General features: G+C 50.9%; 45 protein-coding genes and 1 tRNA gene (1 of these 46 cut by a window edge). 25 read left to right on the top strand and 21 right to left on the bottom strand.

The window, feature by feature from the left end:
* The 8 genes from PHT49_01675 to coaD all read left to right on the top strand — a co-directional run.
* Positions 1 to 1,433: the 3' portion of a 2-isopropylmalate synthase gene (locus PHT49_01675; GenBank protein ID MDD5450590.1), read on the top strand. Its footprint begins 100 nt before the window's first position; the window shows 1,433 of its 1,533 coding nt (coding positions 101-1,533); its start codon lies beyond the left edge, outside the window; it ends in the stop codon at positions 1,431 to 1,433.
* A gap of 323 nt (positions 1,434 to 1,756) precedes the next feature.
* Positions 1,757 to 3,034, top strand: coding sequence for a 3-isopropylmalate dehydratase large subunit (leuC, locus tag PHT49_01680; protein ID MDD5450591.1), 1,278 nt, complete (start codon positions 1,757 to 1,759; stop codon positions 3,032 to 3,034).
* Positions 3,035 to 3,168: 134 nt separating this feature from the next.
* Entirely contained in the window at positions 3,169 to 3,666 is a 498-nt protein-coding gene (locus PHT49_01685; protein MDD5450592.1) for a 3-isopropylmalate dehydratase small subunit, read from the top strand.
* Between the two features lie 87 nt (positions 3,667 to 3,753).
* A complete protein-coding gene (locus tag PHT49_01690) occupies positions 3,754 to 4,821 on the top strand; it encodes a 3-isopropylmalate dehydrogenase (protein ID MDD5450593.1) in 1,068 nt (355 codons plus the stop codon).
* 318 nt (positions 4,822 to 5,139) lie between these two features.
* Positions 5,140 to 6,165: an aspartate-semialdehyde dehydrogenase gene (locus PHT49_01695; GenBank protein MDD5450594.1), complete on the top strand. Its 1,026-nt coding sequence runs from the start codon at positions 5,140 to 5,142 to the stop codon at positions 6,163 to 6,165.
* A 69-nt stretch (positions 6,166 to 6,234) separates the two neighbouring features.
* Entirely contained in the window at positions 6,235 to 7,320 is a 1,086-nt protein-coding gene (locus PHT49_01700; protein ID MDD5450595.1) for a class II fructose-bisphosphate aldolase, read from the top strand.
* A gap of 8 nt (positions 7,321 to 7,328) precedes the next feature.
* Complete coding sequence (rsmD, locus tag PHT49_01705) at positions 7,329 to 7,901, top strand: 16S rRNA (guanine(966)-N(2))-methyltransferase RsmD (protein MDD5450596.1); 573 nt, start codon at positions 7,329 to 7,331, stop codon at positions 7,899 to 7,901.
* Positions 7,894 to 8,400 (top strand): pantetheine-phosphate adenylyltransferase, encoded by a 507-nt coding sequence (coaD, locus tag PHT49_01710; protein MDD5450597.1) that lies wholly within the window; start codon positions 7,894 to 7,896, stop codon positions 8,398 to 8,400. The genes rsmD and coaD overlap by 8 nt, the downstream gene beginning before the upstream one ends.
* Before the next feature lie 133 nt (positions 8,401 to 8,533).
* On the opposite strand, the gene PHT49_01715 is transcribed toward coaD, so the two are convergent.
* The 6 genes from PHT49_01715 to PHT49_01740 all read right to left on the bottom strand — a co-directional run bounded on the left by PHT49_01715 (position 8,534) and on the right by PHT49_01740 (position 18,548).
* A complete protein-coding gene (locus PHT49_01715) occupies positions 8,534 to 10,060 on the bottom strand; it encodes an Rne/Rng family ribonuclease (protein ID MDD5450598.1) in 1,527 nt (508 codons plus the stop codon).
* Positions 10,039 to 12,555 carry a TIGR03960 family B12-binding radical SAM protein gene (locus PHT49_01720; protein ID MDD5450599.1) on the bottom strand — a complete coding sequence of 839 codons (2,517 nt, stop codon included), beginning with the start codon at positions 12,553 to 12,555 and terminating at the stop codon, positions 10,039 to 10,041. The genes PHT49_01715 and PHT49_01720 overlap by 22 nt, the downstream gene beginning before the upstream one ends.
* Before the next feature lie 331 nt (positions 12,556 to 12,886).
* Positions 12,887 to 14,032 carry a cytochrome c3 family protein gene (locus PHT49_01725; protein ID MDD5450600.1) on the bottom strand — a complete coding sequence of 382 codons (1,146 nt, stop codon included), beginning with the start codon at positions 14,030 to 14,032 and terminating at the stop codon, positions 12,887 to 12,889.
* An 82-nt stretch (positions 14,033 to 14,114) separates the two neighbouring features.
* Positions 14,115 to 15,293 carry a cytochrome c3 family protein gene (locus PHT49_01730; GenBank protein MDD5450601.1) on the bottom strand — a complete coding sequence of 393 codons (1,179 nt, stop codon included), beginning with the start codon at positions 15,291 to 15,293 and terminating at the stop codon, positions 14,115 to 14,117.
* A gap of 179 nt (positions 15,294 to 15,472) precedes the next feature.
* On the bottom strand, positions 15,473 to 16,678 hold the full coding sequence (locus tag PHT49_01735; protein ID MDD5450602.1) for an NHL repeat-containing protein: 1,206 nt from the start codon (positions 16,676 to 16,678) through the stop codon (positions 15,473 to 15,475).
* Between the two features lie 112 nt (positions 16,679 to 16,790).
* A complete protein-coding gene (locus tag PHT49_01740) occupies positions 16,791 to 18,548 on the bottom strand; it encodes a carbon starvation CstA family protein (protein MDD5450603.1) in 1,758 nt (585 codons plus the stop codon).
* Positions 18,549 to 18,972: 424 nt separating this feature from the next.
* On the opposite strand from PHT49_01740, the gene PHT49_01745 reads away from it, so the two are divergent.
* A complete protein-coding gene (locus PHT49_01745) occupies positions 18,973 to 19,419 on the top strand; it encodes a hypothetical protein (GenBank protein MDD5450604.1) in 447 nt (148 codons plus the stop codon).
* A gap of 393 nt (positions 19,420 to 19,812) precedes the next feature.
* Here PHT49_01745 and PHT49_01750 read toward each other — a convergent pair whose 3' ends face one another.
* The 5 genes from PHT49_01750 to PHT49_01770 form a co-directional block, all read right to left on the bottom strand.
* Positions 19,813 to 20,172, bottom strand: a complete 360-nt coding sequence (locus PHT49_01750; protein ID MDD5450605.1) for a ferredoxin — start codon at positions 20,170 to 20,172, stop codon at positions 19,813 to 19,815.
* 180 nt (positions 20,173 to 20,352) lie between these two features.
* Positions 20,353 to 21,825, bottom strand: coding sequence for a hypothetical protein (locus tag PHT49_01755; GenBank protein MDD5450606.1), 1,473 nt, complete (start codon positions 21,823 to 21,825; stop codon positions 20,353 to 20,355).
* 594 nt (positions 21,826 to 22,419) lie between these two features.
* A complete protein-coding gene (locus PHT49_01760) occupies positions 22,420 to 23,820 on the bottom strand; it encodes a hypothetical protein (protein ID MDD5450607.1) in 1,401 nt (466 codons plus the stop codon).
* Between the two features lie 587 nt (positions 23,821 to 24,407).
* A complete protein-coding gene (locus PHT49_01765; protein ID MDD5450608.1) occupies positions 24,408 to 24,773 on the bottom strand; it encodes a DUF86 domain-containing protein in 366 nt (121 codons plus the stop codon).
* Positions 24,774 to 24,786: 13 nt separating this feature from the next.
* The gene (locus tag PHT49_01770) at positions 24,787 to 25,200 is read right to left on the bottom strand and encodes a nucleotidyltransferase domain-containing protein (protein MDD5450609.1); all 414 of its coding nucleotides are present in this window, start codon (positions 25,198 to 25,200) and stop codon (positions 24,787 to 24,789) included.
* A 373-nt stretch (positions 25,201 to 25,573) separates the two neighbouring features.
* Between PHT49_01770 and PHT49_01775 the strand changes: the two genes are divergently transcribed.
* From PHT49_01775 to PHT49_01790, 4 genes are all read left to right on the top strand, one after another.
* Entirely contained in the window at positions 25,574 to 26,758 is a 1,185-nt protein-coding gene (locus tag PHT49_01775; protein MDD5450610.1) for an ABC transporter substrate-binding protein, read from the top strand.
* Between the two features lie 115 nt (positions 26,759 to 26,873).
* Entirely contained in the window at positions 26,874 to 27,224 is a 351-nt protein-coding gene (locus PHT49_01780; protein MDD5450611.1) for an endonuclease domain-containing protein, read from the top strand.
* 69 nt (positions 27,225 to 27,293) lie between these two features.
* Complete coding sequence (locus PHT49_01785; protein ID MDD5450612.1) at positions 27,294 to 29,690, top strand: methyl-accepting chemotaxis protein; 2,397 nt, start codon at positions 27,294 to 27,296, stop codon at positions 29,688 to 29,690.
* Between the two features lie 123 nt (positions 29,691 to 29,813).
* The gene (locus PHT49_01790; protein ID MDD5450613.1) at positions 29,814 to 31,118 is read left to right on the top strand and encodes a substrate-binding protein; all 1,305 of its coding nucleotides are present in this window, start codon (positions 29,814 to 29,816) and stop codon (positions 31,116 to 31,118) included.
* A gap of 106 nt (positions 31,119 to 31,224) precedes the next feature.
* Here the strand turns inward: PHT49_01790 and PHT49_01795 are convergent, their stop codons facing one another.
* Positions 31,225 to 31,869, bottom strand: a complete 645-nt coding sequence (locus PHT49_01795; protein ID MDD5450614.1) for a MarC family protein — start codon at positions 31,867 to 31,869, stop codon at positions 31,225 to 31,227.
* A gap of 393 nt (positions 31,870 to 32,262) precedes the next feature.
* Between PHT49_01795 and PHT49_01800 the strand changes: the two genes are divergently transcribed.
* The 6 genes from PHT49_01800 (at position 32,263) to PHT49_01825 (ending at position 37,200) form a co-directional block, all read left to right on the top strand.
* Positions 32,263 to 33,159, top strand: a complete 897-nt coding sequence (locus tag PHT49_01800) for a manganese-dependent inorganic pyrophosphatase (protein ID MDD5450615.1) — start codon at positions 32,263 to 32,265, stop codon at positions 33,157 to 33,159.
* Positions 33,160 to 33,335: 176 nt separating this feature from the next.
* Complete coding sequence (locus PHT49_01805) at positions 33,336 to 33,515, top strand: hypothetical protein (GenBank protein ID MDD5450616.1); 180 nt, start codon at positions 33,336 to 33,338, stop codon at positions 33,513 to 33,515.
* Between the two features lie 268 nt (positions 33,516 to 33,783).
* Entirely contained in the window at positions 33,784 to 34,473 is a 690-nt protein-coding gene (locus PHT49_01810) for a bifunctional precorrin-2 dehydrogenase/sirohydrochlorin ferrochelatase (protein ID MDD5450617.1), read from the top strand.
* Between the two features lie 5 nt (positions 34,474 to 34,478).
* Positions 34,479 to 35,306: a c-type cytochrome biogenesis protein CcsB gene (ccsB, locus tag PHT49_01815; GenBank protein MDD5450618.1), complete on the top strand. Its 828-nt coding sequence runs from the start codon at positions 34,479 to 34,481 to the stop codon at positions 35,304 to 35,306.
* Entirely contained in the window at positions 35,287 to 36,597 is a 1,311-nt protein-coding gene (gene hemA, locus PHT49_01820) for a glutamyl-tRNA reductase (protein ID MDD5450619.1), read from the top strand. Before ccsB ends, hemA begins: the two co-directional genes overlap by 20 nt.
* 210 nt (positions 36,598 to 36,807) lie before the next feature.
* Complete coding sequence (locus PHT49_01825) at positions 36,808 to 37,200, top strand: hypothetical protein (protein MDD5450620.1); 393 nt, start codon at positions 36,808 to 36,810, stop codon at positions 37,198 to 37,200.
* 228 nt (positions 37,201 to 37,428) lie between these two features.
* Here PHT49_01825 and PHT49_01830 read toward each other — a convergent pair whose 3' ends face one another.
* From PHT49_01830 to PHT49_01850, 5 genes are all read right to left on the bottom strand, one after another.
* A complete protein-coding gene (locus PHT49_01830; GenBank protein MDD5450621.1) occupies positions 37,429 to 37,869 on the bottom strand; it encodes a single-stranded DNA-binding protein in 441 nt (146 codons plus the stop codon).
* A 95-nt stretch (positions 37,870 to 37,964) separates the two neighbouring features.
* Entirely contained in the window at positions 37,965 to 38,561 is a 597-nt protein-coding gene (gene lepB, locus PHT49_01835) for a signal peptidase I (GenBank protein MDD5450622.1), read from the bottom strand.
* Positions 38,562 to 38,743: 182 nt separating this feature from the next.
* The gene (gene lepA / locus PHT49_01840; GenBank protein MDD5450623.1) at positions 38,744 to 40,543 is read right to left on the bottom strand and encodes a translation elongation factor 4; all 1,800 of its coding nucleotides are present in this window, start codon (positions 40,541 to 40,543) and stop codon (positions 38,744 to 38,746) included.
* 211 nt (positions 40,544 to 40,754) lie between these two features.
* Positions 40,755 to 41,720 carry an ROK family protein gene (locus PHT49_01845; GenBank protein ID MDD5450624.1) on the bottom strand — a complete coding sequence of 322 codons (966 nt, stop codon included), beginning with the start codon at positions 41,718 to 41,720 and terminating at the stop codon, positions 40,755 to 40,757.
* Positions 41,721 to 42,042: 322 nt separating this feature from the next.
* On the bottom strand, positions 42,043 to 43,788 hold the full coding sequence (locus PHT49_01850) for a PAS domain S-box protein (protein ID MDD5450625.1): 1,746 nt from the start codon (positions 43,786 to 43,788) through the stop codon (positions 42,043 to 42,045).
* 279 nt (positions 43,789 to 44,067) lie between these two features.
* On the opposite strand from PHT49_01850, the gene PHT49_01855 reads away from it, so the two are divergent.
* Positions 44,068 to 45,462, top strand: a complete 1,395-nt coding sequence (locus PHT49_01855; GenBank protein ID MDD5450626.1) for an MFS transporter — start codon at positions 44,068 to 44,070, stop codon at positions 45,460 to 45,462.
* 30 nt (positions 45,463 to 45,492) lie between these two features.
* On the opposite strand, the gene PHT49_01860 is transcribed toward PHT49_01855, so the two are convergent.
* From PHT49_01860 to nagZ, 4 genes are all read right to left on the bottom strand, one after another.
* Positions 45,493 to 46,548 (bottom strand): hypothetical protein, encoded by a 1,056-nt coding sequence (locus PHT49_01860; protein ID MDD5450627.1) that lies wholly within the window; start codon positions 46,546 to 46,548, stop codon positions 45,493 to 45,495.
* Between the two features lie 332 nt (positions 46,549 to 46,880).
* Positions 46,881 to 46,956: transfer RNA gene (locus tag PHT49_01865), tRNA-Asn, on the bottom strand.
* Between the two features lie 38 nt (positions 46,957 to 46,994).
* A complete protein-coding gene (locus PHT49_01870; protein ID MDD5450628.1) occupies positions 46,995 to 49,676 on the bottom strand; it encodes a pitrilysin family protein in 2,682 nt (893 codons plus the stop codon).
* A gap of 211 nt (positions 49,677 to 49,887) precedes the next feature.
* Complete coding sequence (nagZ, locus tag PHT49_01875) at positions 49,888 to 50,937, bottom strand: beta-N-acetylhexosaminidase (GenBank protein ID MDD5450629.1); 1,050 nt, start codon at positions 50,935 to 50,937, stop codon at positions 49,888 to 49,890.
* 515 nt (positions 50,938 to 51,452) lie between these two features.
* On the opposite strand from nagZ, the gene PHT49_01880 reads away from it, so the two are divergent.
* The 5 genes from PHT49_01880 (at position 51,453) to PHT49_01900 (ending at position 57,631) form a co-directional block, all read left to right on the top strand.
* Entirely contained in the window at positions 51,453 to 52,592 is a 1,140-nt protein-coding gene (locus PHT49_01880) for a cytochrome c3 family protein (GenBank protein MDD5450630.1), read from the top strand.
* Positions 52,593 to 53,246: 654 nt separating this feature from the next.
* Positions 53,247 to 54,050, top strand: a complete 804-nt coding sequence (locus PHT49_01885; protein MDD5450631.1) for a hypothetical protein — start codon at positions 53,247 to 53,249, stop codon at positions 54,048 to 54,050.
* A gap of 77 nt (positions 54,051 to 54,127) precedes the next feature.
* Positions 54,128 to 55,051 carry a hypothetical protein gene (locus PHT49_01890; GenBank protein ID MDD5450632.1) on the top strand — a complete coding sequence of 308 codons (924 nt, stop codon included), beginning with the start codon at positions 54,128 to 54,130 and terminating at the stop codon, positions 55,049 to 55,051.
* A gap of 390 nt (positions 55,052 to 55,441) precedes the next feature.
* Positions 55,442 to 56,812: a cytochrome c biogenesis protein ResB gene (locus tag PHT49_01895; protein ID MDD5450633.1), complete on the top strand. Its 1,371-nt coding sequence runs from the start codon at positions 55,442 to 55,444 to the stop codon at positions 56,810 to 56,812.
* A gap of 18 nt (positions 56,813 to 56,830) precedes the next feature.
* On the top strand, positions 56,831 to 57,631 hold the full coding sequence (locus PHT49_01900) for a cytochrome c biogenesis protein (protein MDD5450634.1): 801 nt from the start codon (positions 56,831 to 56,833) through the stop codon (positions 57,629 to 57,631).
* Positions 57,632 to 57,671: the final 40 nt, after the last annotated feature.

A 57,671-nucleotide genomic window follows, 5' to 3' on the forward strand; every position in this document is an offset into this window, starting at 1 on the left:
AACTGGAAAAATTAAATGTGGATATCATAGAGGCGGGATTTCCTGTGGCTTCCAGGGGTGATTTTGAAGCCGTAAAGGCCGTGGCCAAAGAGATAAAAAACATCCAGGTGGCGGCCCTGGCCCGGTCCAACACCAAGGACATCGACCGGGCTGCAGAGGCCCTTAAAGCAGCCAAGCACCCATGCATCCACATATTTCTCGCCACTTCGGATATCCATCTTAAGTATAAGCTGAAAAAGAGCCGGGAAGAAGTGTTAAAAATGGCGGCGGAGGCTGTAAGGTACGCCCGGCGTTATGCGGACAGCGTGGAGTTTTCAGCCGAAGATGCCTCACGCAGTGACCTGGACTTTGTCTGTAAGGTTTTTGCCTCGGTGATAAAGGCAGGGGCCACGGTTCTCAATTTCCCGGACACCGTCGGATACGCCGTGCCGGATGAATTCGGGCAAAAGATTAAATATGTCATGGAGCGCACCCCGGGCATAGAGAAGGCCCGGTTAAGCGTGCATTGCCATAATGACCTCGGCCTGGCGGTAGCCAATTCCCTGGCCGCCATAGCCCATGGGGCGCGTCAGGTAGAGGTGACCATAAACGGCATAGGCGAGCGGGCCGGCAATGCCGCTTTGGAAGAAGTGGTTATGGCTATCCGGACGCGGGCGGATGCCCTGAAAGTGCAAACGGATATAGTTACCGAGCACATCTGTGCTTCCAGCCGGCTGGTTACCATGATTACCGGCATACCCGTTCAGCCCAACAAGGCCATAGTGGGGGCGAATGCCTTTGCACATGAGGCCGGGATACATCAGGACGGTGTGCTAAAGGAACGGACCACCTACGAGATTATGAATCCCTGTGCCATCGGCCTGGCCAAGAGCAGCCTGGTGATGGGAAAACACTCCGGCCGGCATGCCTTTAAGCAGAGACTGAAAGAGCTTGGGTATAAGCTGGGAGAGGCCGATATAGACCGGGCCTTCGAGAGATTCAAGGACCTGGCAGATAAGAAGAAAACGGTCTTCGATGACGATATCGAGGCCCTGATTACGGATGAGATCTTTCGAGGTAAGGATAAGTACCAATTGGTCTATCTGGGAGTAGTTACCGGGACTGAGGCTGTTCCTACGGCTACAGTTCAGATTGACATTGACGGGGAGCTTCAGCAGGAGGCCGAGTTCGGGGTCGGCCCGATTGATGCGACTTTTAATGCTATTACCAAGATAACCAAGGTAAAGGCAAAGCTGCTCCGTTTCTCGGTGAACTCCATCACCGGGGGCACGGATGCCCAGGGAGAGGTTACCGTGCGGCTGGAGGAAGATGGTCAGGTGGTTATCGGCCAGGGGGCGGATGCGGACATTATTATAGCCAGCGCCAAGGCCTATTTGAACGCCTTAAACAGACTGGAATATCTCAAGAGAAATCCGGTCAAGTCGCTTTATTAAGACTGCCAACAAGGCACCAAGACACAAAAGAATAATCGTAGCAATTTAGCGTTTTGAAAATGCATGATAAAAAGTGCAAAGAAACATATCAAATCTGGAACTCAGGGACTCAGGGAAGTGCAAACCCAAATAAAGAGGGTCTATCTTTTCCTGATTTTCTGAGTTCCAGATTAATAGCCTTTTCTGAATGTAGGACTATTTCAAACACCTAAAGTGTTACGAATAATCTTAGTCTTAGTGGCTGAATAGTTACAAATTCCGGCTACAAAGGGCAGGTCATAACTTGATCTGTCCTTTTTATTAAAGGAAGGCGGTACAGGGATATGGGCATGACTATTACAGAGAAGATACTGGCTCAGGGGGCGAGACTGGCTGAGGTCAAACCGGGCCAGCTCATTGAGGTCCAAATCGATATGGCCCTGGGTAATGACATTACGGCTCCTCTGGCTATTGATATAGTGCGATCAGCCGGGGTTAAATCCGTATTTGACCGGGAGAAGGTAGCCCTGGTTCCCGATCACTTTGTGCCGAACAAGGATATAAAGGCCGCCACTCAGGTCAAAATCCTGCGTGATTTTGCCAAAGAGTTCGGCATTGTGAATTACTTTGAGCTGGGCGAGATGGGGGTTGAACACGCCCTTTTGCCGGAAAAAGGGATGGTGCTGCCCGGGGACATCGTGATCGGTGCGGACAGCCATACCTGCACCTATGGCGCACTGGGCGCCTTTGCCACGGGCGTGGGAAGCACCGATCTGGCGGCTGCGATGATTACCGGCAAGGTCTGGCTCAAGGTCCCGGAGTCCATGAAATTCATTTATCATGGTAAACGTCCGCCTTTTGTCTGTGGCAAGGACCTTATCTTATATGCCATTGGGCAGATCGGCGTGGATGGCGCCCTTTACCGTGCTATGGAATTTACCGGGGAAGCCATAGACGAGCTGCCCATGGCCGACCGTTTTACTATGGCGAATATGGCCATTGAGGCGGGCGGTAAAAACGGGATCATAGCGCCGGATAAGGCCACAGAGGCATACGTGCGTGGCCGCAGCCGGAGAAAGCACCGGTTTTATGCCAGTGATAAAGATGCTACGTATGTCGAGACTATTGAGTACGACGTCTCAAGGATTGAGCCACAGGTAGCCTTCCCGCATCTGCCGTCAAATACCAGGGGCATTTCCCATGTGGGAGATGTGCCCATCGATCAGGCGGTAATCGGTTCTTGCACCAATGGCCGTCTGGAGGATCTGGAGATTGCAGCCCATGTTCTTCGAGGGCGGAAGGTTGCCCCGCATGTACGCCTGATCGTTATTCCGGCTACGCCCTGGATTTACCGGCAGGCCATGCATCAAGGGCTTTTCGATATCTTCCTGGAGGCGGGCGGCATCATAAGTCCGCCTACCTGCGGTCCTTGCTTAGGCGGGCACATGGGCATTCTGGCTAAAGGCGAACGGGCCATAGCCACAACTAACCGGAATTTCGTCGGCCGTATGGGCCATCCGGAGAGCGAGGTCTATCTGGCCAATCCGGCGGTAACCGCGGCATCGGCTGTTTTGGGCCGCATAGGCGGGCCGGGAGAACTCGGGGTAATACCAAAAGATTAACCACAGAGCACACAGAGAGATAAAAAAGAGATAGGATTCAAAATACAGAAGGAATTAAAAAGATTGGATCCTCCGGTATCGAGTCTTCTGACTCCTGAATTCTGTCTCCTACATTCTGTGGCTGAGGAGAAAAGATGAAACTAACAGGCAAGGTCTGGAAATTCGGCGATAATATTGACACCGATGTGATTATACCGGCCAGGCATCTGACTACGTTTGACCCCAGAGAATTGGCCAGGCATTGTATGGAAGACAAAGATCCATCATTTGCACAGAAAGTAAAGCCTGGGGATATTATAGTGGCTGGCAGAAACTTTGGCTGCGGGTCTTCGCGGGAGCACGCCCCCATTGCCCTTAAAGGTTGCGGCCTGAGCTGTGTGGTAGCCAGGAGCTTTGCCCGCATCTTTTTCCGGAACGCATTCAATATGGGGCTTCTAATTTTTGAATGTCCGGAAGTGGCTGACGCCGTAGAGGAAGGCGATACCATGGAGATAGATGTGGCTTCGGGTAAAATCTTTATCGCGGGGAAGGGGCTTTCATTTGCGGCCCAGCCGGTTCCTCCCTTTATGCAGGAATTGCTGAGAGATGGCGGCCTCATTCCGCATATTATGAAGAAGGTGAAAAGGGCTTAATTTTTCACCGCAGAGCACGACGAGAACGCAGAGAAAAGTTTTTAAAGTATCTTCTGCGGCTAAATCAAAAGGAGATAGACAGATATTATGGGAACCAGAAACTATAACATTGCAATTATTCCGGGGGATGGCACTGGTCCTGAGGTTATTGCCCAGGGGATCAAAGTCCTTAAGGCGGCTGGAGACTTATATGGCATAACGTTCCATTTTACGGAGTTTGATTTCGGTGGAGAGCGTTACCTGCGTACCGGCGAGACCCTACCGGATACGGCTATTGAGGAGTTAAAAGGCTTTCAGGCCATTTACCTGGGCGCTATCGGGCACCCGGGGGTCAAGCCCGGCATCCTGGAAAAGGGTATCTTACTTAAACTCCGTTTTGCCCTTGATCAGTACATAAATCTCCGGCCGGTTATCCTCTATCCGGGGGTGGATACGCCCCTTAAAGATAAAAGACCGGAGGATATTGATTTTCTGGTGGTGCGCGAAAACACGGAAGGGCTTTATGCCGGCGCCGGCGGGGTGCTGAGAAAAGGGACACCGGATGAGGTGGCCGTACAGGAGTCCATAAATACCAGGAAGGGCGTAGAACGCTGCATACGCTTTGCCTTTGACTCTTGCCGGCGTCGCAACAAGCGCCGCAAATTGACCCTGTGCGGTAAGACAAACGTGCTTACTTTTGCCTTCGATCTATGGGAGCGAACCTTCCATGAGGTAGCTAAAGAATATCCGGATATTCAAACGGATTATGCCCATGTAGATGCTATCTGTATGTGGATGGTCAAGAACCCGGAATGGTTTGATGTCATCGTAACTGATAATATGTTTGGGGATATAATTACTGATCTGGGGGCCATGATCCAGGGCGGCATGGGCATTGCCGCAGGCGGGAACATAAATCCCGGCGGTGTATCCATGTTTGAGCCTATCGGCGGCTCAGCGCCCAAATACACCGGGAAGAATGTCATTAATCCATTGGCGGCTATAGCGGCCGGGCAGATGATGGTGGATAATCTGGGCGAAGAGAAGGCGGCGCGGGCTATAGAAATCGGCATTAAGGAGATCGTGACAAGGCTGAAGAGCCTGGCTGCCGGCAAGATGGGTTATACTACTACCGAAGTAGGCGATCTGGTTGTGTCGGTCTTGCCGAAGCCATAAGTGCGTTCAGCCCTCAGCCGTCAGCGATCCGCAAGATAAAAAACAATAATTATCACAACAAGTTAGCGTTTTGAAAATGGATGATAAAAAGTGCAAAGAAACATATCAAATCTGGAAATCAGGAACTCAGGGAAGTACAAACCCAAATAAAGAGGGTTTATCTTTTCCTGATTTTCTGAGTTCCAGATTAATAGCCTTTTCTGAATGTAGGACTGTTTCAAACACCTAAAGTGTTACTAATTAACTATGGAGACTTTTTTGTTTTTACTGAAAGCTGATAGCTGATCGCTTAGAATTATTGCAAAAGGAGTGAAGACCATGGGCAAAAAGGCTAAATACAACGTAGCGGTGGCCGGGGCCACCGGGGCGGTTGGTCAGTGCATGATTAAGGTGCTGGAGGAGAGAAAATTCCCGGTGGATGAAGTCCGTCTCCTGGCCTCGGAACGATCTGTAGGTAAGGAGTTGACCTTTCAGGGACATAAGGTGCCGGTGGCCCGGTTAACCAGAGATTCCTTTAAAGGGATAGATATTGCCCTCTTTTCCGCAGGGGCGGCACGGAGTTTAGAATTTGCCCCGGCGGCTGCGGCATCCGGGGCGGTAGTAGTGGATAACTCAAGCGCCTTTCGTATGGACCCGGATGTTCCCTTGGTGGTACCGGAAGTCAATCCCGCTGATGTTGGTCTGTACACGAAAAAAGGCATTATTGCCAATCCAAATTGTTCGACCATCCAGATGGTGGTGGCCCTTAAGCCAATCCATGATGTAGCCGGGATTAAACGTATCGTAGTGTCAACCTACCAGGCGGTATCCGGGACCGGGCAGAAGGCTATTGCGGAGCTGGAAGAACAGGTGCGCGCTTATGTAGCCGGAAAGGAAATGCCCCGGTCGGTATATCCGCATCAGATCGCCTTTAACTGTCTTCCGCATATCGACTCTTTCCTGCCCAATGGCTATACCAAAGAAGAAATGAAGATGGTCAACGAGACCAGAAAGATCATAGGTGATGATTCCATCCGGGTGACGGCCACCACAGTCCGCGTGCCTGTCTTTTGGGGACATTCAGAGTCTGTAAATATCGAGACGGAAAAAAATATCACGGCGGACGACCTCAAAGAGCTTCTGAAAAAAACTCCTGGTGTAGTAGTGGTTGACGATCCTGCCCAAAATCTGTATCCTTTAGCTATATATGCTGCCGGGCGTGATGAGACCTTTGTAGGCCGGATTCGCGAGGACGAGTCGATTGCCAATGGAATTAATATGTGGGTTGTCGCTGATAACATCCGTAAGGGGGCAGCTACAAATGCAGTGCAGATAGCGGAGATATTGATTGAAAAATATTTGTAGGAGGGACTGATCTTAAGTCACCGGATAAGTTTTAGTTAGTACCCCTAGAGCGCCAAAGGAGGCATGGTTATGGCACTTCCAGTTACGGACAAAGTTTTGGCCCAAAGGCCATCTTATGTGATCGGGAGACTTGGCAAGGGAAGCAAAGTATGCCTGTTAAATTCTAAGGACATCTTAAGGGTACTTAACGATAAAAAGGCTATTGTTATGGCCTGTAACACGCGCATCAAACATGTCATCCCCGGGATTATGCGGGCGGCCGAAGAGTTGGACGCTGTGGTGGCTTTTGAGCTGGCCAAGAGCGAGGGCCATATAGATGGCGGCTATACCGGTCAGGACCCTGAGACCTATTTTGCTACGATTACCGGCTATGCAGAAGAAAGAAATTTTACCCGGCCTTTTTTCATTCATGGCGACCATATCACCGTCAAAAATACCTCGGATAAAGAGATCGAATCGGCTCGCCGGCTCATTGCAGCAGAACTGGCCGCCGGATACACCTCATTTGCTGTAGATGCCTCTTTTAATGAATTGCCGGATAACATCCGTATTACTGCCGAACTGGCCCGGCCCATTATTGACCAGGGTATCGGTCTTGAGGTGGAGGTGGGGGAGATAAAGTCTGCCGGCCAGGAGGCCATGTTGACCACGATGGAAGAGGCCGTAGCCTTTATTTCCGGCCTTAAGGCCAATGGTGTGCGCCCGGATATGCTGGCTATTAACAATGGCTCCAAGCATGGTAATTATCTGGAAGGAGAGAAGATATTTATCGATCTGGAGCGCACCGGTCAGATCTACGAGGCCGTTAAAGGGGATGGGGTAGTAATTGCTCAGCATGGGATTACCGGCACCCCACTGCATCTGGTGGGCCGCTTTGCCGATTATGGTATTCGCAAGGGCAACGTGGGCACCCAGTGGCAGAATGTTGCCCATAACGGACTGCCAGCCGGTCTAATGGAGGAAATGAGGGCCTGGGCCAGAGAGAATAACAAAGATATAAAGATGGCCACCAAGCCATTTAAACAGAAGATAGATAATATACCGTCCGAAAATAAGAAGATGATCGAAGATATGGCTTACGAAGAGGCCAGGGAACTGATAAAGGCATTCAGGGCGGTAGGCACGGCCTCCATGGTCATAGAAGGGCTTTCATAGAGGCATAATTGCGTATTATTGCCGGTACGGCTAAAGGACGGAACTTGGCGCCGATAAAAGGAAAAGGGATCCGGCCTACCAGCGACAAGATTCGGCAGGCTATTTTTAATATCCTGAACCTGGACTGGGATGGAGCCCGGGTGCTGGACCTCTTTGCCGGTACGGGCGCCCTGGGGATTGAAGCCTTAAGCCGCGGGGCGTCAGAGGCAGTTTTTATTGACCACCATCCCTATGCCATTGAGACCATCAAAAAGAATCTCTTGCTTTGCGGTTTTTCCGAAAAAGGACGAGTCTTCCAGAAAAATCCGCTACATGGCCTGGGATTTCTGGAAAAGCCCGGACTCCTTTTTGACGTAATATTTATGGACCCTCCTTACGGCCAGGGCATGGCCCGGAAGACGCTGGAGTTGCTGGCCCGGGATAATTTAATGAAACCGGATGGAGTAGTGGTGGTGGAATGCGATAAGGCAGAGGTTTTATCTTCCCCTGCCGGTTTTCAGATACAGGGTGAAAAGAGAGCTTATGGCCGAACCACGGTCTATTTTTTTGAGAAAGAAGGACGGGAGGAAGCAGGTGGGTAAGCATAGAATCGTGGGAGAGGTCGTTGCCATCTATCCCGGGACGTTTGATCCTATAACTAACGGTCACATCGATGTAGTCAACCGGGCGCTCAATATGTTTGACCGGGTTATTATTGCCGTAGCCGTAAACCCGACTAAAAAGCCCCTCTTTACAATTGAAGAACGTGTGGAGATAATCCGGGAGACTATTAATGAAAATCCACGGATAGAGATCGATACCTTTACCGGTCTCCTCGTAGATTATGTAGCCAACTGTCAGGCCAATGTTATTGTGCGCGGGCTGCGGGCTGTCTCGGATTTCGATTATGAATTTCAGATGGCCCTGATGAATCGCCGGCTCAACCGTAATATTGAAACTGTCTTTCTCATGACCGGGTTCCGCTGGATTTTTATCAGCTCTACCATGATCAGGGAAGTAGCAAGCTTGGGGGGATCAGTAGAAGGGTTGGTCCCGGATGTGGCTTGCCGCCGATTGAAAGAAAAATTTAAGATATCCTAATTGATCAATTCGTAAAAAAGCCTTCTCACCGCTGAGCACGCAGAGTCCGCAGAGAAAAAGTGTAAACTATTCAATATGTTATCTCAGCGTTCTCCGCGACCTCTGCGGTAAAATTTTACTTTTTACGAAGCCGTCAATTATAGGATATCTTGTATTGCTCCAGATGCAGGTCTGAGTGGGACTGAATAGTAATTTGTTTCTTTATTTTCCGCTCAAGAAGTTCGATCTGTCTCGCCTCTTCGTTTAGAAACATCTCACTTATATCCGGATGAACGGAGATAGTGACACCCGGGGCTATTACATCGGCAGATTCTCTTTCAATCTTTCTGAATATCTCATAACAGATAGTTCGTCTTGATTTTAGGAATCCCTCGCCGTCACAGTAGAAGCAAGGTTCGCAAAGAAGCCGTCCCAGACTTTCCCGTGTCCTTTTGCGGGTCATTTCAATCAATCCTAACTCGGACATTTTCAATATAGTGGTCTTGCTTTTGTCTTTGCGGAGGGCTTCACGCAGGGCATTAAAGACCTCTTCACGATGCTTTTCCCTTTTCATATCAATAAAATCGATGATGATTAAGCCTCCTATATTACGCAGTCGCAGCTGATAGGCAACCTCTTTTACTGCCTCCAGATTGGTTTTGAGGATGGTTTCTTCCAGGTTTCTTTTTCCCACAAAACGTCCGGTGTTAATGTCGATAGCCGTCAGGGCCTCCGTCATTTCGATTACTATATAACCGCCGGATTTCAGCCAGACCTTTTTTTCCAGTGCCCGGGCCATTTCTACTTCAATACCATAGGCATCGAAGATGGGCGTGATGTTTGTATAAAGCTCTATAGAGGGTTTCAGATGGGAAGCGAATGTTTCCATGAAAGTAAGCACTCTCTGGTGCTCTTCCGGTGAATCAATAATCAAGCGATCTACTTCCTTTGCGAAGAGATCACGTGCGGCCCTCAGCGTAATATCCAGATCTTCGTATATGAGCGAGGGAACCGGTGCGGAAGCGGTCTTTTTCTGAAGATTACCCCACATTCTAATTAGAAAATCCATCTCGACCTGCAGTTTGGCGACATCCACACCCTCGCTGGCTGTTCGGGCTATAAAACCGACGCCGGCCGGATTAACGGCCTCAATGATGTCTTTGAGGCGTTTTCGCTCCTCCTCGTCTTCGATACGACGGGATACGCCGACATGCTCGGTCATGGGCATGAGCACTAAATTACGGCCGGCCAGGGTAACATAGGAAGTCAGCCGGGCCCCCTTGGTCCCTAAAGGCTCTTTGGATGCCTGGACTATTATATCTTGACCTTCGTGTAAAAGGTCTTCGATGTTCAACGAGGCCGGCGGGTGATATTCTGTATCTTTTTCCGGCAATTCTCCCGCTGTCTCACTCTCTGTATCTCGAGAAAGCATCATCATCTCATACTCGGTTACTTGATTATAGATATCAGCTGCATGGATAAAGGCTGTCCGCTCCAGCCCTATATCCACAAAGGCAGCCTGCATCCCCGGCAAGACCCGGGTAACCCGGCCTTTATATATGTTACCGATAATACTTTTTTCCAGGCTGCGTTCCACATAGAACTCGACAACTAGGCCGCCTTCCAACAGGGCAACGCGGGTCTCATAAGGTGAGGCATTTATAATGAGTTCTGCAGGCATAAAGAATTTCCTTCCGCTACGGGATTATCCGGCAATTTCAGTATATGAAGATTCTTTAGTTCTTCTTCGGAAAGATTGAAGATAGACCCCACTATTTCTGCCGGCTTAGCCCCGAATTTTTGATGGGTCGCCAGGGATAGGGCGATAGTCCGGGCATCGATATACTGCAGGGTCTTCACCAGCGGTTTTATATCCACCCGCCGTCTGCTATCCTTTCTTTTCTGTTCTATCGGGAAGCTTTCCGCTGAGAGGAAGCGCTGTATCGGACCGGTCGTAAAAACGGCATTATCTGACCGTATCCGGTAATAGCTTGTTTCGGCAGTGGCAATTGTAAGCGCTTTTCCCGCGCCGTAGATAATAAGACCCTCCGGCATCTCTTTTTGCAGACGGGAAGCCAGATCATCCGGTCTAATCGGTCCCCCCGTCGTTACGTCTGCGTATTCAGCCACACTCTCCGTCCCAACCGGCAGGGCAGAGCTAAAAGACATCTTCGGCATAGGATGAAATCCCTTAGAATGGGCCAGATTAATGCCGGCCCTCTTCAGCGCCCGGCTGAAAATGCGCGTTATTTCCAGATGGCTAAGGAACCGCGCCTGTTCCAGTTTGCCGTAGTAAATCCTTATGCGCGTTGTCTCTGTGGATTCCAGGCGTTTTGACGGGGTGAAACTATCCTGAAACGGCTCTGCAAGCCGGAGAACTCTCCCTTTCCCGTCGCAGACTCCGCAAAGGACGCACCCATCCTTCCGGCAATCCGCTGTTGTTTCACCATGGACAGCCTTCTCTTTTTCTTTTATCAGGAATTCCTTATCTACGAGAGAGTCTATATGTTCCCAGGGCAATATTTCGTTAGTGTCCCGTTTTCTTATATAAGATTCCAGTTCCAGGCCGGTTTCGGCTACGGCCTGTTGCCAGAGAGAAAACCGGAATTGATCTCCCCAGCCATCGAGCCGGCAACCAAGCCGGTATGCGCGTTCTATAAGGGCTGCCAACCAGCGGTCACCCCTGGAGAAGACGCCCTCCAGCAAACCTTGCCGCGGGTCATGCCATTTGACCTGAATCCTCCGGTTTTGCAGGGCGTTTTTGATATAATCCAGCCGCTGCCAGCTCTCTTCGATACTTATCTGCGGCTCCCATTGGAACGGGGTATGTGCCTTGGGGACAAAGGTAGAGATGCCCACGTTGACCTGGCAGCGCCTGCCGGTATGGCGACCGCAGGCCAACACCCGTTTGGCTAGGTCAGCTATGCCATCCAGGTCTTCATAAGTCTCGGTTGGTAGCCCGATCATGAAATAGAGTTTCAAAAGGTTCCACCCGGCCTCAAACGCCTCCTTAGCCGTGGCCAGAAGGTCTTCTTCCGAGATATCCTTATTAATGACGGCCCTAAGCCTAGCGGTGCCGGACTCCGGGGCAAGTGTAAAGCCTGTTTTACGAACCCGCTTTATCTCGGCCATGATCTCAGGGGTCAGGGTTCCCACGCGCAGGGAGGGAAGAGATATAGCCACCTGTTCACTGGAATAGCGATTCATAAGGGCCTTTATAAGCGCCTCTAGATTTACATAATCTCCCGTGCTGAGCGAGAGAAGGGAAAGCTCCTCATGGCCGGTGGCAGCCAGGGTCTCTTCGGCGATCCGGAGAATAGTCTTAGGATGCCTTTCGCGGACAGGGCGGTAGGTAATGCCCGCCTGGCAGAAACGGCAGCCGCGCGCACAGCCGCGTGATATCTCCAGGCTGATACGGTCATGGACCGGTTTTGTATGCGGGATCACGGGTCTCACAGGATACCGGGCCTGGTCGAGATCGCTCACTATCCGGCGTGACACTTTTGCACAGCCCGCCCTGAGTGATTCGATAGCACAGATATTTCCTTCCGGGCCATAGGACATCTTGAAATAAGACGGTATATAGACGCCTTCAATCCGGGCCAATAATTCTAAAAGCTTATCTTTGCCATCTGCGCCTTCTTTCCAGCGGGAATAGGCATCGGCTATTTCAATTACGGCCTCCTCACCATCACCGATCAGGATGGCATCAAAGAAATCGGCCACCGGTTCTGGATTTACCGCGCATGACCCGCCAGCGATGACCAGTGGATAATTTTCATCTCTTTCCCGGGCATAGAAGGGGATGCCGGCTGTGTCTAATACGGTAAGCACATTCGTATAACAAAGCTCATAGGGCAGCGTGAACCCTAAGATGTCGAATTCCCGGAGCGGCCTTTGTGATTCAAGAGAAAGTAACGGATAATCCTCGCGGCGGAGCAATTCCTCCAGATCAAGGTCCGGGGCAAAGGCCCGTTCGGCCAGGAAGTCCGCATGGTTGTTTACGATGTGATAAAGGATGGATAATCCCAGGTGGGACATGCCTATTTCATACAGATCCGGAAAGATAAGGGCCAGGCGCACCTTGGCCTTCTGCCAGTCTTTGCGGACGGCATTTATCTCAGTGCCCAGGTAACGGCCGGGTTTTCTCACCTGTGTCAGGAAGGGGTAGGACAAATCGTGATTCCTTTTTAATAGCTATCAGCCAGCAGCTTAAGGCTGATAACTGATAGCATATATTAAATTTTTTATTTAGCTCTGCGTCTGCGGTGAACGTTGTGATAAGGTATCAGAAAACGGCCATCTTAGCAACAAAATGCGCTGAGGGTTGGTGGTGGGGTTAAGGGAGATTTGAAAGAACCGGAGGGAACGCTTGAATAGACGTAGGGTGGGCTTGCCCACCATCTTTGGCGGCGTAGCGTAGTTGTGGTGGGCAAAGCCCACCCTACTTTGTGCTTCAATAGTTCTCCTTTTCAGAGCTGAAAGCTGATAGCTGACCGCTGATTGCTTAGTTTTTTGAGGTATGACAGACATTACAGCCGCTCAGGGCCGTAGAAAGGGTGGTGCTCTTATAGTCCCAGCGGATCATCTTGTAATTCGGCGATCCATGGGCACGGTGGCAGGAAAGGCATATAACCATGCTTGTGCTGTCAACGGTCGAAGTCGATGTCGATGGCGTGGATAAAGCTATTGGAGCGGTAGTTGAGTAAGCATTTGTTCCACTGTTATAGCTGGCGTATTCTGAACCGGCATAGCCACCGCTTACCCCACTAAATGCAAAATCCGTAGGGTGTCTGAACCACGGCGAAGAAGAACCAACCTGTGTGGAACCTCCGAGATTGGCGTGCCCGTGAAAGTTGCCGTGGCAACTGCCGCATAAGTAACTGATGCCGTCCGTCGTGGTTCCGGGTGTGGCCCCGCCTTTGTATCCATTGTGATGGGTGGAATCGGCCGTCTGTTCCCATTTATAACCAGTAGCATTTAACTCTACACCTGTTATGCCCCTTAGAAACCGGTAGCTTTTACCCACAGTTGAAGCATCTATGGTGCTGTCATCGGTATGATGGCCCCCCTTCATAGCCTCTACGACGGTGGCAGCCGTTGCACCTTGGGTGCGATCGCCATGACAGCCATACACACCGGCGCAGTTAAGTTGGGTGGCCCATGAGGCCGGCCCGGTTCCGTAGCCACTGGGCGTGCCGGCGCCGGCCGTGAAACCCGGCGGGGCATCCATCGGCGAGCCTTCCTGAGTCTTAATTCCATACACATTGTGACCATATTTATCGCCCGTATTCACCAGCCAGTAAAAATTACCACCCGCCAGGGGGGAGGTAGGAGTCGTACTATTTAAGACTATGGGGATATTGCTTGAACCTACGCTTACAATGGTATTGGCCGTACTGGAAAAATGACAACCAACGCAGTCATAGGACAGCAGACACGGATTGGGTGTGGTATCCCCTGTCAACCCGCCGCTCCCGGAAGAATATTCCTGGGCCATGGCCGCGCCGCCCTGGCTGTTGTGCATGGTATGACAGTTGTAACAGACGCCGGTGACCTTGGCGTGGGATAAATTTGGGATTACTACGATCAATGTCGCAATATATATAATGATTATTCGTAGTATTTTTACATCATGCCGCTTGAGTTCCATGGAACGGACCGTCTCTTGAATATTTATTTTAAAATTTCCCAAACCCTATATATGGCAACAATCTTGCCATGGTATTCCCTCTTTAGATAGGTTTGAACCAGCTTGTGTCGTGTTGATGGCACACATAGCACGGATTGGAGCCCTTGTGGCCGCTGTCGATGGTATGACAGCGCTGGCAGACCGTGAACCAGCCGGCTCGATCATTCCAGGTATCAAAGGTCACGACGCTTGAGCCGTTTATTTCCTTACGGATGAGCATGCGGTTGGGGCTGCCATGGGTCTCGTGGCAATCAGTACAGGAAAGGACATAATTCTTATCTGCCGTGTAGGGAGCCTTTCTTTTCGTGGCGTCCATACTGGCATCGGCCTGCCCGTGCGGGGATGTAGTCCAGTTCGGACTCCTGATGTACGGCTGTGCACCGACGGTTGCGAACTGGGATTTCTGCGAGCTTGTCATCTGACCGGTGCTGTAAGAGGCATTGTGGCAGTCCGTACAAAACGTCACATAATCCGGCATATTGGATCCGTCCAAGGTAGCCGTACCTTCAGGCTCATAGGTCGTTGCGGAACCTGAAGAGTAAGGGGCCTGATAGACGTAGTTGCTCATCCGTTCGTTCGTGGCGGCGCCGTACACATTCCAGTCACCGTCATGCGTAGTGGGCCGGGAGAGCGGAGACGTGCCTGCGCTCCCCGACGGGTAGCTATGCCTCTGCGCCTTGTGCGGATTGTGGCACCCGGAGCACGGATTCACCTTTGCGTTTGTGGCGCCGAATCCCCACTTGCTCTTCAAAAACGTTCTCACTGCCGTCATCTGGTGCGAAGATCCCGTGGTGGAGCCGCAGTTTGATTGGGGCACGCCGCCTTCTGTGATAAAGCTGAACGCCTGTGCGATGCTGCTTGGACAGATAAGACTGGTGTCCCCTCCGAATTTGTAACTGAAGGTGTATTGGTTGGGCATGCCTACCTGGCTGGAACTGCCGGCGTGGCAGCTGAGACAGAGCCCGGTATCCTGATCAGTATACAGGGTGGTGAAGACCAGCCATTTGTCGGGCCCACCCGTGGGGGCCGGTTCCACACCCTCGATACTGGCATGCATCTCGTGGCAGTGGGCGCAGTGCCCCTTGGTATAGACGGAGGACGTGCTGCTTCGGTTTACACCATAAGAGGTATTCCCGTGGGCTGAATCAAGATAAGTCCCGGCATATACCGGAGTTGTGGTCAAGAAGATACATATTGCAAGTGTGATTAAGGTATCTTTCATCTGATTAGATAGAGCCCCTCAGAGTTTGAACCTTACCATATATTTTATCGGCAGATTGTGCCTATAACATTAGTTTTAAAAATGTTTTTCCCAAATCCATTTGAACCGGTCATTGCTTTTTGCCTTGAGCCTTCCGGCTTTCAGCTTTGAGCTTTGAACTATGAGCTATCACCCATCTCTTACTTGCCTGTTTCCCCTTCCGTGCCGGTTTCGATGCGTTCACTCTTTTTAGGCTCTGTCTCGCTTATCGGCACCGGCGGTATGGATGTTACGCCCTTACCTTCTACGGCTCCGGCCGGCTCCGGCGCCTTAATCTGTTCTCCGGAAGCCTCTACCCCTTCCGGCCCTACCGGTTCCGCTTCCTCCGCTGCTTTTTCCGGTAAAACCTGTGCTATAATCTGTAACACCTGCACACGGTTATTAAACAAATCGGCTATAAAAACCCGACCGGTTTCATCCACCGTGATGTCCTTGGGATATTGCAGCCATCCCTCTCCCCATCCCAGGCCGCCAAATTCAAATATAAAACCGCCCTTGCGGTCATAAGCCGTCACCACATGGCGCATGTAATCGACGATAAAAAAAATCCCGGTCCGTTTGTCCAGCCCGATGCCCTGTGGCCGGCTCATCTTGCCGGTGCTGCCGCCCTTCTGGCCGAATTTAAAGAGGAAATTACGTTCGGCGTCATAGACATAGACATGGCTGGTCTCTTCACTTAACAGATACAAACGATCGTCCGGGCCGATCAGGACATCATTGACCGCCACCCTCTTCCTCTGGCCTTCCCCCTCTTCCTCCTGAAAAAAAGTCCCCTGAAAATTACCGAAACTATCCAGGATGACTACTGCCGGGCTGTAAGTGCCGATAACAAATATTTCCCCGCGGCTATTTTCAGCCAGCCGATACGGGATAAATTCTTCCGCCCCTATAAACCCGTTAAAATATATGTCCCGCATCCATTTAAGACAAGGGTCAAAGAGCGAGATACGGCCGCGCCGGTTAATTGGCCCCGTCCCCTGCGCTACCCATAGATAGCCGCGGGCGTCTATCATCACCCCCTGCGGGCTCTCAATGCCATAGTTCTTATCTAATGTAAATAAAGGGAAAAAACCGGCATTGTAGATCAAAATGCGGCCCCGGCCTTCAATAATATAAACCTCGCGCTTAACAGGGTCCACATAGACATAAGAGGGATAGGAAATAAATTTCCCCTCTTCGTCCTGTGTAATCTGGCCTACATAGACTATCTTGTCCTTTGGAAAAGGTCCGGCCTGGGCGTAACTAAGAGAGGAAGCAAAATGAGGGATAAAAAAGAGAAAATTTAGACACAAGGACACAAAGACACAAAGAAAAAGATAATTCTCGCTTTTTTTGGAGGCATTCATTCCCTTGTGTCCTGTTCCCCTGTAGCAGACGTAGGGTGGGCTTTGCCCACCATCATTGGCGGCGTAGCGTGGGTTTGGTGGGCGGAGCCCACCCTACGTCGCTGAAAGCTTACTAATATTCTTTTTGAGGTACCCTGTCAAGTTTCGTCCGCATAGCCACAAATACCACGCCTATGGCCAGCGCTATAAGACAAAGATCGGCAAGGGCCAGCACATAGTTTCCCGTGACCAGGTAACCGTCCTTCTTAAGTAAAAGATAAAAAAGCGAAAATATGGTGGTAATCATCATGAATGAGGCCGGGATCAGGGTGATAAGGCCGATTTTTTTACCCTGGCGCATAAACCAGATACTGACCGCTATAAGCGTCAGCCCGGCCAGGAGCTGGTTGGCCGTGCCAAAAACCGGCCACAGGATAAAAAACGCCTGTTTATAGGCCAGGGCATACATTATGACCACGGACAGTCCGGCATTAAAGAGATACGACCTTAAAAGCCGGGGGACTCGCTTAAATATAACCCCCCATAACTCCTCGAAAAGATAGCGGTTCAACCGCACCGCCGTGTCCAGGGTAGTGGCCAGGAATCCCTCTACCAGCAGGATGCCGAAGATAGTCCCCAGATAAACCGGCATGTTTAGAGAACCATGCATGAGCCGGCCGGTGGCCAGGGCAAAGGCCAGCACGGGGTTGCTGCGCGCGCCGGGGTCATCCGGGAAGACGATGCGTAAATAATCACTATGGGTCAGGCTGCTGGCTACCACCACCAGGACAATGACCGCCAGAAGTCCCTCCAGCAGCATAGCGCCATAGCCTATCTTTTTAGCGTCACTCTCAGAGGCGCACTGTTTGGAAGTGGTGCCGCCGCACACCAGGGCATGGAACCCGGATATGGCCCCGCAGGCCACGGTGATGAAAAGAACCGGCCACATCAAACCAAGTTTTGCTGCGCCCATTTCCACGTTTATTAACGGCGCACCGACGGCCAGGCCTGAAAAACCTCCAATGGCGATAGCCACGGTAAGAAGCACAATCCCGGCATAAAGGATGAAAGAGTTAATATAGTCCCGTGGCTGAAGCACGACCCAGACCGGGATTCCGGCGGCCAACAGGGCATACAAGGAAAGGATGAGCATCCAGTGGTCAGGCGAAAAGCTCAAGGGATATTTAAGGCCTGCCAGCACGGAAAAAAGGCATACGGAAGAGGCCAATACGGCAGCCAGGCCTGTCTTAATCTTCTTCTTATAAAGCAGATACCCGATTGCAGGGGCCATAAAGGTAATAACGATAACTGAGGTAGAGGCAATACCCCCGATAGCCCCTTGCACCGTCCCTGTTCCTGCATTCGTCACCGTGCGCAGAATGGTCTGGTCTTTGTCCAACCCGATAACATCAAGGTCAACCACCGAGGTCAATGCCGTGGCCGTGAGCCTGAGAAAGGCGCCGGTCACCAGGAAGACCATAGTAAGGGTAAAAAGAATAAACAGCACAAAACCGGTCTTACCCATGGATATGCGGGCCACTTCCGCCATAGATCGCCCCTTTTCGCGCATACTGACAAAGAGGGCCGTATAATCATGCACGGCGCCGAAGAAAACTGTACCGGCCACGATCCACACCCAGGCCGGGGCAAAACCATAAACTAAAGCCACCACCGGGCCGATAACAGGGCCGGCCCCGGCTATGGAGGCGAAATGATGGGAGAATACAACGGAAGGTTTTGTAGGCACATAGTCTATGCCGTTATAATAAGCAACTGCCGGCGCCTCATTTTCGTCGCTGGCGCCAAGAATGCGTTCAATGCGTCCGGCATAGAACCTGTAAGCCAGAAAAAATGCGACAAGACTGACTAGAAGATAAAATAAGACGTTCACCCGTGCCTTGCCCCCCTTTAAAACAGGTTATCCTGTTTCAAAAATGCGTACAAGATAGCCCTAACTTCCCTTTTTGCCAATATAAAATTGATTTTTTCCTTCCACCGCAGAGACGCAAAGAACGCAGAGAAAAAATCATATTTTCAGGTTTTTTCTCATTTCAAGACGGTTTTAAAAACCAGCTATGTAGGGTGGGTTCCGCCCACCAGAACTACGCTACGCCGCAATAACGGTGGGCAAAGCCCACCCTACGTCTGGAAATCAAGAAATCAGGGATAGAACGTATTTTTTTCATGAGTTCCTGAGTTCCAAATCTAAGAATCTGTAGCATTTCAGGCTCTTGAAAGCTAGCAGATATTTCAGTCCGCCGGCATCCTTACCGATAATAAACGATATGTATGCCCCAGGAGTTGGCCACAGGAACATGCTAAGGTTATTGGCACATGTAGGTATAATCCTCCTCCTGGCACTGGCCGGTTTTAATTGCAGCCCTTCAGACGAGAGGGCCAATCCCATTGCCGGGCCATCAGCGAAGGCCAATGAAAATAATCCCCCCTTGCCCCCCTTTAGTAAAGGGGGGGATATGTCAAGTCCCCCTTTGGAAAATGGGGAAAGCCAAAGTCCCCCGTTGGGGAAAGAGGGGGTTCCATCAACTCCCCCTTTGGAAAAGGGGGATACAGGGGGATTTTCAAATGAAATATCCAAACGTGACGGAAAACAATCCAAGGCCGACAGCAAACTCCGCATACGTCTGAAGCGCGATGCGAAGGGAAAGTATTCCTGGGAGATAACTGGTGATGATGTAAGGCAAATAATAGATGTGGACCGGCGATTGAGGAAAAAAATCGGGACCGGCGTGGGTGAGGATTAACCACAGAGCACACAGAGAACACAGAGAAAATAAGGATATCAATAAATTAAGAGTTTCTTGCAAAAGCCTCCATTCTGTCATTCCCGCAGCGATTTTGAGCGGTAATCTGGTTCTAACTGCTTTAAAAACCATAGCCCCGATAGAGGCATTCGGGGATGACAAGCAGTTTTGCAAGCGCCTCTCTTGTGTCATTTTAGTTGGTTGAGAGAGTATTCTTAAATCCCTCCCAACCTCCCTTTTCAAAGGGAGGAGAGACACTTCCCCCTTTGGAAAAGGGGGATTGAGGGGGATTTTAGCGTTCAGCCGTCAGCAAAAGATAGGACAAACAACATCTTAAGCTGATAGCTGACTGCTGAACGCTCCATCCAGAAAACCGGAATTTTCGGATGGAAACTAACCCCCCTCCTTCTCTAAGAAATGCACCGGGCAGGAAGACCTGAACTGGCAGTAATCCAGAGGATGGGGACAGGCCGGCGGCTTTGTCTTGATGGGTTCCCGGTATTTCTGACAAAAATATTCGTCATCCTTTGATTCATCCCAGTCAATGCAGCGGCCCGGGCAGGCAACAATGGCCTCGTTGATCTTGTCTTCCGGATACGTCTCTAAATCCAGTATCTGGGCATACCCGAGATCCTCATCGACCCTGAAGACCTCCGGACATATCTCCTCACATGCGCCGCAGGCCTTACATTCCTTCGGGTCTATGTAAAGACGTTTCGACATGGTGGTAACAAAAATTTTACCGCAGAGCATCGTAGATCCGCCGCAGGAGGGCGCGGAGAACGCAGAGAAAAAATAAAAATCTGGAAATCAAAAAATCAGGAATAAAAAACTTCTTCATGAGTTCCTGAGTTCCAAATTTTATTCTTCTTTTTGCGTCCTTCGCGCTCTCTGCGGTAAAAATTCCTATTCTGTCTTCTGTCTCCTGTCTTCCTAGAAGCTCAGCGTCAGGCTGTGGTCGATCTGATAGACGTCATCCGTGTTGTAATTGTTAGCGCTCGTACCCTTGAAGAAGTCGCCCGTCCACAGGTAGCCGAAGTGCAGCTCATAGGCCAGATTGCTCATGAGCTGGTACTTCAGGCCCAGGTCAAACTCGGTGCCGAACTCATCGTCCTGGTAGAGGCTGCTGTTGACCTTGTCCGCATAAGCTACGGCCAGGGCGCCGTGTACGGCCAACTGGGGATTGACCTCGTAGTCGGCATAGAGCCAATAGACCTGTGAACCGGTTGCGGTATCGTTTGCGCCGCCATCAGTTCCCGGGAGGCCAAACTGTTCCCCAGTGGTATTGGAATAACCGGCCTTTCGCGTCGTATCCATGAGCGAAGAATTCAGGATGTTGCCGTATGGCCCATAGACGATATAGAGCGGCTGGAAGTCCAGGCCGGAGGCCGGACCCACGTCATAGTCGCTGTCACTGTCATTGTCATCGCCGGAGGTGAAGGCCGTGGCCACACCGACCGTGAGCGCTTCCTTTTTCATGCCGAGGTTGACATAGTAACCCCAGCCGCCCCGGTCGATGTCCTGCGTGGCGCCATAGTAATCTGTATAATCGCCGTCATTGAGCATGATCTCGCCTTCGAAGAAATAGGTGTTGGTCGGGTCATTGGCCGTCAGGCCTAAGACGTAGTCATATTGATCGGCTTTCCAGGTAGTACCGGTAGCAGAGCCGCTCCGGTCACGCACATAGTTGATGCCCGCGCCGATGGAGTAACAAGGCTGGGCATAGCTGAGGACCAGCGAATAGCGGTCGATGTCCTCATCGGCAGCGTTATTGCCGGAGGTAGCGCTGCTTTCCTGCCGTTTCTCCATGAAGGCGTTCAGGCCGAAGCCGTTCCACAGCGGCGAGGTATATTCGACGCGGTCCAGGCACATCTCGGTGTTGGCCCAGCCCGTAAAGTAGATGTAGTTACCGGCCATGCGGCCCACCATAAGGGTTCCCTTAGGTGTGGCCCATTCGATGTAAGCGGCATCCCAACTGATGTTGGTGGCGTCGGCGCCAAAGGGGTCCACTCCCACCTGTCCGGCACAGGAGCAGGCGCCGCTGGTCTTGTCACTTCCCCACATCTGGTTGTTAAAGACGCCGATGGCGGCATGGAGTTTCAGGTTGTCGGTTATCGTGAATACCGGCTCCAGACACAGGAAATGATCCCACCAGGCCTCCGGGCTGCCGTATGTGCCGGGAAAATCGCCTGGATCAGTGTAATCAGCATCCGCCGGCGAAGAATTATCAACAGCGGCTGGTACGGATGACCCATCCCACGGCGTAACCATACCCTGATTAGCATTGCTCTGATAGAACCCCCGCACCTGGTAGTAACCGCTGATGCTTACCTCCACGGCCATAGCCGGCAGCGCCATAACGGCCACGAACAGGGCAGCAGCTATAATTATTAGACCTTTCTTCATATCTTTCCCTTCTCCTTTATCCGTTTGTTTTTTTGCCACAGAGTACACAGAGAACGCAGAGAAAAAATAATTTTTTAAAAATTTCCCTGTGGCTCTGTACTTTGCTTCTGACTTCTGTATTCTGTCTTCTGACTACTGTATTCTTAACCCCCACCTCCTTTCCTGTGCCCGCCTCTTATCACAAAACAAATGCGGATGACAACAGAAATGTGTCATTCTGTTGTGTTACTTTTCGGCACCTGCGGTTCTAGGGTTAAGCTGTAAAGGACTTGCTATATCTTTTATCCGTCATTCCGTGCTTGACCCCGTATCAAGCAGCCGTAGGGTGGGCATGGCCCACCATCATTGGCGGCGCAGCGTGGTTTCGGTGGGCGGAGCCCACCCTACTTTCAAATCCCCCTTCGCCCCCCTTTACTAAAGGGGGGATAATAAGAGGCACGCCTTTGCGGTGAATAAGCGGTGAACAAAAAAACCGGCCCTGGAGTTAATCCAGGGCCGGTTTTTTATTTACTAACCAGGCCAGATGCCCGGCCTGCAAAATGTCAGTCAGTCAATCTTTTCTTTTACTTCTTACTCCTGTTTTCTGTCTTCTTCCTAGAAGCTCAGTGTCAGGCTGTGGTCGATCTGATAGACGTCATCAGTCCTGACCGTAGCCGAACCGACCTTAAAGAAGTCGCCGGTCCACAGGTAGCCCACGTGCAGCTCATAGGCCAGGTTGCTCATGAGCTGGTACTTCAGACCCAGGTCCAACTCCTTGCCGAATTCATCATCGACGCCGGCAGTGGTCTTGTCCGCATAAGCCACACCCAGAGCGCCGTGCACGGCCAACTCCGGGTTGACCACATAGTCGCCGGAGATCAGATAGACCTGAGCGCCGGTATTTTGTACGCCAGCATCAAGCGCCGTCATAGCGGTACCGTAGCTGCCGGTCTGGCTGGTCAGGATATTGCTGTACGGACCGGTCGCGATGTAGAGCGGCATGAAATCCAGGCCGAAGGGCGTGCCCCGCTCGTCGTCAGTAGTAGCAGCGCTGTTATCATCGCCCGAGCAGAAGGCCGTGGCTAATGCAACTGTGAGCGGGCCTTTCCTCATGCCGGCCGCGGCATAGTAGCCCAGACCATCGTAGTCATAATCCGTGCCGCTATCGGAATCATATTCACCGGCCCGGTACTGGAGTTCGCCCTCGAAGAAGTAGGTGTTCGTGGGGTCGTTCAACTTCAGACAGAAATTGTGGTTGATCTTGTCAATCCTTGCAGTAGCGTCAGATTGCCGGTCACGGTACCAGTCCGGGGCATAGCCGACGTACAGGCCGGGGCAGGCATACTGCAGGATGGCGAAATAACGGTCATGATCCTTATCCGCTTCATTCGTGGTAACACTGCCTTCTACCCGTTTCTCATGGCCGAGGACCATGTTGAAGCCGCTATAATTCGGTGACACATAGACGATGCGGTCGGCATCCAGCTCGGTGTTCCCGAAGGGCAGGAAGAATGTGTAGTTACCGGCCATGCGACCGACCTTCAATGTACCCTTGGGGGTGGCCCACTCGATGTAGGCACGGTTGAAGATGAGGTTGTCCGCGGCAGTATTAAAAGTCGACGGAGTAAGATCGTTGTCTGCCACAGCGCCGGAAGTATTGGTGCTTCCCCACATCTGGTTGTTGAACATGGAGACGCGGGTCACCAGCTTCAGGTTGTCGGCCACCTTAAAGACCGGGTTCAACTGAAGCATGTGGTCCCACCAAGCCTCCGGGTCGTCAGCCTGACCAGTATACTCAGCGCCTGCATCCCAGGGAGTAACAGCGCCACTGTCAGCATTGCTCTGATAGAAGCCGCGCACCCGGTAGTAACCGCTGATGCTCATATCCACGGCCATAGCCGGGAGCACCATAGCGGCCACAAACAAGGCAGCAGCTATAATAATTAGACCTTTCTTCATATCTTTCCTTTCTCCTTTATCCGTTTTTTGTTCACCGCAAAGACGCAAAGAGCGCAAAAAAATAATTTTAAAAATATTTTCCTCCGTGTCTCCGTGTCGTTGTGGCGAAAGGTTTCTTTTTTGATTTTACTTCTGACTTCTGTCTTCTGACTTCTGTCTTCTGATTATTGACTGACTAACACAGGCCGGGCGTCTCGCCCGATTAGTTTTGGTGGGCAAAGCCCACCCTACTGAATTCTGACTTCTGTCTCCTGACTACTGACTAACCTTCACCTCCTTTCATTTAGTCATTGGTCACTTGTCACTGGTCAATAGAAAGATATTAAAAACCAATGACTAGTGACCATTGACCATAACTAAGCAATGCTCATGCCATATCAGCGTATAGCGTATAGCGGGTAGCGAACACTGTGAAATTATTCATATTTTTGAGCTTTCAGCTTTCAGCTTTGAGCTTTCAGCTTCCCATCCCCTGTGGCTTAAAGGACACAATACAATCACCAAACCGCCACATGGCTTGTCTCACGCAAAGGCGCAAAGAACGCAAAGAGAGCCTCATTTTTGGTATCAGACGTAGGGTGGGCTGAGCCCACCATCATCGGCGGCGTAGCGTAGTTTTGGTGGGCTTTGCCCACCCTACGTAGCTAAATGCCTTTGGAAATCTCCTCTATAAATGCAGAAAGGTCCTTAATGGCGGTGGGGATGCTTTTATAGAGGGTGTTGTAGTCGATCTCTTCATATTCGTGGGCCAGAATATTTCTGAGCCCAGCCCCCAAGGCGAGGCCTTTGCTCAACTTTTCACTGATTATCCCGATTTCTCCGGCCCTTAGAAAGGCCGTTCGGTATGATACAGGGGCCGGTTCCCCTCTGATGGAAAGCAGATAGAATATGATATCACTGGCCGTCATTATCAGCAGCTCAAGTATGCGTTCGATTTCGTAATGCCTGTCCATAAAGGTCTCAAAAGTCACGTCCTTATAAGGCAGCAGGTCATCTAAGTATTGCGACATTGAGGCCAGCTTTTTACTCAAGACTTCGGGCGACATCCTTGACCTTTCTTATAAATCTTTTCACGTATTCACGCCGATATTTTCGAAACCTTTCGGTATCCAGATACATTTTCCAGGCCCTAAGCTTCTCCTTTTCAAAGAGGCCGGCGGCGTCTTCATACAGGCATCGGCCTTCCGTAAAAATCCCCCGGAGGAGCACAGGATCTGTATCCGGCGTAAGGATCACTAGGTCTATATCGTCGCTATTCAATAGTTCTCCAAGCTTGTATATAAGGCCGAGCTTATCAACCGCCTGTTCCCGGCAGGGCTTAATGGCCAGATCAAAATCGCTGCCGGGATGCGGCCGCGTTTTAGCCCGTGATCCGAAAAGGATCAGAAGTTCAATATGATTTGCCTTGCATATTTCTTCTACTCTATTTTTATCCATAGTATGGCATGATAGGGGAAAGGGAGAAAATTGTCAATGTTTCACCGCAGAGCACGCAGGGAACGCAGAGAAAAAATAGAAATCTGGGAATCAAAAAATCAGGAATAAAAGTTTTTTCATGAGTTCTTGAGTTCCAAATTTTATTCTTTTTTGCGTTCTTTGCGCCTTGGCGGTGAAAGGGGTTCTGGCGTGAATCTTTTCACGATTATTTTTTTGTTTAAGATTTTTTTATTTTCCCCCGATACAAGTAAACACAGCACTATTAGCAGGCGTAGGGTGGGCTTTGCCCACCATCATTGGCGGCACAGGGCGGTTTCGGTGGGCAAAGCCCACCCTACATGGCTAAAAACTAAAAACAGGGAGGTTTACAGGCATGAAGAAAAGTATCAGGAGGTTTTGGGGGTACAAATTCTGGTTTGTAGCGGCCGTGTTAGCCGGTATAGCTTTCGTCATACCGGCGGCCTGGGCCGAGGATGGGGTGACAGACAGCGAGGTGGTCATTGGACAGTGTGCGGCCCTGGAAGGCCCGGCAGCCGGGCTGGGGACGGGCATGAACGTGGGTATGAAGGCTTGTCTGGATGAGGTCAATGCCAAAGGCGGCATCAATGGACGCAAGATAAAGTTTATAGCCGGCAACGACGGTTATGAACCGGACAAGACCGTGGACTGCACCCTTAACATGATCGAAAACGAAAAGGTCTTTGCCCTGGCCGGCTATGTGGGGACGCCGACCGGCAAGGCCGCCCTGCCTATCGTACAGGAGATGAAGGTCCCCCTGGTGGGACTCTTTACCGGGGCCGGACTACTCCGGAACCCGGTCTCGCGGTATATCATTAATATCCGGGCCTCTTATGACGATGAGACCGAGGCCCTGGTGGAGAGGATAACCAGCGACCTGGGAATAAAGGACATAGCGGTATTTTACCAGGATGACGCCTTCGGGCTGGCCGGTCTGAGCGGGACGGAAAAGGCCCTTAAAAAACGCGGGTTGAAATTGGCTGGTACGGGGACTTTTGCCCGCAATACCGAAGCGGTCAAGGGAGGCCTGGCCGCCGTAATGGCGGCAAAGCCGGGGGCGGTGGTTATGGTCGGCCCCTATAAACCGATCGCAGCCTTTGTGAAAGAGGCCAAGGCCGCCGGGTTTAATCCGGTTCTGGCTACCATTTCGTTTGTCGGCACCGAGAATCTGATAAAGGAGTCAGGCGATGCGGCCAATGGGATCATTATCTCCCAGGTAGTCCCTTCACCGGATGACACCTCTATACCCGTAGTCCGGGATTTCCAGGCAGCGCTTAAAAAGTCCTTCCCCAATGAGGCGCCCTCCTATGTCAGATTAGAAGGGTATGTAACCGCCCGGGTGCTTACTACAGCTTTAGAAAAGGCCGGCGCGGCCCTTACCCGGGAAGGATTGATCGACACTATTGAGTCTATGTCCAATACGGACATCGGCGGTATGAGTGTATCTTTCAGCAAGGATAACCATCAGGGATTAAACAAGGTCTATATGACCCAGGTGGGTGGTGGAAAGGCCAAGCCGGTGGCCAAGGTGTCTAAATAGTCAATAGTCATTGGTCACTGGTCATTCATAAAATCTCCCCTGACCCTTCTTTTACAAAGAGGGGGATAAAGTAACCCCCTTTGGAAAAGGGGGGCTGGGGGGATTTTATGAACAAATGCTTCCTTATGATAAACAGCTAAAGCCGTTATCCCAACAGCTGAGGAAACATATGACGGCTGCGAAAAATCTGCTTTGGTCGAAACTGAGACGGAAGCAGTTGAAAGGGTATCAATTTTATCGGCAAAAGACTATCGGAAAGTACATTGTCGATTTTTACTGTCCCAAGGCACATCTGGTGATAGAGCTTGATGGCAGTCAACATTATTCTGAAATCGGAAAAGAAAAAGACAGCATACGAGATGATGTTCTCACAAAGATGGGGATTAAGGTTCTCAGATTTTCAGATAGGGAGATATTTAAAAACATCGATGGCCTTATGGAAGAAATTTGGAGTCATTTATTATGACCTAGTCATTGGTCATTAATTCCATTGACCAGTGACCAATGACCGGTGACTCTCTTATAGGAGACAAAAATGACCATTAAAAGAAAGCTTTTCCTCTTGGTAGCCCTGCTCCTCGTGGCCGTGGCCGGGGTGGGTACGGTGGGCTTTTTTGCCGTGCGCATGGTAAGCGGCAAAATCTACTATCTGACCCGGGAGTCGTCACCCCTCCAGGTAAAGATGGTCAATCTCCAGCAGGGGTTTGAAAAGGTGGCGGCCAACTTTACGCAGATGGCCCTGACTACTTCAGCAGCGGAACTTGCCGCGATTCGTAAGGATACGGATAAGGCATTATCCCAGGTCAATGCCACAGTTCAAGGTCTGACCAAATTAAAGGCGGGTATCGATGAGAAGGTGGTCGAGGACATAGAAAAAGCCTATAAACAATTGACTATTATGGGCGAAGAAAGGCTGCAATGTATGAATAAGGTGGCCGCGGCCAATGAGCAGCTCCGGTCGGGCATTGCCGGGGTGGTCGGGGAGGTCGGAAGGCTCGATGCCGCCATGCAAAGAATGCAAAAGGATAGTTATGCCTCGGTTGAAAAATCCAAAGAGGCGAGCCTGAAGGCCAATACCCTCATTAAGCGAATGCTGGTAATTCAAGAAAGGTTAAGCAGCGTCAAGACATTGATTATGCAGGTAGATATGATATTCAATCGCTTCAAGCTGAACCCGCTTAAAGATAAGATGCGGGCTGAGGTGGATAGGATGCGGGCTGAGGCAGACGGCATGGAAATGGCCATTGGAAAGGGTGGATTGGCCGGTCAGATAAAGGAATTCGTTGAGGAAATAGAAAAGGGATTTTCAGGGGATGCCGGACTCCTCGCCACCCGAGCCAGCATAATCGCTGATCCAACGTCTGATGCGCTCAGCCAGGCGTATGAGAAAAAAAGCGGAGAGATGACAAAGAAAATTGAGGGGCTCGGCAACAAACTTGCCGGCGAAATAGATAAATTAGATCTGGTTGTTCCCCAGGAAAACCAGAAGATGGGCAACTCCATTCGTCTGGTTACCTCGGTAGGGCAGATATCAGGTGCCAGCGCAAATATAGCCATTCTGGCCCGAACCATAGAAAGTACCTCCAAACAGATTATGCTGGCCGGTTCTGCTGACGAGGCAGGCAATCTGAGGACCAGGCTGGAGGGACAGTTTGCGGCAGTGGCGAGAGAGCTGGGCGGTATTAGAAACGGCCTTGGTTCCATAAGGGCCGGGGCTCAGGCGGCAACGGTAAAGAATGTTGAATCGGCTTTTGCCGGCATGCGGGGGTTATTGTTGAGCAAAGACGGCATCCTGGATCAGATCTTAAAGAATCTGGCCACCCAGGCCCGTTCTGCCCAGATATTCAGCGAAGCGAAAAAGTTGATTGAAAGGATTGGCCAGGCCAGCGCCGAGAAGACGCGCTCGGCTGAAGCCGGCCAGGAGAAGGCGGTGGAGGCCGTGGAAAAGGTGGCAGCCATGACCACTACGGCCTTGGCCATTGCCGGTATCATCTCCATAGCTTTTGGCATTATTGTGGGCGGCTGGATCAGCCGGTCCATTAATACCTATTTAGAAAGGGTTATTTCCGGATTGAACGATTCTTCGGGACAGGTTTCCTCTGCCGCCGGAGAGGTCTCCGGGGCCTCGCAACAACTGGCCGAAGGGGCCTCGGAACAGGCCGCAGCCCTGGAACAGACCTCGGCCTCTCTCGAAGAGATAACGAGCATGACCAAGCAAAATGCGGACAATGCCCAACAGGCCAACATGCTCATGGAAGAGTCAAAGCAGGTCGTAGAAAAGGCCAATAGTTCCATGTCCCAGATGAGTACTTCTATGCACAACATTTCTGCTGCAGGTGAGGAAATCGGTAAAATTATCAAGACCATCGATGGCATCGCTTTTCAGACCAACCTCCTGGCGCTCAATGCCGCAGTCGAGGCGGCGCGGGCCGGCGAGGCCGGTATGGGATTTGCCGTAGTGGCGGAGGAGGTAAGGAATCTGGCTAAGCGGGCGGCCGAAGCGGCAAAGAATACCAGCAACCTGATTGAAGATGTGATTCAAAAGATAGCAGAGGGTTCCGGCCTGGTCAGCGGTACGGAAGCTGACTTCCGGGAAGTGGCTGCCAGCGCCAAAAAGGTCGCTAATCTGGTGGCAGAGATAGCGGCCGCCTCCCGCGAGCAAAGCCAGGGAATGGACCAGATAAGCAATGCCTTGGGTCAAATGGACCAGGTAGTGCAAAAGAATGCGGCCAATGCCGAGGAGACCGCTTCTGCCTCCGAAGAATTGAACGCCCAGGCCCATACCCTGCAAGATTATGTAGATCAACTGTCCGAATTGGTTGGTGGAAAGAATATAAAGAGCATGGAGGGGGGCGAAGAGCCGGACGATTCTCCCAGGGCATCATTTGTTAATAAATTGCCCGGCATACGCAAGCTGAATTCCGGCGCATGATTGTTTAATCTCATTCGGGTCTAATTCCCCGCAGCTTGCTGCGATAGAAATGTTAAACCCTTAGATAGATACCCCGCTGCTTGCGGCGGGGAGCTTCATTAAAATGAGACTAAGGAGGAAGTAATGTTTAAAGGAATTTTTAAACGATTAGGCCGGGTTCTGATGATCTCCTCGATCACCGGGCTGTTTCTGGCCAACACCCTGTCTGTTTCCCTGGCCGGGGCCGATGCGGTGAAGATTGGTTTGAACTATCCTGTAAGCGGGCCGTATGCGATTGAGGGTCTGGATCAGTTACGTGCCGCGGAACTCGCTGCGGAGGAGATTAATGCAGCCGGGGGCATCCTGGGAAAGCAGATAGAGCTTATAAAACGCGACTCCATGTCAAAATCGGATATCACCACCAAAAACGTTACCGAGTTGATCGACCAAGAAGGCGTGAAGATGGTATTCGGTGGGTCTTCAAGCGCTGTAGCCATAGCCGCGGCCAAGGTCTGCCAGGAAAAAGGCATCCCATTCTTCGGGACCCTCACCTATTCCAATGAGACTACGTGCGAAGAAGGGCATCGCCATACCTTCCGCGAGTGCTACGACGCGTGGATGGGGGCCAAGGCCATATCCAAATACTTAAAGGAAAATTTTGCGGGAAAGAAATATTTTTACATTACCGCTGATTACACCTGGGGTTGGACTACTGAGGCCTCTGTGAGAAAACTCAGCGGCACCGAGGATACATCGGTGCACAAAGGGGTGAAGATCCCGTTTCCAGGGGCCACACTGGAGCATTTTACCAAGGCCCTCAACATCGCCCGGATGATAAAGCCCGATGTCCTGGTATTGGTCCTTTTTGGCCGGGACATGTCCTCAGCCATCCAGATTGCGACAACCATGGGACTGAAAAAGGATTGCCAGATAGTAGTCCCGAATCTCACCCTGGGCATGGCCGAGGCCGGCGGTCCCAAGGTCATGGAGGGCGTGATTGGATCTGTTCCCTGGACCTGGAAGATTCCATACAAGCACAATTACCAAAGGGGAAAAGAGTTTGTAGAGAAGTTTGCCGCTAAATACGGCCGTTATCCCAGCACTTCGGGCGCTTCGGCCTATACAATTCTATACGAATACAAGGGAGCTGCGGAGAGGGCCAAGGGCTTTGATTCACCCGGGGTGATCAAGGCGATCGAGGGTCACGAGTACACGCTATTGAAGGATAAGCAGATATGGCGCGACTTTGATCACCAGTCCGTGCAAACGGTCTATGCCGTCAGGTGCAACCCGGAAGCGGTGGTGGTCGCGGACAAGTACAAATTGGATTATTTTGAGATACTGAGCAGTCTGCCGGGTGAAGAGGCGGCGCGCACCCGCGAGGACTGGAACGCAGCGCGGCAAGCCGCAGGCAAACCAACCAGTTTGGAGCGCTTGCCGGGAGAATAGACCATTAAGAAATTTCGTCCCAACCGAGTGTCGGGTAGCCAGCGCTTAGCCGGTCTGGCTACCCGACAACCATTCATACATAGACTTTCTCACGTAGGCAACTATTTCAGGAAAACAGGCGCGGGAACATACCCCGAATCCCGCTGACTACTATCTCTACGGCAATGACGGCCAGGATAAGTCCCATGACCCGGGTCAGGATATTTACCCCGGACCTGCCCAGCACCCGCGCCATGGAAACCGACCGGGAAAAGATAACATAAGATATAAGACTGGTCAGCAGACTGGATAGTATTATAAGAAGCTTGGGCGTCCAGCCTTCGTGCTCGCTGCCGAGCACAATAACCGTAGTGATGGCCCCGGGGCCGCTCAGCATGGGGATGGCCAGAGGGACGACCGCGATATCTTCCTTTTCCACGCCTTCTTCCTCCTCTTCCGGGCTGATGCGGATGCGGGCGGGTTTGACCTGGAGCATCTGAATTGCCACCATAAAGAGGATGATGCCGCCGGCTATGCGGAAGGCCGGAACGGTTACGCCGAAAAAACGGAGGATATGGTGCCCCCCGAAGGTAAAGGCAGCCAGGACAACGAAACAGGTCGCGCAGGCCTTAAAGGCCGTAGCCCGGCGTTTTTCCGGGGGATCTCCCTCCGTCATGGTAATGAAGATAGATATGTTGGCCAGGGGATTAACGATGACAAAGATGGAGACGAAGCTGGCTATAAAGAATTTGGCAAGGGCAGAGATGTCCATTTGTTGTATGATAGCCTTATTTCTTTAAAATCTCAAATCTGAAATTTCAAATCTCGTAACATCTGTCCAAAATAAGATTTTTAAAATCTCCCCTGACCCTTCTTTTCCAAAGAGGGGGATGTAAATGCCCCCTTTTTCAAAGGGGGAGGTGTTTCGCCTCCCTTTGGAAAAGGGGGGTCGGGAGGGATTTAAGAATACCTTTTCAAACAGATAACCTGTTACGAAATCTCAAAATACGGAGCGACATCTTCCGGTAAGACCATTAAAACGAAAGTGAATAGCGCTTCATTTTATCCTTGACAAAGATACCGCCTAACTATTATGATTGTCCTTCAATTGTTGTCTTTTCGAAGACGTAAAAAATAAACTAAATAATATGGAGGACAGAAGAAGATGGCAGATGTATACGTAATAGGTCATAAGAGTCCGGATACGGATACGGTATGTTCGGCAATCGCTTACGCCAAGATAAAGGGCTATACCCCGGCCACCCTGGGGCCGATCAACGAGGAGACCGCATTTGTGCTCAAGACGTTCGGTGTGCCTGTGCCGGGGGAACTGGGCAGCGCCGAGGGCAAGAAGCTTGTGTTGGTGGACCATAACGAGGCCAGCCAGTCTCCGGATGACGTCGCTAAAGCGGAAATCATTGAGATTATCGATCATCACAAAATGAATTTTTCCAATCCCAACCCTATTGCCATCCTGGTAGAGCCGGTAGGCAGCACGGCCACCATTCTGGCCAAGAAATACAAGGATGTTGTGGCCAAGGATAAGGCTTTGGCCGGTATCCTGCTGGGTGCGCTCCTTTCCGATACCGTAGTCTTTAAGTCGCCCACTACCACCCAGGAAGACAAGGACGTGGCTGCCGTACTGGCCAAGATAGCCGGTATCGACGACATGACGAAGTTTGGCATTGATGTAAAGAAGGCCAAGGCCAATATAGCGGATAAGTCGATTAAAGACGTTATCTTTGCCGACTATAAGAATTTTGATTTTGCCGGTAAAAAAGTCGGCATCGGCCAGACCGAGGTCGTGGATCTGACCGATGTTTACAACCGCGCCTCCGAGGTCACGAAATTCCTGAACGATCTGAAGGCCAAAGAGGGCTATGAGATGGTCATCTTTGTCGCCACGGATATCATAAAGGAAGGCTCCGAGCTGTATTTTGCAGGCGATAAGGCCAAGATTGAAAAGGCCTTTAATACTAAGGTAGAGGGCGCTTCAGTATATATCCCCGGCCTTATGTCCCGTAAGAAACAGGTCGTGCCGGTAGTAGAAAAGGTATTCTAAATCGGCGTCGGAAGTTATTGGGTAAAGGGATGCCCTTTCCGGGGCATCCCTTTACTTATTTTTATGGTCGCAGACGTAGGGTGGGCTTTGCCCACCATCATTGGCGACGCCGCGTGGTTTCGGTGGGCGGAGCCCACCCTACATGACTACTCGCTATGCGCTAAACGCTAATAATTATGGATGCATCTAAGTTAAGGATACTTCTCATGCGATTGATACTGTCCGGTATCTTCGCCATCGTCTTTTCACGCCTTTTTTCCTTCCTGCGAAAAGGCCCCTGGGCTGTAGTGGGGATGACCGCAGCCCTGCTGGGTCTTGTCTACCTGCTTGACTATGCCCGCAAAAAAGACAAGTAAGTCAGATTCACCGCAAAGGCGCAAAGCTATAAATCCGAAATCCTAATATCGAAATCCGAAACAAATCCGAAATCAAAATGCTCAAATGACCGAAACATAATTGTTTAGAATTTTGGATTTTGGTCATTTGGTATTGTTTAGGATTTCGTGCTTCGAGTTTCGAATTTTCCTCTCTTGTGTCCTCTGCCTCTTTGCGGTGAGGGAAAAATCTTGCCTAAGCTTCCGATTATTGTTACATTACTAGCTTAAGTCAGACTTTGACTAAGAAATGGGCGGTGAACATTTGCGGTATTATCCCATAAACCTGGATATTAAGGATAAACAATGCCTGGTAATCGGCGGCGGTAAGGTTGCGGAAAGGAAGGTCGAGACCCTGCTCTCATGCGGCGCCATGGTCAGGGTCATAAGTCCGGAACTTACTCCTTATCTCCAGGGATTGGCCGGAGAAAAGAGAATAACACATACGGCACGGGGCTATCAGACTGGAGACTTGAACGGGGTGTTTTTAGTGGTGGCCTGCACAGACGACCCGGTCATTAATACAGCAGTCAGCAGCGCGGCACAGGAGAAAAATATCCTCTGTAATATTGTGGACAAGCCGAACCTGTGTAATTTCATAGTTCCTTCTATGGTGGCAAGAGGCGATCTCTTGATTGCCATCTCCACCGCGGGCAAAAGCCCGGCCCTGGCGAAAAAACTGCGCCGGGAGCTGGAAGATGCCTATGGCCGGGAATATGCCGATTTTCTCAGGCTTATGGGGGCCATCAGGCCCAGGGTGCTGGCTATGGGCCGGCCGCAGTCTGAAAACGAGGCCATTTTCAACCGGATGGTCTATTCAGAGATCCTGGACTGGATTCGGGACGGTGACCTGGTACGCATTGACCGCTTTTTGCAAGAAGTCCTGGGGCCGGAATTCGAACTGGCAAACCTTAAGGTAGAGCTAAAAGCTAAAAGCTAAGAAAAATGAACGTCATCCTTTTTAAACTGACCTTATTGTTATACCTGGCGGCTACGGCAGGTTACCTGGTCTATATAATCTCTCAACAAAGGCCGGCCGCCCGGGTAGCCATGGGCGTGGCCATCGCCGGCTTCTTTCTCCATACCGCCACCATCGTAGTCCGCTATTATGAAGCGGGTTACGCCCCGGTAACGAACCTGCACGAGTCTCTCTCGTTTTTTGCCTGGGCGCTGGTAGGCAGTTACCTCTACATTCACCAGCGGTACAAGGTGAAGAATCTGGGCGCCTTTGCTGCGCCGATAGCCGCTCTTTCCATGATCGCCTCTTCCACCCTTCCCAAGAAAATAATAGCCTTACCCCCGGTGCTCAAAAGTTATTGGCTGCCTGTTCATGCTACGGTTTATTTTTTTGCCTACGGAATTCTGGCCGTGGCTGCCTGTGCCGGTATCATGTATTTGATTCAGGAACGCCAGATCAAGAAAAAGAAGCTCGGGGCCTTTTATCAGCGCCTACCCTCTTTGGAGGTTCTGGATGCCATAAATTACCGCTGCCTGACCATCGGGTTTCCGCTTCTGACCGTGGGCATACTAACCGGCTCGCTCTGGGCCGAGCAGGCCTGGGGTGCGCATTGGCAGTGGGATCCCAAGGAAACATGGTCTCTCGTCACCTGGCTTTTTTATGCGGCCCTTCTTCATGAACGCCTGACCGTAGGCTGGCGGGGGAGACGGGCGGCCATCATGGCCATCATCGGCCTGGGGGCATTGCTTTTTACATTCCTCGGGGTTTCGCTGCTGCTCAAAGGATTACATACTTATGCCGGATGGGGCGTTTAATCTGAGTATAGTTCTGATCGGTCTCAATCATGAGACAGCGCCGGTTGAGATCAGGGAACGCCTGACTTTCGGCGGCGACCGGGAACTGCCTTTTACCCTGATACGCAGGATGCCATTCATCAGGGAATTCATATTTCTTTCCACATGCAACCGTGTAGAAGTCCTGATAACCACCCCTGATCCGGCGAATGCGGAAATGGAGATAAAAAAGGTCTTTACCGAGTCAAACGGCATCTCCCTCGGCGACTTCGAACGCTGCCTGTACATTTATCATGAAGAAGAGGCCGCCAAGCATTTGTTCCGGGTAGCGGCCAGCCTGGATTCCATGGTTTTAGGCGAACCACAGATACTTGGCCAGATCAAAGACGCCTACCGCCAGGCCACAGACCAGAAGACCTCCGGCGTCATACTCAACCGCCTCCTGCACAAGACCTTTTCTGTGGCTAAGCGTGTGCGCACCGAGACCGGCATTTGCAGCCATGCCGTTTCGATAAGCTTTGCGGCGGTCGAACTGGCCCGGAAGATATTTGCGGATTTGAAAGGGAAACGGGCCATGTTGATCGGAGCCGGCGAGATGGCCGAACTGGCCTCTGAGCACCTTATTTCCAATGGCGTGGCAGAGATCGTGGTGGCCAACCGGACCCTGGAGCGGGCTATAGAGCTGGCGCAAAAGTTTAAGGGCCGGGCCATTTCCCTGGATGAGGTATATGACCAACTGTCAAATGTGGACATCATAATAAGCTCCACCGGCGCGCCGGGGCTGGTAATTAATTATGATAATGTAAAGAGCGTCATGCGGGCCCGTAAGAACCGGCCGTTGTTCCTTATTGATATTGCCGTTCCCAGGGATATTGACCCGCGCACCAATGAGATAGATAATGTTTATCTCTATGATATAGACGACTTGAAGGGAATCATAGAGCTGAATAAGGCCGAAAGGCAAAAGGAAGCCCTGCGGGCTGAAAGGATTGTCGAAGAAGAGGTCATTAAATTTAGGCATTGGCTCCAGACGCTGGATATTACACCCATAATAGTATCCTTACGTGAAAAGGCAGAGCAGATCAGGCTCAAAGAGTGCCGGAAGACCCTCTCCAATATGGGTCCCCTGACCCCGGAACAGGAACAGGCTGTTCATGTCCTGACCGCTTCTATCATCAACAAAATGCTCCACGATCCTATCACCTATCTCAAAGGGAAAAGCGGCCGCGAGCATAAGGATATCTATCTTGATTTTGCCCGCCGGATATTTAACCTTAATGGTGAACCGACAGATATAGAGGAGGAGCAATGAGTTGCGAGTTGCGGGTTACGAGTTTTTTTAACCCGAAACCCGTTCGGCTAATTAATGAGTGATGGGTTGGAGTGAATGTCATTAGTCATTAGTCATTGGTTAAGCGGGGAGATCGTCCCTTTTACCAGTGACAAGTGACTATTGACCAATGACTTCTTCCTGTGACCAGTGACGTCGCCTGTAGATATGGCAGGGAGGGAGATTAATAACATGGCGGACATAATCGATATAGAGGAAAGATTAAAACATGAGAAGAAGAAAAAGGATGAGATAGAGAGGATAAAAAAGGTCTCTTTGCTCAAAAAGTTCATCGAATGTACCCAATGCATGCTTAAGTGCGCCAAATGTGGTGTACAAATGGATCTGCCGGAAGCGGTGAATCGGGATATCAGTATCCCCTTCCGCTTCTGCTCGAATTGCCAGGAAGAATATGAGGAATATATAAAACGCCAGCTCGGGCAGGGAACTCCTTCTTATTACTGGTACAATGAAAAATGGATGGATATCTGGCGGCACTGGATAGAGTATCAAAATGCCGTATTAGGCTACAAAGAAACCGAAGAGTTCAAACGACTCCTCAGAGAACTGCAGGTCGATAAGTAGCCCTTATCACCTAAAACTTCAAATTTGAGATTTGGTACCAGCTTAGCTGTTTGAAAAAGTATTTTAAAATCCCTCCCAACCTCCCTTTTCCAAAGGGAGGGGGAACACTTCCCCCTTTGAAAAAGGGGGATTAAGGGGGATTTTTGAAGCGCTATTTTCTGGACGACTAGCTCTTTTCAAACAGCTAAGGTGTTACAAACTTTTAACTTTTGCAACTTTTGTAACTTCTTAAAATGGTATATCGTCATCCGGCCCCGGGCCGAGTTCAGGTCCAGTATCTGTCGTTAAATCCGCCGAGGGCGTGGCCGTCGTTCCCTCACCTGATCCGGGCTGACGTCCGGCCGGGCCGAGCATCTGCATATTGCCGGCTATAATCTCAGTAGCCCATCTCTTGTTGCCGTCTTTATCATCCCAGGAACGTGTCTGCAGGCGGCCTTCGATATAGACCTGTTTCCCTTTAGCCAGGTATTCCCCACATATCTCCGCCAGCCTCCCATAAGCTACAATTCTGTGCCACTCAGTGCGTTGTTCCCGCTGTCCTTCCTTATTGGTGCGATTTTCTGTGGTGGCCAGGCGGAAGTTAGTCACTGCCAAACCCCCCGGCGTATAACGCACCTCGGGATCGGCCCCAAGATTACCTACCAGGATAACTTTGTTGATACCTGCCATTTTGTCCTCCTTTTATGGCTATCAGCATTCAGCTAAAAATAGAAAGATTTCTCATCCCGCTGACTGCTGACGGCTAATCGTTGATTGCTAATAACTTAGTGTATGGTTTTTCCAAAGCGCTTCCAGCGGACACCGAAGTTTTCACTATCCCACGACCAGTAAACGATAAATGCCTTTCCCTTGACATCCTTCAGGTTAACAGGCCCCCAAAACCTGCTGTCATAGCTCTGATCCCGATTATCTCCCATAACGAAGATAGAATTGGAAGGGACGATATAAGGGCCAAAGTTATCGCGTGGTCCGCCTATGGCGGAGGACAGCACGTCGCCGTCGGTGTGCATGGTATAGTTATCCGGCATGGGCTGTCCATTTATATGAACCTTTTTGTTTATAATCTGGACGCAATCGCCCTCCGTCCCAACGACCCGCTTTATAAAGTCCTTGTCGCGATCAACCGGGTAGATAAAAACCACCACATCGCCTCGCTCCGGCTTCTCCAGCGGGATAAGAGTGCTTCCGGTGAACGGGTTCTTTATCCCATAGATAAACTTGTTCACCAATATATGGTCTCCTATGAGGAGATTGGGTTTCATGGAGCCGGAAGGTATCTTGAATGCCTGTACTACAAACGTCCGGATTAACATGGCCAGGACAAAGGCAATAACAATAGCCTCAACGTATTCCCTGGTCATGGCCTTCCAATCTTTTTTAGTGTCGTTTTTTACCTTCTGCAAACGAATCCTCCTTGTAAATTAGCCGTCAGCACTCAGCAATCAGCTTTCAGACGTAGGGTGGGCTTTGCCCACCATCATTGGCGGCGTAGCGTAGTTTTGGTGGGCGGAGCCCACCCTACATAGCTGAAAGCTTCTCTATTTTACACCTTCAACACAGACAGAAACGCCTCCTGCGGAATTTCCACCTGGCCGACCTGTTTCATCCTCTTTTTACCTTCTTTTTGTTTTTCGAGCAACTTTCTCTTTCGGGTTATGTCGCCGCCATAGCACTTGGCCGTAACATTTTTGCGCAGAGGCACGACGCGTTCGCGGGCAATGACTTGGCTGCCTATAGCGGCCTGGATGATGACCTCAAACATCTGGCGCGGAATAACCTCTTTCAGCTTCTCGGCTAACTGCCTGCCACGGTGGTAGGCCCGGTCCTTGTGGGCAATGGTAGAAAGGGCATCCACCGGGAGCTTATTAATAAGGATATCCAGCTTGACCAGCGGTGACGGCCTGAAATCCAGAAATGTGTAATCGAGAGAGGCATAGCCGCTGGTTACGGACTTCAGCCGGTCGTAAAAGTCAAGCACCATCTCGCTAAAGGGGATTTCATAAGAAAGCAGCACCCGGGCTTCAGTGATAAACTTGAGATCCTTTTGAATCCCTCTTTTGCCTTCACAAAGCGTGATCACCCCTCCTACGTATTCAGCCGGGGTATAGATATCCGCCCGTATAAAAGGCTCCTCAATGATCTCGATATCCTGTGCCGGCGGTAACTTGCTGGGATTGTCCACCATCTTTACCTGCCCCTTTTTGTCTGTGACGCGATAAACCACGGAAGGGGCGGTGCTGATTAGAGAAAGGCCGTATTCGCGTTCCAGCCTTTCCTGTACAATCTCCATATGTAAAAGTCCGAGGAATCCGCATCGAAAACCGAATCCCAGCGCCAATGAGGTCTCCGGCTCGTAATTGAAAGAGGAGTCGTTTAACCAAAGCCTTTCCATGGCTTCCCGGAGCGTGTCATATTGGCCGGGATCTGTTGGAAAGAGCCCGCAAAAGACCATGGGCTTGACTACTTTGAATCCCGGCAGGGCGCTGGATGTCGGCCGCTGGGCCCCGGTGATAGTATCACCGATCTTGGTATCACGCACCCCCTTGATGCCGGCCATGATGAACCCTACTTCGCCGGCCTTGAGCTCCGAAACCTCTCCGGCGAAAGGCATAAAATTACCGACCTTGGCCACCTCATAGACCTTTTCCGTGGCCATGATCTTTATCATATCACCTTTTTTAACTGTACCCTCGTACACCCGGACGAGAACGACTGCGCCTTGGTAGGAATCAAACCAGGAATCAAAGATGAGGGCCTTAAGAGGGGCCGCGGGATCGCCCTCAGGCGGCGGGACGCGTTTTACAATGGCCTCCAGTATCTCGACGGTGCCTATGCCCTCTTTGGCGCTGGCCATGATGGCATCCTGACAGTCGAGGCCGATTATATTTTCTATTTCCCGTTTAACCCTTTCCGGCTCGGCGCTGGGCAGGTCAATCTTATTTAAGACCGGGATAATTTCCAGATTATTATCCAGCGCCAGATAAACATTGGCCAGGGTCTGGGCCTCCACTCCCTGACTGGCATCCACGACCAATAAGGCCCCCTCACAGGCTGAGAGGCTACGGGATACTTCATAAGTAAAATCCACGTGGCCCGGTGTATCTATCAGGTTCAGCATGTAGGTTTTCCCGTCTTTGGCCTGATAATTCAGACGCACTGTCTGGGCCTTGATGGTTATGCCCCTTTCCCTTTCCAGATCCATCTTGTCCAGGAACTGAGAAACCATTTCCCGGGCGGAGACTGCGCCCGTATATTCCAGCAGCCTGTCCGCCAGGGTGGATTTGCCATGGTCGATGTGGGCGATAATGCAGAAGTTGCGTATGTTATCTATAGTGAATGTCATTAGTCACTGGTAAAAGTCGATTTCTCACGCAAAGGCGCAAAGACCGCGAAGTAAAAATGAAAATCTGGAAATCAAGTCGTGCCTGAGGTCGTGCCAGAGGCAGATCCGCTGGGGCGAAAAATCAGGAATAAAAGATTTTTTCATGAGTTCATGAGTTCCAAATTTTATTCTTTTTGCGTCCTTGGCGGCTTTGCATGATATGTTGAACCTTTTACGAGTTCATCAATTTTGACTCTTTATTAAAAACAGTGGCGGCCGCACCGATAATCCCGGCTGCGTCCTTCAATGCCCAAGGGAAAACAGGCGCCTCCGGCCTTGTCCCAGGCATAACCCGCCGGGCATACTCCGTGCGCAAAGGCCCTATAAAAAGATCCCAGGCATCGGAAACGCCTCCGCCAATAATGATGGCCTCGAGGCAGAGTAGATTCATTACGCCGGCTATGGCCACACCCAGGGCCTTACCCAACTCGGCAAAAAGCTCTAAGGCCCACGGGTCTCCCTGCCCGGCCAGATCTGCGATGAGACGGGCGGAAAGCGCGCCCGGATCAGAAGCGATCCTTTGCGCTAATAACCCCTTTTCCCCTTCTTCAAGACCCTCGCGTGCCATGCGGATGAGGCCGGTGGCCGAGGCCACGGTCTCCAGGCAGCCATAATTACCACAGTTGCACCGAGATCCATGTCGATCGATGGTCAGATGCCCTATCTCGCCGGCCGTGCCACACCCGTGCCATATCTCATTGCGGAGTATTAATCCTCCTCCTACGCCGGTGCCCAGTGTTATACACAAAAAATTTTCGTATCCACGGCCGGCGCCCCGCCACTTTTCCCCAAAAGCGATAAGATCGGCATCGTTATCTACCAGAACAGGCCGCCCAAGCCGCGTTTGCATTATCTCACCCAGCGGGATGTAGTCCCAACCCGGCAAATTAGGTGAGAAGCGGACGATACCTTTTATATGATCTACGGCGCCGGCTATACCTACTCCGATACCAGCAACCGTCCCCGGCGCCTCCTCGATTACCCCGGAGACGGTTGATACTACCCGGTCAATAAGTTTATGCGGCCCCAGGTGACTTTCAGACGCAAATTTTTTAATAATACCATATTGTCCGGTTTCATCAACTACAGCCAGACGAAAATGGGTCCCGCCAATATCCACGCCTACGGCATAGGGCATAATTATATCTCCTGATCCGAATAATCCGTTTTGTCAAAAAATTAACCACAGATCCCCCAGGCCCGGGGTTAAGCATATCAGCCTGAAATTTCAGGGAAAATAGCACGAAGCCCCCAAAACGGTCAAGGGGATTTACTTATGGAGTTTCCTGATTTTTAGGGAACCCCTATGTTTCTGAGCGAAACTTGCTGGAGCAGTCCGCCTTAGGCGAATCGAGGGCGAGCAGGAAGGGGAAAACCAGCCCCTTAGTGGCTGGAAGGGGCAAGTATTCCCCGCCTGCGAGTGCCGAAAGGGTCGCTGCGCAAGCCGTGAAGCGAAGAGACTAGAGGGGGTCACCCGCCGTCTTCTTTTTGGGCAAGTCAAAATAGAAAGAGGCCCCCTTGCCTTTTTCAGACTCCACCCATACCCTTCCACCGTGGGCACGCACAATCCTGTCAACGATAGCCAGTCCCAACCCGGTTCCGTCCTCGGCCTTTGTCTCTTTTAACCGGTAGAACATCTCGAATATCTTCCGGTGATATTGCGGATCAATCCCGCTGCCGTTATCCTTTACGCAAAACCGATGAAAGTCACCTCTGTCTTCGTATCCGATGTCGATCCTGGGGCTTTTTGTATTACCCATGTACTTAACAGCATTAACCAGCAGGTTTTCAAAGACCTGATAGAGCCTGGCCTGATCAGCCTTGATAACTGGAAGGCCGGGAGGGACCACGACTTCTATCCCCTTTTCCCTCATTCTGTATTGAAGGTTTGAGATAACCTCTGTTGCAATATCCAGGGCGGAGACATTCTCAAAGGTAGAGGCCACCCGGCCAATTTTTGACAAGGCCAGGAGATCGGAGATCAACATCTCCATCCGGCAGGCGCTGGACTTGATCCGCTCAAGATAATTCCGGCCCTTGTCCCCTAATTTTTCCTGATAGTTCTTGAGCAGCCGGGCGGAAAATCCCTGAATGGAGATTATGGGGGTTTTCAGGTCATGGGAGACCATATGGATAAAGTTCTTAAGCTCTTCGTTTATCTTGCGGAGTTGTTCTTCTGCTCGCTTTTGTTCGGTGACATCCACAACGTTACCCAATATAGCCGGTCTTCCCTTATAGTTTATGCAGGTGTTTCTCCGGTTGATCCAAATGGTCTTCCCATCCTTGGTAAGGCCCCTGGCCTCATATTCCGGGGGCGCTTCTTCTCCCGCCAGCCTCTTTAGTCTTATTTGATTGATCAAGGGCCTGTCCTCAGGATGGACCAGCCTCCAGCTCTCTATTTCCAGCAGCTCCTCTCTCGGATAACGATATATCTCGCCAAACCTCTGGTTGGCAAATACAATCTTTCCGTCCTGATCGATATATATGCCCGTTAGAGAATTTTCGACCAGCGAACCATATTTTTCTTCGCTCTCCCGCAGCTCATCCTCGGCGCGCCGGCGCTCGGTAATGTCTTCAAGAACCCGCAGGAATACCTTCTTATTTTTCTGCATCATCCCGGTATAGGTTATCAGAAAGGTCCTTCCACCCAGTATCCCTTCGACTTCAACCGAGCGGGTTTCTCCTGCGTGAATACCCTGTTTCACCGGACAATCCTTACACGTGTCCCTGCCCTCCCTATAGACAGCAGCGCATGTCTTGCCAATCGCATCCTTACCCAGAACTGCCTCCAGTTTCTCACTTAGGTAAACTATGCGACCCTCTTCGTCCACGACATCCATTCCAAAAGGGATGGTCTTGATAATGGTCTCGCTAAATTCATGGGCCTTGCGGAATCGCTCCTCGGCCTGCTGTGTCTCCGTGATTTGGCGGACGAGCGGCCGGAACAGGGCCAGGTAAAGCACCGGAAAGGTCACAATGGCCAGCAAAACGGCATCCAGAAAAGCAACCAGATTCGGGGATAAAGGCGGCAGGAGGGCGAGAAAAAACATTACCAATGTCTCGGATACGAGTATGGAGCCGATTACAATAATCAAAAAGCGAACGGCGGTGGCAGGGCTTTTCATCGCCTCCCGGGCTGGTTGTTGCAGACGAGGCGCGGAATTTTGCGCATCTGAGCTTGTCTTGATGCTATCCATCTCTTTCATTCTTTCGCCACAAGCAAATCATAACTTGGTCTCCGCCCTGGTTAAGACTATTATAACATTAAATAGATACAAGTTTCTAACCTTTCTACTATTACTCCGGCAATTAAATATATAAACTCGCCAAATCCCCCCTCACCCCCCTTTACCAAAGGGGGGTGAGGGGGGATTTAAGTTTTTAATTGCCGGAGTAATAGTAGAAAAACCGACAAAATTAACACCAATTGACCGCCTGTCTGTGATTATGGTACAAGAGACAAAACCAAGGGTGAGGAATGCGGAGTGGGAATCGAAAATTTCTGTAATGATGAACATAATGCCACAAATAAGGGCTGTGTCCTACTTGTAGCCACCTTGGCGTCGTTTCTTACCCCTTTTATAGGCTCTTCGGTCAATATCGCCCTTCCCTCCATCGGCAGAGAATTTCACATGGATGCCGTCCTGTTGAGTTGGATTTCCACCTCTTTTCTCCTGTCTGCCGCAATGTTTCTGGTCCCTTTTGGAAGAGTGGCCGACATCTACGGGAGAAAAAGGGTCTTTTTGTCCGGCATCTCGATCTATACCCTTTCCTGTCTTTTCTCCGCACTTTCGCCTTCTGCCGGGGTACTCATTGCCTCCCGGGTCATGCAAGGGATCGGGAGTTCCATGATATTCGGCACGGGAGTGGCCATACTTACCTCGGTGTTTCCGGCGGGGGAAAGGGGAAGGGCGCTGGGCATAAACGTTGCTGCTGTTTATTTAGGCCTCTCTCTCGGGCCTTTTATTGGCGGGGCCATAACCGAGCACTTTGGCTGGAGGGCCATCTTTCTGGCTAATATACCCCTGGGCCTGCTTGTAATTCTTTTTGTTATCGGGAAAATAAAGGGAGAATGGGCCGAGGCCAGAGGAGAAAAGTTAGATATTATAGGCTCTATAATCTATGGTCTTTCACTTATGGCCGTAATGTATGGGTTTTCCCAGTCTTCCGCCTCCGGTGTGGCGCTTATCGGGATGGGTCTCTTTGGGGCCATTACATTTCTTAAGTGGGAGACGAAGGCAGGGAGTCCTCTTCTTGAGATAAATCTTTTCCGGGCTAACCGGGTCTTCACCTTATCTAACCTGGCAGCCCTCATTAACTATAGCGCAACCTTTGGTGTAGCCTTCCTTTTGAGCCTTTACCTCCAGTATATCAAGGGGCTGAGTCCGCAAAATGCCGGGCTTATTATGGTAGCCCAGCCCATTGTGATGACTGTTTTTTCACCGGTTGCCGGCCGCCTTTCCGACCGCATGGAGCCGCGCGTGGTGGCCTCAACAGGAATGGCGTTGATCGCCATCGGGCTTTCCTTTTTCATTTTTTTAAACGAAAAAACGGCCCTGTCATTAATTGTAGCCGATTTGGCCCTCCTGGGCCTGGGTTTTGCCCTCTTCTCATCTCCCAACACCAATGCCATCATGAGTTCCGTTTCAAGGAGGTTTTACGGGGTGGCCTCAGGGATTGTCGCCACCATGCGCATGACCGGACAGATGCTCAGTATGGGTGTCGTCATGCTGCTTTTCGCCGCCCACATCGGAAGGGTACCGATTACACCTCCGTGCTATCCGCTTTTTCTGAAAAGTGTGAAGGCCGCCTTTATCATCTTTTCCGCCCTCTGCTTCGCCGGTATATTTGCCTCCATGGCCAGAGGTAAGCTGCGCTGAATCCTTTATAGAGCGTCTTACGCTACGGCCCTATTTCCCACTTTTTTGAGGTTTTTCCAGCCGTATTAATTGCTCTTCGGTTAAGGGAGAACCGAACCCAACATACTGCACCACCGGGGTGGCCGGATTGGAGATCGGCGTCCATTTTCCATCTCCATAATTTTGATACACGCACCTGTATCGGACTCCATTAACGACAGGGATAACTCCTTTCAGGTTCCGGTCCTTTCCTCCCTCAAGCCAGGAAAGGTCAATACCCTTCTTTTGGATTTGTTTGACCGTTTCTGTAGCGTGGCATTCTTCACATTTGGTCCCGTCTTTCTTCACAGAGTGACTGAACTGAGGGGCAAAAAGAAGGAATGTCTTATTTCCCGCTGCCACGAACGATTGCATGTTGGCTGAGGTCACTTTCCCCCTATAGTTCATCAGAAATATCCAGCCGGAGACAGGGCGAGCTACCCGCTTCTTTTCTTTTAGCATGGTCTCGAAATGGCAGTTATTGCAGCTCACGACATGTCGCACATGGCAGGCCTTACAGTCCAATTTATCCCCGTGGACTGTGTGGGATGCGCTTTTGGACAAGGATTCATGGCACTGCTCACATGTCACATCCATTGCGCCGTTCTCTTTCATAGATTTGTATTCATTGCCATCGCCGTGAATCTCGCGCGCACTGTGACAGTCCATGCAACCCATCCCCTTTGCAAAATGGACATCGGGCGTATCTGATTCCTTATCGATCTTCATAATAAATGCCTCGCGGGCGTGACATCCCAGACACTTCACCTGGCTTTTGGCCGTCTCCGCAGAATACCCCGGCCTCCCATTAAGGTCTGTTTTATGGCAGGCATCGCAGGAAGAGACGTGGCATTTATTACATCCGGCTTCTGCGTATGGGACCCCGGTGATCGTTTCGAGGCCTCCCTGTGCTTTGTCGTACCAGTAAGCCATTCCTCTTGCCGTAGCATGGAGGCTTGAAAGGTAAAGGCATTCTTCTTTCTTAATCTCCTGGGCAAATGCCGCGCTCGTCGTTATCAAGGCGAAAACGATCCCGAAAAACAGGCGGATAACCGGTCGTATTTTCATCTTCTCTTTCTCCTTTCATCTCTCAGGGTTGATGATCCTGTGAAAAATCCTTCCTTGACTTTACAGACCTACCTCACGTAACACCATACGGCGCGGGGAAAAGCCCTCTGCCGGAGGCGGACAACGCAGCAAATGGACTTCTTACATAATCATCAAATAATAAATTACATCCGGTACGAGACGGAAATCAAGATAAATCCCCATGGAATGTTCTATCAAGGGCGGGGCTTTTGTAGGTACGGAGAGTTCAGGCAGAAACGACAAGACCCCGGAGGGGTTCATCCCACGGGGTCTCGTCTTAAGCAGGAACCGCCTGTCGGCGTATGGAATTCTGGCTCCCCGGGCCGGGCTCGAACCAGCGACATGGTGGTTAACAGCCACCCGCTCTACCTGCTGAGCTACCGGGGAATAGATAAAAATATCTATAACAAAGTTAGGCCGCTCCGTCAATGCCTTTGTTCGGCGCTATTCGGGCCCACTACGACAATCACGTATTTTCCGGGTTGAATGTATGTTCTGGCCACTCTCAACACGTTGTCAACGGTAACTTTTTCTATTTGATCCAGATAGGTTTTTGTAAAATCAAAACCGAGTCGGTAGCGTTCGTTTAGGGACATGTCCATGGCCTGGGCGGCGTTGGTCTGGAGGCCGATCTCCGTACTCCCGATTATATACCGCTTGGCCCGGTCCAGTTCCGCCGGGTCGATTATCTCATCCCGCACCCGGTTCAGCTCCCGCCACATACTGCTAACAGCCGCATCTTTCTTTTCCGGGCTTGTCGCTATATATACACCGAAGGCGCCCGTTTCTATCCCTTCCGTAGAAAAGGCCGAGAGGCTATACGCCAAGCTTTCCTTATCCCGAAGCCTGGCAAAGAGACGCCCGCCCTGCCCGGAAAGGACGTTATTCAAGACATCCAGGGCGGCCCTATCCGGATGAGAAAGGGTAACGCCCCGAAAGCCGATGGCGATATGCACCTGCTGTTTGGACTTTAAAATGGAGGCAGTTTTGGGACTCGCGACAGGCATGGGAAGCGCAATACTGACATCCCTGAAGCCCGGGTTCTTCCAACGGGAAAGCAGCCTTTCTACCTCTGCCTTTACACTGGATGCCTCTACGTCACCCACTATCGCCAGGACAAGATTACCGGGGATGACATAGCGCTGGTAGCCCTCTTTAATTTTTTTCGTTGAGAGCTTCTTAATAGTCTCCGGGCTTCCGAGGGGATTCATACTGTACGGATAACCGGTAAAAAGCAGCTTGTTGAAGTTGAGAAAGGTAATAGCCGGGAGACTGTCTTCCTGCTGTTTTAGTTGCGCCAGCAACACCGGACGCACTTTTTCCAGCTCCTTCGGGCTAAAGTCCGGTTCAAGCATGACCTCGGTCAGGATATCAAGCCCACGGGAAAAGAAACGGGATAGAAAGGTAGCGTTCAGTCCGAAGGTATTCTTACCCGAGAAGCCATTGATGCTACCGGCCATGCCTTCGATCTCAACGGCTATCTCCTGGGCGCCTCTTCGTTTCGTTCCTTTTGTCCATAACTGAGCCAGGGCATTAAACAGGCCATTATCGGCCGCAGTTTCGCACCGCAGTCCGCCCAGGAAAACGGCGTGCATGGAGACCGTAGGCACGTTTCGCTCTCCCTTCACTAAGAGGGTGATGCCGTTTGAAAGGATGAATTTCTGTGCCCCGGACATCTCCACCTTACGGCTGGCATATAATTTTCTCGCCTCTTCATCTGCCGCACGGGATAGGTTCGCCCAGGCGAATTCCATAGAAAAAGGCAGACTCGCCCCCTTCGGAACCAGGAGTCCTAAGGTAAGGCCTTCCGGACGGAGATATTTCTCTGCTACCCGCCGTATATCTTCAGGTGTGACGGCTGCCACCTTCTTTAGATAATTCGCCTGTTCACGATAGTCACCGGCCATGGCCTCAAAATACCCGAGTTTGCGGGCCTGCCCCTGGACCCTTTCCTGGGCATAAATAAAACCTGACTCTATATTCAGCTTGGCCTTATTGAGTTCGTCCTCTGTAACGTGGTCATACCGAAGGCGATAAATTTCACGTAATGCGGCTTCGGCTGCCTGCTTACTCTTTTTCGCATCCAGACTACAGGCGACTTCGAACAGGCCGGGACCCATGGGCGTAAAGGCGTAGGCGCCTATGTCGTGTACTAGTGTCTTTTGGTCTCTCAGCTCCCGGTAGAGCCGGGAACTTTCACCCTCTCCGAGGATGCTCGCCAGCACATCCAGGGCCACACTATCCGGGTCATTAAAACCGGGTATAGGGAAACACATATTAAGGTGCGACTCGTTGATCTCATCCTCAAGCAAGACCGTGCGCGCTTCATTCTGCGGCGGTTCCTCAAGGGAAACGGATTCAGGGGCTGCGCCTTTCATTCCGGAAAATGCCCGTTTAATCCGTGAGATACAATCAGCGGTCTCTAGGTCCCCCACCACGACTACCGTGAGGTTAGAAGGCGTGTAGCGCTTTTTCATATAGGCCAGAATAGAGTCTCTTGTGAGGGGCTGGACGGTTTTGGGAAAACCGATTACCGGCCTCCGGTATGGAGAAACCGTGTACGCCTTTGCCATAACCGCTTCAAAGAGTTTGACGGAAGGCTGATCTTGACGCATGCGGATCTCTTCCAAGACTACCATTTTTTCCCGCTCGATCTCTACAGGGTCAAATGACGAGTGAAGTACGGCGTCAGAAAGTATGTCCAATCCTACATCGAAAAATTTACTGCCTATAGCTACATGATAGACGGTGTAATCCAGAGAGGTGTAGGCATTTATATCCCCGCCCACCGCCTCAATCGCCCTGGCTATCTCTCCGGGCCCGCGCTTGGCCGTTCCTTTAAAGATCATGTGCTCTATGAAGTGGGTAATGCCGGCCTCGTTATCCGTCTCGTAAACACTTCCGGCCTTCACCCAGACCTGAATGGCCGCGACCGGGGCAGCATGGTCTTCTTTGATGATTACTGTAAGGCCGTTATCAAGCTGGAAGCGATAAGGGTTGGGGAAGGCCTCTTCAGCCTGGCTGACCGGGATGGTTATAAAAATAAAGGACAGCAGGATTAAAGACAATAATAATGATGTGATAATGCGTTTGTGATAAGGTTTCATACGGAAAATCCCTTTTATAATCTTATAGTTAGTGTTCATCCGGAAACTACCGTTCCCGGCCTACGGTCGGCCCAAGGCCGGATTCACGTTTTCAGCCATCAGCCGTCAGCTCTCAGCAAAAAATCAAGGCAAACAACGCATTAAGCTGAATGCTGATAGCTGATTGCCCCCATTTTATTAGTGACAAATGACCATTGACAAGTGACATTCACTATCGTTTAAAATATTCCTTAATGGCTGCTTCGTTAAATTCGTTCTTTGTTATACCGTAGCGTTCTTTAGCATCCATCACACGCCGTAAGGACTCTTCGAGGCGCATCCGCCCCTCTTTGTCCTTCTCTACAAATGTCCTTACCGCTTCAACTGCCCGTACAATCTTTTCTTTTTCATGACAGATAAGAATTATATCCACTCCAGCCATAAAGGACAGCACTGTCGACTCTTCCAGGCTGAAATGCCGTTCGATAGCGCCCATCTCCAGATCATCGCTAATAACCAAGCCGTCAAACCCCATCTTATGACGTAGGATGTCCGCAAGGAAGTTTCGAGACAGGGTCGCCGGCAGATCGGGATCGACATCCGGATAAATCACATGGGCCGTCATAATAGCCGCTACCCGGGCGGCGACGGCTTTTTGGAAAGGTACAAGTTCTCTTTTATCCAGTTCGGATAAAGGCGTATCCATAACCGGCAGGTCCTGGTGCGGGTCCAGTTTCACCCCGCCTATGCCCGGAAAGTGCTTGGCTGTGGCCAAGATGCCTTCTTTTTGCAGGCCTTCAATTATAATGCCGCCCAGGTGCCCCACTAACTCCGGGTCACTTCCGAATACCCGCCCCTCCATAACGCGGTCAGTACCCGGCACGTCGAGGTCCATGACCGGGGCAAAATTCATGTTACAGCCGATGAGATTCAACTCTCTGGCTGTTATGTCGGCAAACCGGCGGGCCTCTGCGGCTGGATCGGCTGCCCTGGCGATGCCTGCCGCCCCGGGAAACTGGGTAAAAGGCGGCTTTAGCCTGGCCACCGGCCCGCCTTCCTGGTCGATGGAAATGAGGGGTAGGGGTAGCCCTCTATCCCGACAGGCCTTTTTCAGGTTTTGACAGAGCCTGGCCACTTGCAGCGGATCAGCCACATTTCGCCTGAAGAGGATAAAATTGCCAATACCGTATCTATAGATTAGCTCCTGCGTCTCCACGTCCAGGTCGGCTCCCGGAAAGCCAACCATAAAAAGCTGTCCTAATTCCTTAACCAGATCATTCATTACTTTATCCGCACCACCTAATTAGTTTCCATCCGGAACCCCAGGGATCCCGGATGAGCAATCAGCTATCAGCGTTCAGCTTAATGCGTCGTTTGTCTTAGATTTTTGCCGGCAGATGAAAACTGACGGCTATAACCATACATAAAAGAGTCTCATTCTGTCAATTAATCAAAAATATTAAAGTCTTTTGATATCTTGCCGATAAACATAACAAGTGAAAAAGTGTCCGGAAAAGAATAAAAAATTAAAGTTTTCTCCATAGTTGCCGATAAATGAATTAAAGGTGAGAACTATCCCCTTTGGCCTCGAATTCACAAGGACGTGGGGGGCAATAAGGCAGGTGAGACTGAAGAGACAAGGGAAAGTTCCTAAAATTAAAAAATTCCTTGGATTTTAAGAAAGGGAGGGCAGTGACCCACCGGTGCCCAAGTTGGACGCCATGGTGCCGGAGGCGAGCCCAGTGGCGTAACCGGCCCTTCTCTTTATGGCCAAAAATTAGAAAGGAGGGGATGACGTTGGGTACAAATATGAAAAATGTGGAGAAAGGGGTGATAATCATGAGAATGGCAGGTATGTTAAAAACCGGCTGTTTGGCGGTTCTATTGAGCGCATTCCTGGCCTTGATACCGGTCGGGTATGCCCTGGCAACCGTCACAGGTGCCTGCGTAAACTGCCATACCATGCACAACAGCCAGGGTGGTACGGAAATGCAGTTAAAGGCTGGAGAGACAGACCCACAGGGAAACCTGGTGCGCGGGACCTGTATCGGTTGTCACGGGAGCGAACCAGCAGGGGCAAACAACATCGTTACCAACATCCCTCAGGTGTGGCACTCTGCAGCTACTGACCTGGGCGGCGGTAATTTCAAGTACGTCGTAGATAGTGGCGATGCCTACGGACACAACGTCGAGGGCATCACGACTGCAGACGCCACATTAGCGAACACCCCCCCAGGCTATGCAGCAGCTATGGATCCTGCAAGCACGGATTACGCTACCGGCAGCCGGCTGACCTGTGGCGGGCAAAATGGTTGCCATGGCAACCGGGATAATTCCGGCAATTATGCCGGTGTAAGTGGAGCCCACCATGCCAGTGACGCCGTCCTCAAGTTTGGCGGTATCGTCGAAGGTTCTCAAGGGGCTTCTGTAGCCACCAGTTACCGTTTCCTCTACAAAGTAAAGGGTGGAGAGGACACCGATTGGCAGAACACGGTTGGTGCCGCTGACCACAATGAGTATAAAGGTGCAATCTATGCCGCCAGAACCACCATGGCCTGGGCGGATGTCAATACCATAAGCGAGCTCTGTGCCGAGTGCCATGGTAGTTTCCATATGTCAGGCGCTACCGGTATTGGTACAGCCAGCCCCTGGATAAGACATCCAACTGATGTGCTCATACCCAATAGCGGTGAATATGCAAGCATCTCGACTACTTATAATCCTACGGTTCCCGTGGCCAGGGCTACGATCCCCAATGCGGCGAGCGGTACGGTAGCTGCCGGTACTGATGTCGTCATGTGCCTCTCCTGTCACCGGGCCCATGCCAGCGGCTATGCGGATATTCTGAGATGGGACTACAGTGGTATGATAGCGAACGGAGGCGCTAATACCACCGGATGCTTTGTCTGCCATACCACCAAGGATAACGGTAGTTAATATTGGTTGTAAAGAATTAATCCGGGCGGGATGGGTATAGATACCCATCCCGTCTTGTTTTTGCCCCTTATCTCCTTTAAATTTTACCGTTGAACCGGCTACCCGACACAATCCTTATCCTCCCTTGATTTCCCTGGAAGAACGCTATGGGCCACTTTCGGGCGCTGGCAACACACACCCTTCCCTCGGAATTTTCTCTCGGGCCTCATGCCTTAGAAAGGCACGTTATCCGGTCACCGTGAGCGAAGCCTGTTACAGGATTGTCCCTAAAAAACATCTGATACGTCAGCTCATCAGGCCCCAAATATCTGTGTATATCGGCTACCACTATTACTATAACATCCAGCCGTCCGACTGGCTGAAGCGATTAAGGCTATTGATCCGAAAATCGTTACGATCCTTGGTGGGACACATTTAACCGCAGTCCTTGAAGAAACAATGAACCTCTCCTCTTGTTTGGATATCAGAGTTATGGGGAAAGAGACGAAACTGTAGTCGAAGCAATTAGTTAGTAAGGTTCAAGCGGTGAGGTGCCAATAATCAACAGGGCCCTAATTTATCAAAAAAACCCATTAAATGCTTGACATAGGTTAGTTGTAATGCTAACATCGCTTGCGTTGAATCACTATTCATCCCTTGTGGAGGAAGCGCTATATGTTTTATAAAAAAGGACTAGTTGTTGTATTTGCGGTTCTGGCTATAGGCCTTATGGCAGCGGTTTTGTATTATAACGGTCCTGTTGGTAATGCCATTGCTGCAGAGGCGGCCCTGTCCAACAGCGATTGTGTGAAGTGCCACCCGCAACAGCCGGAGACTATTGCCTCTAAAGGGGCCAAACACAAGACGGCTATTGGATGTTTGGATTGCCATACCGAACATCCACCCCAGGGCACGCAGGCTATCCCAAAATGTGCTATGTGCCATGCCGGTAAGCCTCACTATGAATTGCCCGAATGCGCTTCCTGCCATGCGGATACCCATGCCCCGTTAGATATCAAGATGGGCGAGAAGACCACGCCGGTATGTCTTACCTGCCATCCACAGCAGGGAAATGAGATGGCGGTTTCTCCAAGCAAACATGCCCAGTTGGATTGCTCAAAGTGTCACCCGGCGCACAGACAGTACCTCGATTGTCTAAAGTGTCACGATCCGCATACCCAAGGCATGACCTTTGAGACCTGCAAGGCCTGTCATCCACCGCATAAGCCCCTGGATATCAAATATGGCATGGATACACCCTCAGAGACCTGTGCGGCGTGCCACTATGATGCCTATGACAACTTGAAGGCCAACACTACGAAACATCATGATCTATCTTGTGCCTATTGCCATCGCGATAAACACAAGGTGGTTCCGCCCTGCGAGGCATGTCATGGGAAACCGCACGCATCCGGTATCCATGCGAAATATACGGAATGCGGCAAGTGTCATGGCGCTGCGCATACCCTGATGAAATAGGCCGGTTGGCCTGATACGTAAGCGATAAGGGGCGCCCCAAAGGCGCCTCTCCAAGGTTTAGTTATGAGAGGTGGACAATGAAAAGATTGCTGGTAGCCTTTGGGGGGTTAGTATTACTGCTTATCGCAGTTATTTGGGGTTGCGCGGAGCAGCGTGTAGTTACGGTGCCGGCCCCGGGTACTGTTGTAGAAGAAGGGGGCATGGCTATTATGCCGGCCCCGGCGGAAACGCCAGCGGTAGTGGCAACGCCGGCTAAGGCCAAGGCCAAAATAGTGCCGCTGTATGAGAAGGAGATATCGCCTCTAAAGACAGAGCAGTGCGGTCAGTGCCATTTGTATTATTACAATACCATCCGCAATGAAGGCGGCAAGCACCAGATCGATTGCACCAAGTGTCATGAAAAATACCACGTGTACCGTCCGGACAAGGTCAAATACGAAGACATTATGCCTAAATGCAACACCTGTCACGGACTGGCTCACGGTGATAAACTGGCTAACTGCGTTGCTTGCCACGCCAACCCACATGCGCCGACGGGCAAGATGGCCGGTCCGGACATGGATGCCGGATGTTCCACCTGTCACGGCAAGGTAGCCGACGAGCTTAAGACCCATAAGAGTAAACATACAGACGTGGCGTGTTCCGACTGCCATACCGTGCACCGTCATATTCCGGTTTGTGCCGATTGTCATACACCGCATACACCGACCCAGACCAATGCCGAGTGTTTAAGCTGCCACCCGGTGCACAGGCCACTGGTGATCACGTATCCGCTCGAAACACCACGCGACACCTGTGGGGCATGCCATCCCAAGGCCCTGCAGGAACTCCAGAAGAGCCAGACCAAGCACGATCAACTAAGTTGTGCCAAATGCCATCCCAAACATCGGGATATTATCCAGTGCGAGGCCTGCCATGGCCAGCCGCATAGCCCGACTATGCTTAAGGGCTTCAAAAAATGCGGTGACTGCCATAATACTGCCCACGCTATGCCCAGGTAAGGATAATATCAGGAGATAACACTGGAAAGGCGATCATCTATGATCGCCTTTCTTTTTTGCATTCTAGGGATGGAAAATGTCATCCCTTCGCTTCACGGCTTGCGCAGTGATCCGCCTCCGGCGGGACTCGCAGGTGGGGAAGGGTTGCCCCTTCCAGCCTCTAAAGGGCTGGCTTTCCCCTTCCTGCTCGCCCTCGAAGGGTTCCCCACTGCTCCAAGCAAGTTTCGCGAAGGAACAACGGCTTCCATAAAAATGTGGGGAAAGTCCTAAGGCTATAAAATCCTTGACAAGCGGGGGACAGGGATGTTAATGAATGGACTGCTTTTTAGGTAGTCTTCACAAGATTTCCGTGACTTATGACACCTTAACAACCCTTTGAGATACAATGACATGAAACCGGAAAACAGCCCGTCAGTACCACCTGAAAAAAAACAACCTGTCTGGAAATCTCTCGCCTCGGTTAACCTCACCATATTTCTACTTATATTTCTCGCGGTAAGCTCTATTGTCGGGACTCTTATCCCTCAAAATGAGCCTCCCGCTATGTATGTTCAGCGGTATGGGTATGGCACTTACCAGCTTTTGGATTCGTTATCTCTTCTGGACCTCTATCACTCGGGTTGGTTTAGACTCCTTCTCCTTCTCCTGGCGCTGAACCTTATCGTCTGTACTACGGACAGGCTCCGGCATGTCTGGGATATTGTTTTCCCAAAAGAAAAGAGGCTTAACGAAAACGCTGTCCTGACCAAGCCAGGGACGAGGGCCTTAAAATATAAAGCGAACCCTTCCGTGGTTAAGGCCGCACTCTTGCCCATTCTTTCAGGTAATCTGGGCGACCTGAACGAGACTACCACCGGCTCAACAACAATTCTCTGGCGAGAAAAGGGAAGGTTATCCCGTCTCGGCGTCTATGTTGTGCATCTTAGTGTCGTTATTTTCTATATTGCCGGGATAGCGAGCTCTCTGGGTGGGTTCATGACCAGCATTAATCTGCCGGAAGGGGCGGCGGTGGAACAGGTGCCCCTGCCTAATACTAACGTAGGCTATAACCTGGGCTTTGCCCTCCGCGTTGACAAGTTTGAGGCCCAGTTTTATCCCACCGGCGAACCAAGGGATTACCGCAGCGACATAACCATTATCGAAAACGGGAAGCCGGTTTTGAACGGCAACATCCGGGTCAACCAGCCTCTTACGTACAGAGGTATCACTTTTTATCAGGCCTCTTACGGCCGCTTCCCAAAGACGATTGAACTTAATCTGGTTGATAAAACCAGCGGGAAAATCATTCCGCTTTCTGTTCCATTCGGCCAGGAGGCCATTTTGCCTGATGGGCTGGGCACCCTCCGTTCATTACGGGTTGAACCGAATGTGATGGATATGGGCCCCGCGGTTCAGATGCTGCTGACCAGCCCTGAGGGAGGACAAACCGACCTTTGGATATTCAAAAACAACCCGGACTTTGGACGGGTCAAGAAATTACCGTACCGGTTTCTTGTAACTGAGGTAAGGGAAGGTTTCTACACCGGCCTCCAGGTAGCCAAGGAACCGGGCATCCTCTTTGTCTGGGCCGGCAGTATATTAATGGTATTGGGAATTGCCGTGACCTTTTTCATGTCACACCGTAAGATATGGGCTGTGCTGGAGAAAAAAGGCGAGGGGACAACGGTTACCATCGGCGGCCAGACAAATAAAAACAAACTGGGGTTGGAAGAAAGGCTTGATAATCTCTACCTGCAACTCCAGAAAGCCGATATAAAATAAAAGGGGAAACGGACCGCCATGCTGAGTTCGAAGATTCTCGCTGTCGTAACGTTCAGCTATCTTGCGGCAGTGATATTTTATCTGAGCGCCCTGATCTTTAAGACAAAAATCGGCCAGCGGATCGCTTCGGTTGTCACTATAGGCACCTTTGTTGCACATACCGCTGCCATTATTTTACGCTGGGTTGAATCCCACAACCTCGGGATCGGCCATGCCCCATTTGCCAATTTTTATGAGTCCCTGGTCTTCTTTGCCTGGGCAATAATTTTGATCCATTTTATTGCTGAATATAAATATAAACTCGCCCACGCAGGCGTGTTCACGGTACCTTTTGCCTTCCTCGGTCTGGCCTACGCCTCGTTTTCACCGACTATTTCAAGCCGCATTGAACCGCTTGTCCCGGCCTTGCAGAGCAACTGGCTCATTGCCCATGTCATCACCTGCTTTATCGGTTATGGCGCATTCGCTGTTTCCTGTGGCCTGAGTATCGCGTACCTGTTTAAAAGATCCGATGACAAAAAAGACCTGGATACCCTTAACTATCGGGTGATTGTCTTTGGTTTTCTGTTTCTTACCGCCGGCATCGCAACCGGTTCCATCTGGGCACACTCGGCCTGGGGGGCCTACTGGCAATGGGACCCTAAAGAAACCTGGTCTCTGATTACGTGGTTTGTCTATGCGATCATCCTTCATGTCCGTCTGCGCGGCTGGCATGGCAAAAAGATCGCCCTGCTCTCCATTGGCGGCTTTCTGTCGGTGCTCTTTACTTATTTTGGCGTCAATTTCCTCCTCTCCGGCCTGCACAGCTATATAAATTAAATAGATCTAGTGGAGTAAGTCATTCCATCCTATCGCTCCC

It is taken from the genome of Desulfovibrionales bacterium (genome assembly GCA_028715605.1).
Classification (GTDB): Bacteria; Desulfobacterota; QYQD01; order QYQD01; family QYQD01; genus QYQD01.

Coding starts and splice junctions, on each gene's coding strand:
- leuC (MDD5450591.1), top strand. CDS start 1,757: ATGGGCATGACTATTACAGAGAAGATACTGGCTCAGGGGGCGAGACTG.
- PHT49_01685 (MDD5450592.1), top strand. CDS start 3,169: ATGAAACTAACAGGCAAGGTCTGGAAATTCGGCGATAATATTGACACC.
- PHT49_01690 (MDD5450593.1), top strand. CDS start 3,754: ATGGGAACCAGAAACTATAACATTGCAATTATTCCGGGGGATGGCACT.
- PHT49_01695 (MDD5450594.1), top strand. CDS start 5,140: ATGGGCAAAAAGGCTAAATACAACGTAGCGGTGGCCGGGGCCACCGGG.
- PHT49_01700 (MDD5450595.1), top strand. CDS start 6,235: ATGGCACTTCCAGTTACGGACAAAGTTTTGGCCCAAAGGCCATCTTAT.
- PHT49_01715 (MDD5450598.1), bottom strand. CDS start 10,060: ATGCCTGCAGAACTCATTATAAATGCCTCACCTTATGAGACCCGCGTT.
- PHT49_01725 (MDD5450600.1), bottom strand. CDS start 14,032: ATGGAACTCAAGCGGCATGATGTAAAAATACTACGAATAATCATTATA.
- PHT49_01730 (MDD5450601.1), bottom strand. CDS start 15,293: ATGAAAGATACCTTAATCACACTTGCAATATGTATCTTCTTGACCACA.
- PHT49_01735 (MDD5450602.1), bottom strand. CDS start 16,678: ATGAATGCCTCCAAAAAAAGCGAGAATTATCTTTTTCTTTGTGTCTTT.
- PHT49_01745 (MDD5450604.1), top strand. CDS start 18,973: ATGCTAAGGTTATTGGCACATGTAGGTATAATCCTCCTCCTGGCACTG.
- PHT49_01750 (MDD5450605.1), bottom strand. CDS start 20,172: ATGCTCTGCGGTAAAATTTTTGTTACCACCATGTCGAAACGTCTTTAC.
- PHT49_01755 (MDD5450606.1), bottom strand. CDS start 21,825: ATGAAGAAAGGTCTAATAATTATAGCTGCTGCCCTGTTCGTGGCCGTT.
- PHT49_01765 (MDD5450608.1), bottom strand. CDS start 24,773: ATGTCGCAATACTTAGATGACCTGCTGCCTTATAAGGACGTGACTTTT.
- PHT49_01770 (MDD5450609.1), bottom strand. CDS start 25,200: ATGGATAAAAATAGAGTAGAAGAAATATGCAAGGCAAATCATATTGAA.
- PHT49_01775 (MDD5450610.1), top strand. CDS start 25,574: ATGAAGAAAAGTATCAGGAGGTTTTGGGGGTACAAATTCTGGTTTGTA.
- PHT49_01780 (MDD5450611.1), top strand. CDS start 26,874: ATGCTTCCTTATGATAAACAGCTAAAGCCGTTATCCCAACAGCTGAGG.
- PHT49_01785 (MDD5450612.1), top strand. CDS start 27,294: ATGACCATTAAAAGAAAGCTTTTCCTCTTGGTAGCCCTGCTCCTCGTG.
- PHT49_01790 (MDD5450613.1), top strand. CDS start 29,814: ATGTTTAAAGGAATTTTTAAACGATTAGGCCGGGTTCTGATGATCTCC.
- PHT49_01795 (MDD5450614.1), bottom strand. CDS start 31,869: ATGGACATCTCTGCCCTTGCCAAATTCTTTATAGCCAGCTTCGTCTCC.
- PHT49_01800 (MDD5450615.1), top strand. CDS start 32,263: ATGGCAGATGTATACGTAATAGGTCATAAGAGTCCGGATACGGATACG.
- PHT49_01805 (MDD5450616.1), top strand. CDS start 33,336: ATGGATGCATCTAAGTTAAGGATACTTCTCATGCGATTGATACTGTCC.
- PHT49_01810 (MDD5450617.1), top strand. CDS start 33,784: ATGGGCGGTGAACATTTGCGGTATTATCCCATAAACCTGGATATTAAG.
- ccsB (MDD5450618.1), top strand. CDS start 34,479: ATGAACGTCATCCTTTTTAAACTGACCTTATTGTTATACCTGGCGGCT.
- hemA (MDD5450619.1), top strand. CDS start 35,287: ATGCCGGATGGGGCGTTTAATCTGAGTATAGTTCTGATCGGTCTCAAT.
- PHT49_01825 (MDD5450620.1), top strand. CDS start 36,808: ATGGCGGACATAATCGATATAGAGGAAAGATTAAAACATGAGAAGAAG.
- PHT49_01830 (MDD5450621.1), bottom strand. CDS start 37,869: ATGGCAGGTATCAACAAAGTTATCCTGGTAGGTAATCTTGGGGCCGAT.
- lepB (MDD5450622.1), bottom strand. CDS start 38,561: ATGACCAGGGAATACGTTGAGGCTATTGTTATTGCCTTTGTCCTGGCC.
- lepA (MDD5450623.1), bottom strand. CDS start 40,543: ATGACATTCACTATAGATAACATACGCAACTTCTGCATTATCGCCCAC.
- PHT49_01845 (MDD5450624.1), bottom strand. CDS start 41,720: ATGCCCTATGCCGTAGGCGTGGATATTGGCGGGACCCATTTTCGTCTG.
- PHT49_01850 (MDD5450625.1), bottom strand. CDS start 43,788: ATGAAAGAGATGGATAGCATCAAGACAAGCTCAGATGCGCAAAATTCC.
- PHT49_01860 (MDD5450627.1), bottom strand. CDS start 46,548: ATGAAAATACGACCGGTTATCCGCCTGTTTTTCGGGATCGTTTTCGCC.
- PHT49_01870 (MDD5450628.1), bottom strand. CDS start 49,676: ATGAAACCTTATCACAAACGCATTATCACATCATTATTATTGTCTTTA.
- nagZ (MDD5450629.1), bottom strand. CDS start 50,937: ATGAATGATCTGGTTAAGGAATTAGGACAGCTTTTTATGGTTGGCTTT.
- PHT49_01885 (MDD5450631.1), top strand. CDS start 53,247: ATGTTTTATAAAAAAGGACTAGTTGTTGTATTTGCGGTTCTGGCTATA.
- PHT49_01890 (MDD5450632.1), top strand. CDS start 54,128: ATGAAAAGATTGCTGGTAGCCTTTGGGGGGTTAGTATTACTGCTTATC.
- PHT49_01895 (MDD5450633.1), top strand. CDS start 55,442: ATGAAACCGGAAAACAGCCCGTCAGTACCACCTGAAAAAAAACAACCT.
- PHT49_01900 (MDD5450634.1), top strand. CDS start 56,831: ATGCTGAGTTCGAAGATTCTCGCTGTCGTAACGTTCAGCTATCTTGCG.